At 59.2% G+C, this 55884-nt stretch carries 57 protein-coding genes and 1 pseudogene; 27 read left to right on the top strand and 31 right to left on the bottom strand.

The genetic code is table 11. The features are described from left to right. Positions 1-79: 79 nt before the first annotated feature. From AC1RO5_RS28110 to AC1RO5_RS28100, 3 genes are read right to left on the bottom strand one after another with little or no spacing between them, the layout of a single operon-like run. Positions 80-790, bottom strand: coding sequence for an SDR family NAD(P)-dependent oxidoreductase (locus tag AC1RO5_RS28110; RefSeq protein ID WP_493178909.1), 711 nt, complete (start codon positions 788-790; stop codon positions 80-82). A 43-nt stretch (positions 791-833) separates the two neighbouring features. Then, a complete protein-coding gene (locus AC1RO5_RS28105) occupies positions 834-1490 on the bottom strand; it encodes a DsbA family oxidoreductase (protein WP_493178907.1) in 657 nt (218 codons plus the stop codon). Then, a complete protein-coding gene (locus AC1RO5_RS28100; protein ID WP_305410811.1) occupies positions 1487-1708 on the bottom strand; it encodes a tautomerase family protein in 222 nt (73 codons plus the stop codon). Before AC1RO5_RS28100 ends, AC1RO5_RS28105 begins: the two co-directional genes overlap by 4 nt. Positions 1709-2081: 373 nt before the next feature. Here AC1RO5_RS28100 and AC1RO5_RS28095 point away from each other — a divergent pair, with 373 nt between their 5' ends. Next, the gene (locus AC1RO5_RS28095; RefSeq protein WP_493178905.1) at positions 2082-2405 is read left to right on the top strand and encodes a helix-turn-helix domain-containing protein; all 324 of its coding nucleotides are present in this window, start codon (positions 2082-2084) and stop codon (positions 2403-2405) included. Here AC1RO5_RS28095 and AC1RO5_RS28090 read toward each other — a convergent pair. The 3 genes from AC1RO5_RS28090 to AC1RO5_RS28080 form a co-directional block, all read right to left on the bottom strand. Continuing rightward, complete coding sequence (locus AC1RO5_RS28090; protein ID WP_493178903.1) at positions 2402-2749, bottom strand: type II toxin-antitoxin system RelE/ParE family toxin; 348 nt, start codon at positions 2747-2749, stop codon at positions 2402-2404. The two genes, AC1RO5_RS28095 and AC1RO5_RS28090, sit on opposite strands and share 4 nt — an antisense overlap. A gap of 257 nt (positions 2750-3006) precedes the next feature. Beyond that, entirely contained in the window at positions 3007-3684 is a 678-nt protein-coding gene (locus tag AC1RO5_RS28085; protein WP_493178901.1) for an RES family NAD+ phosphorylase, read from the bottom strand. Continuing rightward, complete coding sequence (locus tag AC1RO5_RS28080) at positions 3684-4094, bottom strand: MbcA/ParS/Xre antitoxin family protein (RefSeq protein ID WP_493178899.1); 411 nt, start codon at positions 4092-4094, stop codon at positions 3684-3686. The genes AC1RO5_RS28085 and AC1RO5_RS28080 overlap by 1 nt, the downstream gene beginning before the upstream one ends. A 631-nt stretch (positions 4095-4725) precedes the next feature. Here AC1RO5_RS28080 and AC1RO5_RS28075 point away from each other — a divergent pair. Next, positions 4726-5652 carry a LysR family transcriptional regulator gene (locus AC1RO5_RS28075; protein WP_305410807.1) on the top strand — a complete coding sequence of 309 codons (927 nt, stop codon included), beginning with the start codon at positions 4726-4728 and terminating at the stop codon, positions 5650-5652. Here the strand turns inward: AC1RO5_RS28075 and AC1RO5_RS28070 are convergent. The 13 genes from AC1RO5_RS28070 to AC1RO5_RS28010 form a co-directional block, all read right to left on the bottom strand. Then, entirely contained in the window at positions 5569-5886 is a 318-nt protein-coding gene (locus tag AC1RO5_RS28070; RefSeq protein WP_007939492.1) for an AzlD domain-containing protein, read from the bottom strand. The genes AC1RO5_RS28075 and AC1RO5_RS28070 overlap by 84 nt on opposite strands. Then, complete coding sequence (locus AC1RO5_RS28065) at positions 5865-6581, bottom strand: AzlC family ABC transporter permease (RefSeq protein WP_493178897.1); 717 nt, start codon at positions 6579-6581, stop codon at positions 5865-5867. The genes AC1RO5_RS28070 and AC1RO5_RS28065 overlap by 22 nt, the downstream gene beginning before the upstream one ends. Beyond that, positions 6578-6991 carry a GNAT family N-acetyltransferase gene (locus AC1RO5_RS28060; protein WP_493178922.1) on the bottom strand — a complete coding sequence of 138 codons (414 nt, stop codon included), beginning with the start codon at positions 6989-6991 and terminating at the stop codon, positions 6578-6580. Before AC1RO5_RS28060 ends, AC1RO5_RS28065 begins: the two co-directional genes overlap by 4 nt. Before the next feature lie 46 nt (positions 6992-7037). Then, positions 7038-7784: a 2OG-Fe dioxygenase family protein gene (locus tag AC1RO5_RS28055; protein ID WP_019651480.1), complete on the bottom strand. Its 747-nt coding sequence runs from the start codon at positions 7782-7784 to the stop codon at positions 7038-7040. Between the two features lie 231 nt (positions 7785-8015). Beyond that, positions 8016-9302: an OprD family porin gene (locus AC1RO5_RS28050; RefSeq protein WP_018929286.1), complete on the bottom strand. Its 1287-nt coding sequence runs from the start codon at positions 9300-9302 to the stop codon at positions 8016-8018. Positions 9303-9539: 237 nt separating this feature from the next. Then, the gene (locus AC1RO5_RS28045) at positions 9540-9935 is read right to left on the bottom strand and encodes a nuclear transport factor 2 family protein (protein WP_493178896.1); all 396 of its coding nucleotides are present in this window, start codon (positions 9933-9935) and stop codon (positions 9540-9542) included. A gap of 16 nt (positions 9936-9951) precedes the next feature. Next, positions 9952-10623 (bottom strand): DsbA family protein, encoded by a 672-nt coding sequence (locus AC1RO5_RS28040; protein WP_493178895.1) that lies wholly within the window; start codon positions 10621-10623, stop codon positions 9952-9954. Between the two features lie 224 nt (positions 10624-10847). Continuing rightward, a complete protein-coding gene (gene ltrA / locus AC1RO5_RS28035) occupies positions 10848-11927 on the bottom strand; it encodes a group II intron reverse transcriptase/maturase (protein WP_493178893.1) in 1080 nt (359 codons plus the stop codon). Further along, positions 11809-12237 (bottom strand): hypothetical protein, encoded by a 429-nt coding sequence (locus tag AC1RO5_RS28030; RefSeq protein WP_493178925.1) that lies wholly within the window; start codon positions 12235-12237, stop codon positions 11809-11811. The genes ltrA and AC1RO5_RS28030 overlap by 119 nt, the downstream gene beginning before the upstream one ends. 511 nt (positions 12238-12748) lie before the next feature. Continuing rightward, positions 12749-12961 (bottom strand): hypothetical protein, encoded by a 213-nt coding sequence (locus AC1RO5_RS28025; RefSeq protein WP_030129326.1) that lies wholly within the window; start codon positions 12959-12961, stop codon positions 12749-12751. A 249-nt stretch (positions 12962-13210) separates the two neighbouring features. Continuing rightward, the gene (aguA, locus tag AC1RO5_RS28020) at positions 13211-14317 is read right to left on the bottom strand and encodes an agmatine deiminase (RefSeq protein WP_493178892.1); all 1107 of its coding nucleotides are present in this window, start codon (positions 14315-14317) and stop codon (positions 13211-13213) included. A 4-nt stretch (positions 14318-14321) separates the two neighbouring features. Then, positions 14322-15200 (bottom strand): N-carbamoylputrescine amidase, encoded by an 879-nt coding sequence (gene aguB / locus AC1RO5_RS28015; RefSeq protein WP_019581765.1) that lies wholly within the window; start codon positions 15198-15200, stop codon positions 14322-14324. A gap of 209 nt (positions 15201-15409) precedes the next feature. Then, positions 15410-18322 (bottom strand): aminotransferase, encoded by a 2913-nt coding sequence (locus tag AC1RO5_RS28010; protein ID WP_493178891.1) that lies wholly within the window; start codon positions 18320-18322, stop codon positions 15410-15412. 180 nt (positions 18323-18502) lie between these two features. Here AC1RO5_RS28010 and rfbC point away from each other — a divergent pair, with 180 nt between their 5' ends. The 4 genes from rfbC (at position 18503) to AC1RO5_RS27990 (ending at position 22850) form a co-directional block, all read left to right on the top strand. Next, positions 18503-19048 carry a dTDP-4-dehydrorhamnose 3,5-epimerase gene (gene rfbC / locus AC1RO5_RS28005; protein WP_493178890.1) on the top strand — a complete coding sequence of 182 codons (546 nt, stop codon included), beginning with the start codon at positions 18503-18505 and terminating at the stop codon, positions 19046-19048. Positions 19049-19154: 106 nt separating this feature from the next. Beyond that, entirely contained in the window at positions 19155-20963 is a 1809-nt protein-coding gene (locus AC1RO5_RS28000; protein WP_493178888.1) for a sensor histidine kinase, read from the top strand. Further along, entirely contained in the window at positions 20960-22354 is a 1395-nt protein-coding gene (locus AC1RO5_RS27995; protein ID WP_493178887.1) for a sigma-54-dependent transcriptional regulator, read from the top strand. The genes AC1RO5_RS28000 and AC1RO5_RS27995 overlap by 4 nt, the downstream gene beginning before the upstream one ends. 40 nt (positions 22355-22394) lie before the next feature. Then, a complete protein-coding gene (locus tag AC1RO5_RS27990) occupies positions 22395-22850 on the top strand; it encodes a YiiD C-terminal domain-containing protein (protein ID WP_493178885.1) in 456 nt (151 codons plus the stop codon). Positions 22851-22968: 118 nt separating this feature from the next. On the opposite strand, the gene cysQ is transcribed toward AC1RO5_RS27990, so the two are convergent. Continuing rightward, on the bottom strand, positions 22969-23796 hold the full coding sequence (gene cysQ / locus AC1RO5_RS27985; protein ID WP_493178884.1) for a 3'(2'),5'-bisphosphate nucleotidase CysQ: 828 nt from the start codon (positions 23794-23796) through the stop codon (positions 22969-22971). Positions 23797-23807: 11 nt separating this feature from the next. After that, the gene (nudE, locus tag AC1RO5_RS27980; protein ID WP_493178882.1) at positions 23808-24374 is read right to left on the bottom strand and encodes an ADP compounds hydrolase NudE; all 567 of its coding nucleotides are present in this window, start codon (positions 24372-24374) and stop codon (positions 23808-23810) included. Positions 24375-24464: 90 nt separating this feature from the next. Between nudE and yrfG the strand changes: the two genes are divergently transcribed. Continuing rightward, positions 24465-25127, top strand: a complete 663-nt coding sequence (gene yrfG / locus AC1RO5_RS27975) for a GMP/IMP nucleotidase (protein ID WP_493178881.1) — start codon at positions 24465-24467, stop codon at positions 25125-25127. Between the two features lie 111 nt (positions 25128-25238). On the opposite strand, the gene lysM is transcribed toward yrfG, so the two are convergent. After that, positions 25239-25679, bottom strand: a complete 441-nt coding sequence (gene lysM / locus AC1RO5_RS27970; protein ID WP_493178879.1) for a peptidoglycan-binding protein LysM — start codon at positions 25677-25679, stop codon at positions 25239-25241. Positions 25680-25816: 137 nt separating this feature from the next. Between lysM and AC1RO5_RS27965 the strand changes: the two genes are divergently transcribed. From AC1RO5_RS27965 to AC1RO5_RS27950, 4 genes are all read left to right on the top strand, one after another. Further along, on the top strand, positions 25817-26704 hold the full coding sequence (locus AC1RO5_RS27965; RefSeq protein ID WP_493178877.1) for a LysR family transcriptional regulator: 888 nt from the start codon (positions 25817-25819) through the stop codon (positions 26702-26704). Positions 26705-26798: 94 nt separating this feature from the next. Then, positions 26799-27638 carry a formate dehydrogenase accessory sulfurtransferase FdhD gene (gene fdhD, locus AC1RO5_RS27960; protein WP_493178876.1) on the top strand — a complete coding sequence of 280 codons (840 nt, stop codon included), beginning with the start codon at positions 26799-26801 and terminating at the stop codon, positions 27636-27638. Further along, positions 27635-29983: an FdhF/YdeP family oxidoreductase gene (locus AC1RO5_RS27955; protein WP_493178875.1), complete on the top strand. Its 2349-nt coding sequence runs from the start codon at positions 27635-27637 to the stop codon at positions 29981-29983. Before fdhD ends, AC1RO5_RS27955 begins: the two co-directional genes overlap by 4 nt. A 312-nt stretch (positions 29984-30295) precedes the next feature. Next, entirely contained in the window at positions 30296-30787 is a 492-nt protein-coding gene (locus AC1RO5_RS27950; RefSeq protein WP_493178873.1) for a glycine zipper domain-containing protein, read from the top strand. Positions 30788-30855: 68 nt separating this feature from the next. Here the strand turns inward: AC1RO5_RS27950 and AC1RO5_RS27945 are convergent, their stop codons facing one another. The 4 genes from AC1RO5_RS27945 to AC1RO5_RS27930 all read right to left on the bottom strand — a co-directional run bounded on the left by AC1RO5_RS27945 (position 30856) and on the right by AC1RO5_RS27930 (position 35635). Next, a complete protein-coding gene (locus tag AC1RO5_RS27945; protein WP_493178920.1) occupies positions 30856-31287 on the bottom strand; it encodes an acyl-CoA thioesterase in 432 nt (143 codons plus the stop codon). Between the two features lie 145 nt (positions 31288-31432). Beyond that, entirely contained in the window at positions 31433-32659 is a 1227-nt protein-coding gene (locus tag AC1RO5_RS27940) for a 3-hydroxyacyl-CoA dehydrogenase (RefSeq protein ID WP_493178872.1), read from the bottom strand. A 123-nt stretch (positions 32660-32782) separates the two neighbouring features. After that, positions 32783-34711: a RecQ family ATP-dependent DNA helicase gene (locus AC1RO5_RS27935; RefSeq protein WP_493178871.1), complete on the bottom strand. Its 1929-nt coding sequence runs from the start codon at positions 34709-34711 to the stop codon at positions 32783-32785. Between the two features lie 420 nt (positions 34712-35131). Continuing rightward, the gene (locus AC1RO5_RS27930; protein ID WP_493178869.1) at positions 35132-35635 is read right to left on the bottom strand and encodes a polysaccharide deacetylase; all 504 of its coding nucleotides are present in this window, start codon (positions 35633-35635) and stop codon (positions 35132-35134) included. A 305-nt stretch (positions 35636-35940) separates the two neighbouring features. On the opposite strand from AC1RO5_RS27930, the gene AC1RO5_RS27925 reads away from it, so the two are divergent. From AC1RO5_RS27925 to AC1RO5_RS27895, 7 genes and pseudogenes are all read left to right on the top strand, one after another. After that, entirely contained in the window at positions 35941-36234 is a 294-nt protein-coding gene (locus AC1RO5_RS27925) for a hypothetical protein (protein WP_493178867.1), read from the top strand. 397 nt (positions 36235-36631) lie between these two features. After that, the gene (locus AC1RO5_RS27920; protein WP_493178866.1) at positions 36632-36931 is read left to right on the top strand and encodes a hypothetical protein; all 300 of its coding nucleotides are present in this window, start codon (positions 36632-36634) and stop codon (positions 36929-36931) included. A gap of 113 nt (positions 36932-37044) precedes the next feature. Beyond that, the gene (locus AC1RO5_RS27915; RefSeq protein WP_493178864.1) at positions 37045-37278 is read left to right on the top strand and encodes a hypothetical protein; all 234 of its coding nucleotides are present in this window, start codon (positions 37045-37047) and stop codon (positions 37276-37278) included. Then, a complete protein-coding gene (locus AC1RO5_RS27910; RefSeq protein WP_493178862.1) occupies positions 37275-37628 on the top strand; it encodes a DUF1493 family protein in 354 nt (117 codons plus the stop codon). Before AC1RO5_RS27915 ends, AC1RO5_RS27910 begins: the two co-directional genes overlap by 4 nt. Before the next feature lie 205 nt (positions 37629-37833). Beyond that, positions 37834-38313, top strand: a complete 480-nt coding sequence (locus tag AC1RO5_RS27905; RefSeq protein ID WP_493178860.1) for a helix-turn-helix domain-containing protein — start codon at positions 37834-37836, stop codon at positions 38311-38313. A 2-nt stretch (positions 38314-38315) separates the two neighbouring features. Next, positions 38316-39587: a type II toxin-antitoxin system HipA family toxin gene (locus tag AC1RO5_RS27900; RefSeq protein WP_493178859.1), complete on the top strand. Its 1272-nt coding sequence runs from the start codon at positions 38316-38318 to the stop codon at positions 39585-39587. A 46-nt stretch (positions 39588-39633) separates the two neighbouring features. Further along, positions 39634-39777 (top strand): annotated as a pseudogene (locus tag AC1RO5_RS27895) (DUF1493 family protein); the annotation flags it as partial. A 147-nt stretch (positions 39778-39924) separates the two neighbouring features. Here the strand turns inward: AC1RO5_RS27895 and AC1RO5_RS27890 are convergent. From AC1RO5_RS27890 to AC1RO5_RS27880, 3 genes are all read right to left on the bottom strand, one after another. Next, positions 39925-41466 carry a phosphoenolpyruvate carboxykinase gene (locus tag AC1RO5_RS27890; protein ID WP_018929314.1) on the bottom strand — a complete coding sequence of 514 codons (1542 nt, stop codon included), beginning with the start codon at positions 41464-41466 and terminating at the stop codon, positions 39925-39927. A 179-nt stretch (positions 41467-41645) separates the two neighbouring features. Further along, the gene (gene hslO / locus AC1RO5_RS27885; RefSeq protein ID WP_493178857.1) at positions 41646-42554 is read right to left on the bottom strand and encodes an Hsp33 family molecular chaperone HslO; all 909 of its coding nucleotides are present in this window, start codon (positions 42552-42554) and stop codon (positions 41646-41648) included. A 241-nt stretch (positions 42555-42795) separates the two neighbouring features. Continuing rightward, positions 42796-43203: an RNA-binding S4 domain-containing protein gene (locus tag AC1RO5_RS27880; RefSeq protein ID WP_305479719.1), complete on the bottom strand. Its 408-nt coding sequence runs from the start codon at positions 43201-43203 to the stop codon at positions 42796-42798. Between the two features lie 213 nt (positions 43204-43416). Between AC1RO5_RS27880 and rimB the strand changes: the two genes are divergently transcribed. Next, the gene (gene rimB / locus AC1RO5_RS27875; RefSeq protein WP_018929317.1) at positions 43417-43896 is read left to right on the top strand and encodes a retropepsin-like aspartic endopeptidase RimB; all 480 of its coding nucleotides are present in this window, start codon (positions 43417-43419) and stop codon (positions 43894-43896) included. After that, a complete protein-coding gene (gene rimK / locus AC1RO5_RS27870; RefSeq protein ID WP_007903081.1) occupies positions 43893-44798 on the top strand; it encodes a 30S ribosomal protein S6--L-glutamate ligase in 906 nt (301 codons plus the stop codon). The genes rimB and rimK overlap by 4 nt, the downstream gene beginning before the upstream one ends. 162 nt (positions 44799-44960) lie before the next feature. On the opposite strand, the gene AC1RO5_RS27865 is transcribed toward rimK, so the two are convergent. Together AC1RO5_RS27865 and ompR are read right to left on the bottom strand one after the other, a co-directional pair. Beyond that, entirely contained in the window at positions 44961-46274 is a 1314-nt protein-coding gene (locus AC1RO5_RS27865) for an ATP-binding protein (RefSeq protein WP_007939543.1), read from the bottom strand. A 115-nt stretch (positions 46275-46389) separates the two neighbouring features. Beyond that, positions 46390-47130 carry an osmolarity response regulator transcription factor OmpR gene (gene ompR, locus AC1RO5_RS27860; RefSeq protein WP_007939544.1) on the bottom strand — a complete coding sequence of 247 codons (741 nt, stop codon included), beginning with the start codon at positions 47128-47130 and terminating at the stop codon, positions 46390-46392. 361 nt (positions 47131-47491) lie between these two features. On the opposite strand from ompR, the gene AC1RO5_RS27855 reads away from it, so the two are divergent. The 7 genes from AC1RO5_RS27855 (at position 47492) to tauD (ending at position 55792) form a co-directional block, all read left to right on the top strand. Continuing rightward, on the top strand, positions 47492-49816 hold the full coding sequence (locus AC1RO5_RS27855; RefSeq protein ID WP_493178854.1) for a Tex family protein: 2325 nt from the start codon (positions 47492-47494) through the stop codon (positions 49814-49816). Next, positions 49816-50199 (top strand): PaaI family thioesterase, encoded by a 384-nt coding sequence (locus AC1RO5_RS27850; RefSeq protein ID WP_258671961.1) that lies wholly within the window; start codon positions 49816-49818, stop codon positions 50197-50199. Before AC1RO5_RS27855 ends, AC1RO5_RS27850 begins: the two co-directional genes overlap by 1 nt. Positions 50200-50413: 214 nt before the next feature. Then, positions 50414-51997 carry a glutamate--cysteine ligase gene (gshA, locus tag AC1RO5_RS27845; protein WP_019651507.1) on the top strand — a complete coding sequence of 528 codons (1584 nt, stop codon included), beginning with the start codon at positions 50414-50416 and terminating at the stop codon, positions 51995-51997. A 279-nt stretch (positions 51998-52276) separates the two neighbouring features. Beyond that, positions 52277-53254 (top strand): taurine ABC transporter substrate-binding protein, encoded by a 978-nt coding sequence (gene tauA / locus AC1RO5_RS27840; protein ID WP_493178852.1) that lies wholly within the window; start codon positions 52277-52279, stop codon positions 53252-53254. Positions 53255-53270: 16 nt separating this feature from the next. Then, positions 53271-54065, top strand: coding sequence for a taurine ABC transporter ATP-binding subunit (gene tauB, locus AC1RO5_RS27835; protein ID WP_493178850.1), 795 nt, complete (start codon positions 53271-53273; stop codon positions 54063-54065). After that, the gene (tauC, locus tag AC1RO5_RS27830) at positions 54062-54910 is read left to right on the top strand and encodes a taurine ABC transporter permease TauC (protein WP_493178848.1); all 849 of its coding nucleotides are present in this window, start codon (positions 54062-54064) and stop codon (positions 54908-54910) included. The genes tauB and tauC overlap by 4 nt, the downstream gene beginning before the upstream one ends. A gap of 39 nt (positions 54911-54949) precedes the next feature. Then, the gene (tauD, locus tag AC1RO5_RS27825; protein WP_493178846.1) at positions 54950-55792 is read left to right on the top strand and encodes a taurine dioxygenase; all 843 of its coding nucleotides are present in this window, start codon (positions 54950-54952) and stop codon (positions 55790-55792) included. Positions 55793-55884 lie beyond the last annotated feature (92 nt).

Genomic DNA, 55884 nt, shown 5'->3' with positions numbered 1-55884 from the left:
GTTACCTGAGCACATACAAAACAAAGCCCTCACAGAAATGCGAGGGCTTTGTTGTTTTTGAGGTTTGGAGTCACAGGTCTTAGTGACCCGCACTCTGCCCACCATCAACATGCAGAATTTCCCCGGTGACAAAGTTGGCGCTGTCCAGATACACAACGGCCTGAGCAATATCACTGATCTCGCCCATATGCCCAACCGGGTGCAGATTCCCCAGCGCTTCATGAGTTTCCTCTCCGTGCATCGGCGTTTTGATGATGCCAGGGCTAACCGCGTTCACCCGAATCCCGCGCTTGGCGTACTCGATGGCCAGGGATTTGGTCGCCGCGTTCAAGCCACCTTTGGTCAACGAAGCCAGTACCGACGGCACACCGTCAATGGCGTGGTCCACCAAGCTGGTGGTGATATTGACGACATGGCCTTTGCCCTGCTTCTCCATCTCGGTGATCGCGAGTTGGGTGATGTAGAAGAAACCATTCAGGTTCACCGACAGCACCGCGGCATAGTCTTCAGGGGTGTAGGCGGTGAACGGCTTGGCGACGAAGATCCCGGCGTTGTTGACCAGAGTGTCGATGCGACCAAAACGTGCGATCGCTTCACGAATGACTTGCCGAGCGACTGCCGGGTCGCCGATGTCGCCCGCTACGGTGAGGATGTCCGGGTCGGTGGACGGTTTGATCGAACGCGAGGTGGCGACAACCTTGTAATCGAGATCACGGAAAGCCTTGACCATGCCTGCGCCGAGCCCTTGGGATGCGCCAGTAATAACGATGACTTTTTTCGAATTGCTCATGGTGAACCTCTACTCATAAATAATGGTTTTAAAAAGTGATTAATCAGGCTTCAACGGGCGCCTGCGCCATTTGTCTCAACATCTGTTCGTAGTACTCGACCGATTGCGAACCGGACACCAGGTGACGACCGTTCAGCACCATGGCCGGTACCGAATTGATGCCGCGCTCGCGGTAAAACACTTCAAGCTCACGCACTTCCTGGGCAAACGCTCCGGACACCAACGCCTCATGCGCACTCGCCGCATCCAATCCCACTTGCGCCGCCAGTCGAACCAGCGTCTCGCGATCGTTCGGGTTCTGGCCGTCGGTGAAATAAGCAAGCAGCAAGGCTTTCTTGAGTGCGACCTGCCGCCCTTCCTGCAACGCCCACAACAGCAATCGATGAGCATCGAAGGTGTTATGGAAGTGGGTGCGCTTCTCCAGATCGAACTTGAACCCGATGGCCTCACCACGAGCGATCTGCATCGCTTTACCGGCGGCGACGTCCTCGGCGCTGCGCCCGTACTTGCGCATCAAGTGCTCGACTGCGTTCTCGCCTGCCGCCGGCATGTCCGGGTTCAACTCGAAAGGCTTGAAGGTCAGCTCGACCGAGACTTCACCTGCCACGTTCTCGATCGCTTGCTCCAGCGCCGTCGCGCCCAAGGCGCACCACGGGCACACCACATCGGAAACGAAATCAATGGTGACGGAGGCGGTCATGACTGCCGCTCCGCCTCAGCCAGTTGCTTGCGGTACTGGGTGGTGGTGATACCGGCATAGCCCCAGTTATCGGTGTCGACTTCCTCGATCACGATGTGGGTCAGGTCCGGGCGTTTGTTGAGGACGCGTTCCAGGGTTTCAGTGATTTCAGCGATCACCTGGGCTTTCTGCTCTGAGGTAACGCCATCGCGGGTAATGCGTACGCTGACAAAAGGCATGATGAGTCTCCAGTGACCTGCCCTTCGGGATGAATGGGTAGGTGGTGTGGAGATCAATGTAAGAGGTTGGTTTGGGGGGATAAAGGTGGGGGCGGGAACATCATTAGTTACGTGGCGTAATGACTACGTCGATTTTGATTTGAGACGCCACCGGAAATATGGCCTAACCGTAAGGCTCATCGACAGCGGTCAAAGGGCTTCAATCCGCGCTGACAAACCTCCTCGTATTTTCGAAGAACATGCACCGCAGCCAGTGGCCGCTAATTTTGCCGGTGATCGACAAGCACAAAAAATGTTTGCATAAAAAATGATCAATCGGCTAACCTCTACTTATCGAAAATTTTAGATATTTCCTGAAATAGGGTAAATGCTAATGGCACTTCAATTCTTCGATAGCCCGTTCCATGTCACGCACGACGAGGAAGTCGCCAGCAAAATGGCGTTGAAAATGGAGCTATCAATATTCATTACTGACTGCATCAAAAAATTGGGCCTCAAACAGAGTGAAGCTGCGATCAGGTTAAACGTGACCCAATCGCGTATCTCCGAGCTAACCACTGGCAAAATCGAGAAATTCACGATTGATGCAATGATGGACATGTTGGATAAACTCGGCTTTCGCACCACTTTTGCGCTGCCATCAAACGATACCGACGCCTTACCTCAGATCATCATTTCAAAAACTCACGCCTGCTAGACGTTGTAACCCATCTTTCGTAGCTCCCTTTTCAATTCCTTCAACCGATCTTGCGCAACAGCCATTGCGTGACGATCGGTTCCGTTCGTCGTTTTCACAAACGAATGAAGGACGAAAATGGTGTCCGCATACTTCACTATGTAGATGCATCGGTATGCCGGGCTACCATTGATAATCAACTCAATAGCCCCTGCGCCTATGGAACTCAGCTGCTTAATTGCCAGCTCCGGATCTCCACTGTACTGCACACGCATCAGGTCTTTCCCGAACTCATCCTGGACCCAGTTCGGTAAGCCCTTGTACTCACGTGTTGCAGCCTCACTTACAAATGCAAATCTCTTCAAATGATGGATTCCTACCTGAAACAGTGGATGCCCTCCGAACGCCTCAGTAGACGATTTAGAGGGTGCTGTTTAGTAGTCATCGCAGACTATTTCCGCAGTAGGACTTAGCCCCTTTTGATGTAGTCCGTTTGGTTACGTGTCACCGCGGACCAAATGTTGGCAACACGTGTTATCAAAATCGAATTTTGGCGATATTTACACGCTTAACGACATGGAAAGCCCCGAATCAATCGGGGCTTGTTGCGTTTCACCGGGCTTCACATCTCACTAACTTCAAACACAAACGAAATCTTCCTGCTGCTCGCACTCCACACATACCGAATATGCTTCCCCTGCTTGGGAATGGACACGGCTGGCGGCCGAAAGGCGGCAACACATTCATGCCCAGGCAATCGAACGCTGTTGTAGAGCAATCCCCAGGACAACGTTTCGCGCAGTTGCCTGGCAAAGGCCTGGGCCGGACCGTAGGCGTTGGGATCCGGGTCGTGCAGGTGTGGGTAGTCGGCGCGGATGTCGTGCAGAGGTTTGACCACCCGGTTGACGTAGGTACGCATGGTCAACTCAAGATCCGGTTCGTTGGTCGCGGCGAGGAAGCGTTCCTGGTGATAGCTCGTCTCGGCGATGGCCGCTGCCTGGCTGCTGGCGGCGTAGTAGACGCCGAAGGTGCCGTCGGTGAAGCGGCTGGTTTTACCGATGTGGGTAAACGCGGCCATCACCGGTGTGGAGCCGGGGCCGGAGATGCGGTCTTCGGGGCGCACTCGGGAGAGCACACCGGCTTCTTCCATCAGCCGATCGTTGGTCAGGGCTTCCAACGCGTAGGCAGTGGGCAGGTCTTCGGGGTCGAGGACGTCTTCGAACAACGAGATCGGCGGGAAGCAGCTGTTGACGATCCGATAGGCCCGCGGCCACTGCGGGTCGGCCAGTTCCGGCGCCATCAACCGCGTACCCCGTCGAGGTAGCGGCGCACATCAGCGATGTCGACCACGCGACCGGCCAGCATGTAGCTCAATGCCGACTGGCCATTGAACGGTGCGGCGGTGTTGGGGCTGCTGACCCATGTATAGGCACGTTCGCGACTGTTGCTGAAGATGATGCTCAGCGCTTTGTGGATACCCATCAAATACGAGATGCGCTCCAGGGTGTCGTGGGGCAGGCGCACGTTGGGTGGCAGGTGTTTGTATTTGTAGAAAGTCGTATTACCGACTTTGCCCAGGAGTGTGCGTTGTTGCTCGGCGGTACAGCCCCAGCGATCCATGAGGTTGAAGAAAAACTTCAGCGCGACTCGACCGGCTTCGGGGGAGTCGAGTTGTTGCTGTGGGCTGAGGACAGTGGATGAGGCAGGCATGGGAATAGCCTCCTTGGATATGATGTCTTGATCTCAGACTAGTACAGATACGAACAAATATGAATTTTTAATTCGCAAACGTATTGATCTATTCCCCCGTCGAAAAGAGCGTTCACGCCAGCTTTTCCGCAGCCTGAAAAGATGCCGACACACGGTCCGACACACACGTTGACACGCACACTATAGGGGCAGAGAATTTAATCGAGAGCGCGAAACCGACTGCCTCCAAGTGGCAATAGTCGGCGGAGGGACCTCGTTGATGACTTGGAAATCGACGCCTGGTGAGACCTCTTCTCCCCTGCTTGAGGGAGCACAATATCAAGCACCTTTTCATGAAAGCAGCCTGATCAGGCTGCTTTTTTTTGCCTTGTGAAAAGGCTTCGCCGATAAACAAACACCCAAAAACGCCCACACCTCCCCCATCCGGGCCACTTTCTTGACCCCGATCACCTCCCCCCCAACAAAAATCTCGATCCTGTGCAAGCCTCCAGCCATCGGACGCGGAATCATTTCGCTACTAAACTCGGGACAAGCATGCTCTGGTGCAGGATCATAGCCAGCACGCGACCCACGCCCATCGGGCGGCAAGGTACACAACAATAGCCAGCCCACTTTAGAGGGCATTACCCAAATGGATAGCAGAACCTTACGCAACCTCATGCGCATCGTGCAGACCGGCTCATTGTCGGCGGCGGCAGAGCATTCCTTTTTGACCGTGCAGGCATTGGCCGCGCAGTTGAACAAGGTCGAAGAGCAGTTCGGTTTTCGGTTGTTTCGTCGCTCCAACAAGGGGCTGACCCTGACCACACAGGGCACGGAGCTCACGCCCTACATGGACAAAGTGTTGGTCGCCACGCGGCAGCTGGAAGAGAAAGTCGCCGCGCTCAAGGTGCCCGGGCAGCGCACACTCAAGGTTGCGCTTAACACCACGCTCTCGGCCGACTTCAACCGGCGAATGATCGGACGCCTCATCGAGGTGTTTCCTGATTATCAGCTGGAATTCAGCTACGCCGAGTCGATGGAAAACCTCAGCAAGTTGAAGAATGAGGACTTCGACCTAGCCGTACTGATCGGGCCGCAACAGCCGGGGTTGCCCAGCATTGCCCTGCCCGATGTGCAGGTGCAGGTGGTCGGTGCTCATTGCGGTCAGGAAAACGACCCGCTGGTGCTGCTTGGCAATAAGTTTCAGGTTCGGCCGGCCGACGATTGTCCGTATTCCCACAGCTTCTTGCGCTTTCTCGACGCCGGCCTTGGCAACTACGAGTCAGGCAAGCGGATGATCTATTCCTGCAGTGAAACCCTGACCCTATCGTTGATCACGCAAATGGACGGCTTGGGCATGGTTTCCCGTGAGGCAGCCCTGCGTAACGGCCTGACCATTTTCCCGGGTTTCGAGGATTCCCTGGAAGTGCGGTTGGCGATCAATAATCCCGAGTTGTCGGGCCAGGCCTTGAACGATGTGGTCGATCTGCCGCTACATGAACGAGCCGAGCGCAATGTACGCAGCCGTTCCCACCGCAACGGAGAGAAAGAGGTTTTTGCTGAAATACGCACATAACAACGTCGGAATGGCTGCATAAAATTCCGGGCGATCGAGCTGCACATGCTGATCCTTGATCAACAGGGGCGTGAGGCTGATGGCAGCCACGATCGCCACCGGCAGGTATTCCAGCGCGCGGGCAACCAGGGGTGGCCAATGGTCGGTGTTCACCTGCAGCGGCAACGCGCGCGGCAGGAATGTCACCGCCATCATCAGCGCGACGACCAGGATCAGGAACGTTTGGTCAGGCATACACCCACTCCGCAGCCCACGAATGTGGCGATGAATACGTTGAAGGGTGAGTTGCCGATCAGGCTCAGCGCCCCCATGCAGGCGACCGCGGCCAGTGCGGCGATCAGTTTGTTGCGGGTGTTGCAGAGCGATACCAGCACGTAGAGCATCATCGCGGTCAGCGCATAGTCGAGCTGATATTTGATCAGGTGCGCCGCGTACTGCGCGCAGATCGCCCCCAGCAAACCGCCGAGTACCCACGAGGTGTGGCAATACAGATTGAAGCCGATCAGGTAACGCACATTGACCGGTGTGCCCTTGCCCAGTTTGACGCTGTGGAAGGCGAACGACTCATCGGTCAGCCCACCGGCATAACACCAGCGCTCCAGACGACTGAGCCCCAGCGCTTGCAGGGCCTTGGCCATATAGACCGACATCAGCATGTGCCGCGCATTGATCAGAAACGTGGTGAGGATGATGGTGGTCAGCGACGCGCCGCTGGAGATCAGCGCCAGGGCGGCGAACTGCGAGGCGCCAGCGTAGACGAACAGGCACATCGCGACCGGCAGCCACACGGGCAACCCGGCATTGACGGCCATCAAACCGAACACAAACGACACCGTGAAGTAGCCCGCAACAACCGGGCTGGCTTCAGCAAACGTGCGCGAGGGCTGGGGGTCGACCATCAGCGGCTGGCTGCTGGACGTCTCATTCATAGGTCCCTCTCAAAGGTAGTTTCGCCGCGCGGCTCACAAAAGCCCTGGGCACTCCAAAAACGTTTGCCGGCGAGGTTAGCATCGTCGACAAACAGGAACATCCGCAGCACACCCACCCGTTTCATGTCCGCCGAGGCTGCTTCCACCAGGCGCTGACCGACACCCTGGCTGCGATACAACTGGCTCACCGCCAGGTGATTGATGGTGCCACGACTACCAAGCATGCCGCCCAACACCGCGCCGACCACTTCGCCGTTAACATCGAGCGCAAGGAACGCGGTGGTGGTTTTCTGCACCAACACACCGCGCAGGCACTTGGCGTCCTGCCATTCACAGAACGACACTTCTTCGAATTGTCGAAAGAAGCGCTCAAGGCGTTGGGCATCCTTGGCCATCGCGCGCCACAGCATCACCGGTGCAGGGCACTCGGCGATGTTTATCATGGGGTCGAACTGTTCAGCGAACAATGTCGAAAGCGGTCCCGGGCCGCGAGAAGGAAATGGCCAGAATCTGCCGATAGGCCATTTCGTGAGCATGGATGTTGCGTGCCGGGGTCACGTAGTGACGCATGTCGCGATCGAGGAAGTAGGTGGTGTCGAGGATTTCCAGATAGGTCGTTGCCGCCAACTGTTCCTCTTGGGCCGAATACAAACGGCTCTCCGCCCCGTCCACATTGTTGCGCCCCCAGAAATGCACACCACTGAACGGATAACCGTCGCAGTGAATACCTTCCGGGGTAATTTCCAGTTGCTTGCCCGGCTTGATCTCGATGCGGATCTGATGAATCTGGCATTGCCAGATTTCGTCGTGCAGTTCCGGCGGCAATACGTGTTTGTACACCTCGAAATCCGTATCGATGAGGCTGCGCATCACCGGCGAATTAATGACCTCATTAGAGAAGTCCTGGAAGTGCCGCTCCAGTCCACCGACATAGCTGTTGTTGGCCTTCGATTGCACGTAGGCGCGGTGTTCCAATTGCTTCAAGTCACGGGTGACCGGGTTGTATTCAAAATCGCTGTAGCGACGAAAACGCATGCCCGCATCGGCCTGGCCGTAATAACTGTCCGGCTCCATGTTTTCCCAACTTTTGGTCAATCTGACGAAGTCGGAAAAATGACCGAAGAGATTGAAGTCGGCTCCCTGGACGTTGACATACTTGTCGCGCCGTAGCGATTCGCCAACTTCTCTGTTCAACACGATCATTACTAGGTCTCCGCTGCATTAAGCGGCCTAATCTAGTAGGTGCCGGATTGACGGCCCATGAGAAAGAATTTCAGGCATATCAAGCGTTGCTTGAAACGCAGGATGAAGTTGCTTCAATTCGACTTTTTACGATCGAAAACAGCCGTTTTCGGTGCTTTTTTACGGTCATGAGGCGAAAAAAACCCCGAACCAGTCGGGGCTTTTATCGAGTCTGGGCAACTCAGCCGATCATCAGAAGATGTTGATCGGGTAATCCACGAACACGCGCAGCTCGTTGCCGCTGACGTTGTACTCGCTGGATTTCTGCGACACACGCAGGATCGAGCTGCGTACCTTCACGCTCAGGTCTTTGGCCGGGCCACTTTGCACGACGTACTTGAACTGGTTGAAGATCTCGCGCTCGGTGCCGCCTTCGCTGGTGGACGTGGTGATGTTGTCACCACGCACGTAGGCCACGTTGTAGCTCAGGCCCGGAACGCCAAAGGCGCCGAAGTCCAGACCGTAACCCAGCTGCCAGCTGCGTTCGTCTTCGGCGTTGAAGTCGGACCAGTAGGAGTTCGCCAGGTAGATGGTGTTGCCGCCGTCGCCGACGCGGTTTTGGCCGCGCTGATAGCCACCGTAGGCATAACCCAGGTTGCTGTCGCCGGTGCTGCGCTGATGGGCGAGGGTGAACGAGTGCGGGCCGGTGGCGAAGGTGGCTGCCAGGCTCCAGATTTTATTGTCGTCGCCGGTAACACCGTTTTCCCGGACGTAGGAATTGTCCAGTTTGGTGCGGTAGCCGTTGAAGTCCAGGGTCAGGGACTGATCCTTGGCGATCGGGAATACGTAGTTGGCGTTCACGTATTGTTTCTTCAGTACGTCTTCGACGTCGGAAGCGTACAGCGCTGCCTTGAACTGTTCGGTGAACTGGTAGCTACCGCCCAATACGTTGATCGACTTCAAGCCACCACTGTCACGGCCTTCAGCGCTTTTGCGCGATTCGGCGGTGAAGCGACCGGCGTTCAGCTCCAGGCCTTTGATCTCTTTGGAGGTGATCAAAGTGCCGGTATAGCTTTCAGGCAGCAGGCGAGAGTTGTCGTAGTTCAGCACCGGCAGGGCCGGCATCTGGTCACCATAGGTCAGCACTGTGCTGGAGATACGGAATTTGACCGCACCACCGAACTTGGACAGGTCATCCGCCGCGTTGCCGCTGTCGCCCTGCTTGAAGAAGTCGATACCACCAGCGCCGCTGCGGCCTTTGCCGCCGTCCAGACGCAATGCGTACAGACCGAAGGCATCCACACCCACACCGACGGTGCCTTGGGTGAAACCGGACGAGTAAGTACCAATGGCCGCTTGGCCCCACTCGGCTTTGTCCGGGTTGCCGTCTTTATAGTCACGATTGATGTAGGCGTTGCGCAGCAGCACTTTGAGGCTGCTGTCTTCAACAAAACCCTTGGATTCGGCCTGGTCGTTAGCCATGGCCTGTGTGGCGCTCAACATCCCCAGTGCGATCAGGCTGATTCGCTTGTTCAACATGTTATTTTCCTTATTACGGGTTGATACGCTCTGTGCCGAACAGCTGAAATGGCGCTATCGCGCTCTTTTTTCACCGCAAAAACAAAAAGGCCCGCCCACGAAAATTCGCGGCGGGCCTTTTATTGTTTTGTCAGTCATGGCGGTTAGCCACAGGCGTTGGGGCGCATCCTATCTGTGCGTTTAACGATGTGTCAATTTCGTGAATCGTCTGTAAATAGGCGAAAATCGTCTAAGAAATCACTTGTCAGCGATAGCCAATTGCACGGTATGGCTGTCGACGAATTGTTCGAAATGGGTGACTTTTCCATCGGCCAGAGTCCACAAATGCGCGACCCGGGCATTCATCGCACGGCCGCTGGCTTTGTAGACACCGCTGTAATTGCCGTAGGCAAATACCTTGTCGCCCTGAGCGACGTAGTTCTCGACCTTGAACTGAAAATCTTCCCACTCAGTGGCCAGGCGCTTGAAGACGTTTTCGACGATAGCGTCGAAACCGATGTAGGTCCCGGCGCAGGGGAAACCCGCCGCTTCGGTCCAGCGGGCGTCATCGGCCAGCGCCGCCGCAGTGTTGCGCGCGTTCTCCTGGGAGTTGGCGCCTTCGTAGGTGCTTTTGATCAGGCTCAGGTTATCCATGGTGACTCCAGTGAGTTCAATGGGCGCAGCCGTCGAGGCCACAGGTTTGAAACGCGGATGAAGACTCTGTTGCCGCAAGCGACTGGCTCAACCATTGAGCGAAGGCTTGCGGCTTGCCGAGCCAGGGGCCGATATCGACCAGGGTGAACTGGCCTTCCTGTTCCAGTGCGAAGGTCGGGAAGCCCTGGCCGCCGACACGGGCCAAGAGTGCGCGGCTGTCCTTGATATGGCGATCGGTGTCGGCTGCATTAAATGCCTGTTGGAAAGCCTCAGGTTCAAGACCTGTCTGTGCGGCGAGTTCAAGCAAAACAGCCTCGTCAGCGATGCGTCGACCTTCCACGTAATGAGCCGTCTGCAAACGCCCCAGCAACTCCAGTCCGCGCCCGGCGATCTGCTCGGCTGCCAGCACGGCGGCAATCGGCGGCGTGGAATCGAATACCGCCGTCTCATCACGCAGCAACCCCTCGAAATACGCCTCACCAAACGGCTGGCCGGTGTACTCGGCGATGCGTCGGTCGTGAGGCATGACGTAATTGCGCAGTTGTGGCGAAACGGTCTGGCGATTGGCACCGCTCATCATGCCGCCACCGTGGCCGATCACCGGCAACACGGCTTGGGCAGCTTGCACCAAGGGTTTGGCGCCGTAGCACCAACCGCACAATGGGTCGTAAATGTAGTGAAGGATCATGGGAAGACTCCGGTAAAAAAGTAGGAAAACTCAATGCCGGCAGACTAATACTCAGATCGTTTCGGAAAAACGCCGGAATCGATTTCAGTCTGTTTCAAGAATCGGTCAAATGCCCCTCATCTTGCAGGCACCCACTTTTGCGACGGGATTCGAGTAGGAGGCGGCTTCACAGCCGCCGTCCTCTCACACCACCGTACGTACGGTTCCGTATACGGCGGTTCAGGTTATGCGGCTAAGCCGTTTATCGTATCCAGTATCGAGACCAACCCAAGTCGATCCCACAGCTTCTTCGGTAGTGCCTGATTCACATGAGGCGCCCCCGAGTTCCACCATGGGCCGCGACCATTGAAGGCTGATTTGCTGGCGCGTGCTTCGCCAAGCCCCAAGCGCATCAAGTTGCGCGCCCTTGTTGAGGGCTGCTTCCATTGGCGCCAGATGACACAGCGAAGTTTATGCCGCACCCAGCCGTCCAGCTCCTCCAGTGGCCGCTTGCTCTGACTGAGCTTGAAGTAGCCAGCCCAACCACGCAGTACGGGGTTTATTCGCTCGATAATTGCTGCCATCTTGCAGCCCCGCGCTCCACGCAGCAGGTTTCTGAGCCGGTCGCGCAAGCGACCCAGACTCATCGGCGCCACTCTCAGCCTCGGCCGTTGGTGCGAGCTCATCCCATAACCCAGATAGTCGCAGACCCAAGGCCGTGCCACGCGGCTCTTTTCTCGATTCAGCGCCAGTTTCAAACGCTGCTTCAAGAACCGCTCGACGCTGGCCATCACTCGCTCGCCAGCACGACGACTACGCACATAAATGTTTGCGTCGTCGGTATAACGCACGAAACGATGGCCCCGCCGTTCCAGCTCGCGGTCGAGTTCGTTGAGCAGAATATTTGACAGCAACGGCGAGAGCGGGCCGCCTTGCGGCGTCCCTTCCTGCCGTCGGCTGGCGACCCCGCCCGACATCACTCCGGCCTCGAGATAGCGACGAATCAGCCTGAGTGCCCGCGTGTCTTCAACTTGACGCTGCACATAGGCCATCAATACGTCGTGGTTGACCCGATCAAAGAACTTCTCCAGATCGAGTTCCACGCACCAGCGGTGACCCGCCACCACATGGACACGGGCTGTTTCGATGGCTTGGTGGGCGCTTCTGCCGGGACGAAAGCCGTAGCTGTAGTCCGAGAACAGTGGGTCAAAGATCGGCGTTAGCTGTTGCAGCAAGGCCTGTTGGATCAAGCGATCCACGACGCAAGGGATGCCCAGTTGTCGTGTCCCGCCTTGGGGGTTTGGGGATGTCGACGGCGCGTACACCTTGCGGGTGATACTCGCCAGCCAGCAACCGAGCCTTAAGGATCGGCCAATACTGTTTCACGTAGTCCGCCAACTGATCGACCGTCATGCCATCGGCACCCGGCGCGCCCTTGTTACTGACCACGCGTTGATACGCACGCCTAAGGTTGGCCGGTGCAAGCACCCGCGCCATCAGCGTGTCCGACTCCGCGTTCGTCCACGTCACAGACGCCGCCGATACCTGTGCGCTGTCAGCCGCCATCCTCGGATTCTGTCCGGGATTCGGAGTAACAGTCTTCTCTGGGAGAAATTTCTGCATTTCGGTATTCAACGAGACTCTGACGCCTACTGGCGGCATAACCTGTTCAGCCCTTGGTGACGGGGTTATTCGTCACTTACTACGGCCTCGGCTGACTTCTGCACGCTCATCCCGTCGCCTCTCGACGCCCGGTAGCACACTGGCAAACGCACAGATCTCCCAGGGTAATTCGCGCGACCTTCCTGCTTATGCCTGTCAGATCTACGTCGTAGCGCTCCGTGCAAGTATTGGGCTTTGACGATTATGGCCGTCTTACCCCGCTACGCCGCCTCATCCGCTTCCTGTTCGTCAGGCCAGCATTTTGCCTCGGGCTTCCTTCAGATTCGCAGTCGCCCGCGACACCCTTGCCTTCGGCTAACACTTCCCCTTGCCGGGTGTGTAGAGGACTTGCACCTCCAAGTCACCAGCGCGGCCACCACAGCCAAGCTGGTTGCGCTTGCGCGCAACGCGCCATGCCTGGCGCACCATAAAAAAAAAGCGCCGCCTTCCCGGCAGCGCTTTTATCAATCCGTTGTTTTTCTTCTTATCCTTCCATCACATCCCACAATGCTTCCAGTTCCGCCTCGCTGAATAAACCAGCGGGGTAGCGCTCGATCATCATCCGGCGCGGATCAGGTTCCCTGATCTGACGCGTTCCATTGGACTTCAACCACTGCGCCAGAACCTGGAGCGATTCGCTGTTAACTGCCAGGGGATGCAGTGCCCGCTCGCTCACTACGTTCATTTCGGCGTTCATCTCAGCGCTCTCTCCCGGATTGTGAGCGGCTAACTTATCCAAGGTTTATGACAGAACATCGAAGTTCTCTCCCACCCCATGTTGCCCCAGCGAAGATACAAGAGCTGTGCCAATGTTTTCGAAGTGTCGATATGTGGATACAAAAAAACCCGCAGTCCTGATGGGCTGCGGGTTTTCTGTCTACCAACAAGGATAAACCTTTGCTCAATCGATTTTTCAATCAACTCAAGCTGTTACGACCTCACTCACTCATCCCTTGTGCGGTGCGGGCTGTTGCTGGGTAAGGCAATGGATGTTACCGCCCCCCAGTAACAGTTCCCGACCAGGCACCATGACCACTTCGTGCTGCGGGAACACGCTCTGCAAAATCTCTTTGGCCGGACCGTCCAATGGGTCGTCGAAGCTCGGCGCGATGATGCCGCCGTTGACGATCAGGAAGTTCACATAAGAGCCGGCCAGACGAACAGTCGGATTACGCTCCTGAGTGCCGTCCACCGGGTCCACACCTGCGCACTCTTCTTCGGTCGCATACAGCGGCCCCGGAATCGGCATTTTGTGCACCGTGAATGGGCGCCCCTTGGCATCAGTGCTGTTTTGCAGCACGTTCATGGCCGCCTGGCAGCGCGGGAAGTTCGGGTCCTGCGGGTCGTCGGTCCAGGCCAGTAACACTTCGCCTGGACGCACGTAGCAGCAGAAGTTATCCACATGGCCGTCGGTTTCGTCGTTGAACAAACCGTCCGGCAGCCAGATGATCTTATCCACAGCCAGATTGGCGCTGAGCACCGCTTCGATTTGCTCACGGTTCATGTGCGGGTTGCGATTGCGGTTGAGCAGGCATTCTTCGGTGGTGATCAGGGTGCCTTCGCCATCGACATGAATCGAGCCGCCTTCGAGCACAAAACCCTCGGTGCGGTAGCGCGGGCTGCGCTCGATTTCGAGGATCTTGCCCGCCACCTGCGAGTCACGGTTCCACGGCGAATACAAACCACCGTCGAAACCGCCCCAGGCATTGAAGTCCCAATCCACGCCACGGACTTCGCCGCTGTTATTGATGACGAACGTCGGGCCGGTATCCCGAACCCAGGCGTCATCGCTGGACATCTCCACCACACGAATATTCGGCACGTCGAGACGGGCGCGGGCATTTTCGTACTGGCCAGCGGAGACCGCCACGGTCACCGGTTCGAAACGCGCGATGGCCTTGGCCACTGCGATGTGCGCGGCTTGCGCCGGTTTGCCACCCAGGCGCCAGTTGTCCGGACGCTCGGGCCAGACCATCCAGGTCTGGGTTTGGGGTGCCCACTCGGCGGGCATGTAAAAGCCATCGGCGCGAGGGGTGCTGTTCAAAGTGGTCATGGCTTCAGGACTCCAGGGAACCGTCGAGGGTTTTGATCGCGCCGTACAGGTTCGGACGACGGTCACGGAACGAACCCCAGGCGCTGCGAATGTGCTCCAGCTCATCGAGGTCGAAGCTGTGAACCAGAATGCCTTCTTCGGTTTTGTTCAGCTCTTGGACTTTCTCGCCAAACTGGTTGGCGATGAACGACGAGCCGTAGAAGGTAATGTCGTAGCCGTCCTGCTCTTCGTTACCGATACGGTTGCTGGCAATCAGCGGCATCAGGTTGGCACCGGCATGGCCTTGCTGCACGCGCTGCCAGTGGTCGCGGGACGAAATGGTCTTGTCGTGTGGCTCGCTGCCGATGGCGGTCGGGTAGAACAGGATTTCCGCGCCTTGCAGCGCCATGCTGCGGGCACACTCAGGGAACCACTGATCCCAGCAGATGCCCACGCCGATTTTCGCGTAACGGGTATTCCAGACTTTGAAACCGGTATCGCCTGGATTGAAGTAGTACTTTTCGTGGTAGCCAGGGCCATCCGGGATGTGGCTTTTACGATAAATCCCGAGGTTGCTGCCGTCGGCATCGATGATCGCGATGCTGTTGAAACGCGCGCGACCGGCCAATTCGTAGAAGCTGATCGGCAGCACCACTTGCAGTTCCTTGGCGACTTTCTGGAAGTGCTTGATGGCAACGTTGTCTTCTACCGTCGTGGCCAGTTGCAGGTAGTCCGGGTTCGGCTTCTGGCAGAAGTACGGAGCCTCGAACAGTTCCTGGATCAGGATGATTTGCGCACCTTTGGCCGCTGCCTCACGGACCAGCTTCTCAGCGGTCTCGATGTTGGCTTCAAGGTCCCAGGAACAAGCCATCTGGGTGGCGGCGACGGTAACGATACGACTCATGAATCATCTCCTGGGCAAGTGCTTGAGGGTCAGTGTGGCATCGACCGATGACAGAACGGGAATCACCGGGCGTGGTTCGTCCACACCGTGGGCAGTGGCGACTTTATAGCCGATAAAAATCGGCTTTAAAAGCAATAAATATCCACTACCTAGAAATAACCTCAAAAAATTCCCGATAACAATCGGCATTTTCAATCTCTACGAGCTGCCTACAAACCTTCGCCCAGCACCTTCGACAGCATGTCCACAAAGAAGTCCACACTCTGCCGCGACGTGACCATCGGCGGTTTGATCTTGAGGATGTTCAGGTAATCACCCGTCGGCTGCATGAAAATCCCCAACTCACGAAGCCGATCGCACAGCGCCGTGGTTTCTTCTGTTGCCGGTTCAAGGGTTTCGCGATTGCGGACCAACTCCACGCCCAGATAGAAGCCGGAACCATGCACTGCCCCCACCAACGGATGCCGGTCGATCAAGGCTTCAAGACGTTCCTTGAAGTACCCGCCCACGACCTGGGCGTTTTCCCAGAGTTTTTCTTCTTCCATCACATCCAGCACCGCCATGCCGATCCGGCAACTGACCGGGCTGCCGCCAGCGGACGAGAAGAAATAACCCTCGGCCTCCAGCGCTTCGGCGATCTCCCGACGAGTAATGACAGCACCCAACGGCTGGCCATTACCCATGCCTTTAGCCATGGTGATGATGTCAGGCACCACGCCCTGCTCTTCGAAACCCCAGAAAAATTTACCCATGCGGCCGTAACCGACCTGCACCTCATCGGCGATGCACACCCCGCCCTGAGCACGGACCAGCGCATAGACCTGCTTCAAATAGCCCGGCGGTAGCGAGATGCCACCGGCATTGCCGTACACCGGCTCGCAGATGAAACCGGCGAGTTGGCGTTTCTGCCCGGCGATTTTCGCCAGGTTGTGTTCGACGCTGCGCACGTAGTCCGGCGCGCTGTCCGGGCCACGGAATTCGCCGCGATAGGTGTTCGGCGCAGTCACCGGGTGCACCCAATCGGGACGGCTGCTCAAGGCCTTGGGGTTGTCGGCAATCGAAGTCGAGACCGCATCCGCCGCCACCGACCAGCCGTGATACGCCTCCAGCACACTGAGCATGTCGCGACCGCCGCTGTAGGCCCAGGCCAGGCGAATCGCCAGGTCATTGGCCTCGGTGCCGCTGTTGACCAGGAATACGCGATCCATGTTGTCCGGTGCCAGCTTCAGCAAGCGCTCGGAAAACTCGGCAATCGCTGCGTAGTGAAAACGCGAGTTGGTGTTGAGCAACGACCATTGACGGCCGGCGACGGCGGCCATGCGCGGATGACCGTGACCCAACACCGCAACGTTATTGAGCATGTCGAGGTAGGAGCGGCCCTGCATGTCGATCAGGTGATTGCGCCAGCCACGCTCGATGCGCGGCGGATCGACGTAATAATGCTTCTGGGATCGGGCGAAACTGGCATCGCGGCGGGCCAGCAACGTCTGCGGATCGAGTTCCTCTTGCGCATCACAGGCCAACCCCAACAACGCCGCCGGCGACGGGCACAAAGACTGCCAGGCTGCGGCGCGCGAAGGTGTGCAAAACAACGGTGCGTCGAGCTGAGCACTGCGGCACAACTGTACGATCAACGGTCCGCTGACCGAGCCCAGCACCTGGCCTTTGACCAATGCCGCGCCACTACGCACCGATGGGGTCACACCCCACAACCGGACGCTGAGCTCTGGGCCGTCCAGTTGCAGCAGGCTCTCCCCTTCGATATGGATGACCCCGGCAAAGGGTGCTTCGACCGCCGTGCCGTCAGGCACTTGCAACGCCACATGCAATGGGAAAGTGTCTGGTTCGCTGGCACTGTCCGGTCGGGTTTGGGACAGACGATATTGGCCATATCGACTGGCCGCCAGTCCATGAGTTACGGCGGCTTCCGTCAACAGACGCAGATCGATCCCCTGCTGCTCCCAGTTACCCGCTTCGAAATGCGGGCTGAGGACACCCAGATCGATCAAGGCAAACTCACGCCCCACCAGACTCGGCAACAAGGGCGCAAAGCCTTCGCTGCCAATGCTCGGCAGGCCTTGACCAACCGCGGCAAGAATCGCCGCCTCCATCAACGCCAGCGGCACCGATGTGGCCACGCGGAAAATCTCCCGTTCATGGGCCAGGTTGTCGCGACTGTACTCATTGCCCGGATCGATGCTGACCTGCTGCTCGCCACTCAGCACCAACACCGCCGAGCGCGCAACGATCAGCGGCCAGAGCGCCAGCAGTTCTTCATGTTGCAACGGATTGACCGCGTGATAGGCCCGAACCGCCGGCAAAATGTAGAACGGATCGCCATCGGCATGGTGCAGCAGCGCGGCACAGGTCACCGACAGATCGGTGATCCGCCAGGTTCGGACCAGGTCGCCGAAATCGATGACACCCTGCAACTGCCATTGGCGCTGCGAATCTCGCTGCCAGACCACGTTGTCGTCGGTGATGTCCATGTGAATCGCCTGCACCGGCAGCTTATCCACCAAGGGCTGCAAATGGTGCTCGGCCTGCTCGGCCGCTTCAGCAATCAGCTTGCGTTGCTGATCATCCTTGATCACCGGCAGCAAATGCGCGATCAACGTGTTGGCGTGGCGGGCATCCCATTGAAGGGTGCGCTCAAGGCCAGGATGGTCGAAACCGGCTAGCGCCAGGTCCATCTCGCCGCAGAGCCGACCGAAACCGGCAACCACTGCCTGGTTCAGATGATCGAGATGCGTCAGGGACTGTCCGTCGATGTAGTCGAGCAGACGTACATGCACCGCTTGACCGCCGACCTCCAGGGAGAGCAGGTCTGTACCATTTTTGGCCGGGATCACTCGCGGCACCTGCACGCAGGAATGTTCGGCCAGGTGCTTGAGCCCTGCGTGCTGGGCTTGCAGCTCCAGCGCCGAGTAATCGCCACGGCAGATTTTCAGGACGAAACGCCCCCGCTCGCTGTCGACGCGGTAGTTGAGATCCTGCTGGCTTCCAAGAGCCTGCAACCGTCCGCTCAGCCCGTAATGTTCTTCCAGCAGCTCAAGCGCTTGCGCCGCGGACACTTGCGGGCTGGGCAGACTGGCGCGGTGAATCAACGTGGCGAGCGGCATACAACAACCCCTGAAATTTTATTAGGCGCTTATATCGCCACTGCCGGGGGCGATACACAACCCCCTTCCCTGGTTGGCGCGAATCAAATGCGTGAACAACTCTCTTCACCGACCCACTCGCGCCTGCCGGCACTTTGCGTAAGAATGTCGGCCATCAACGCCTATTGCTGGAGAAACACCATGAATGTAGTCACCACCGACCTGCCCGGTGTTCTGATCATCGAGCCCAAGGTATTTGGTGATGAGCGCGGCTTCTTCTATGAAAGCTTCAACGCCAAGGCTTTCGAAGAAGCAACCGGCCTGAACACCCGATTCGTGCAGGACAACCATTCCCGCTCGCAAAAAGGCGTACTGCGCGGCTTGCATTACCAGCTGCAAAACACTCAGGGCAAACTGGTCCGCGTTACCGCCGGTGAAGTGCTGGACGTGGCCGTGGACATTCGCCGCAGCTCGCCGCATTTCGGCAAATGGGTCGCGGTGCGCCTGTCCGCCGACAACCATCGTCAACTCTGGGTGCCGGAAGGTTTTGCCCATGGTTTCGTGGTGCTGAGCGATTTCGCCGAGTTCCTCTACAAAACCACCGACTACTACACCCCGTCGGCCGAGCGCAGCATTCGCTGGGATGACCCGGATCTGGGCATCGACTGGCAGCTGGACGAAGCACCGCAGCTGTCGGCCAAGGATCAGGCCGCCGCGTTCCTCAAGGACGCTGAAGTCTTTTCCTGAATTGCTGTCTGAATTGTCACCGCCAGCGCGCACTTGATCCAGGGTGCGCAGACTGCGCCCGCAAGCCTAGGCATAATGCGTCTATACCCATAGGCGCTGGATGCTCATGACACCGACTCTCCCCCGCAGACCCCGCTGGCGCAGCCTGGCACTGCTTGCGTTGTGCCTGGCACCCTTGCTGTGGCCGCTGGAGCATCTGGCCGAGCGTTATTACCGCAGCGAGCTGGCCGGGCAAAACCGTCAGACCCTCGACCTCTACGTCGCCAACCTGCTGGGTACCCTGCACCGCTATGAAGTGCTGCCGCAGATTCTCGGCGAGTTGCCCGCCCTGCGAGCGACGTTGGGCGCCCCCGACGAGGGCGTGGTTCAAGGCAATGCCAATCGTCTGTTGAAACACATCAGTGCCCAGACCGGCGCCGAAGTCATGTACCTGATGGACACCACCGGCAAGACACTGGCGGCCTCCAACTGGGACAAGCACGACAGCTTCGTCGGCCGCAATTTTTCTTTCCGTCCTTATTTCAGTGAAGCCATGGCCGGGCGCCTGGGGCGCTTCTTCGGCCTGGGCACCACCTCGGCCAAGCGCGGTTACTTCTTCGCCGCGGCGGTACATGATCGTGAAAAAATCATCGGGGTATTGGTGGTCAAGGTCGACCTCGATCACACCGAAAGCCTCTGGGGCAAAACCCCGGAACAACTGCTGGTCACCGACCACAACGGTGTGGTCATCCTCACGTCGCGGCCAGAATGGCGCTTCCGCTCGACCCGTCCATTGAGTGATGAAGAAAACAAGGCCGTCGCCGCGATTCAACCCTATCCGACCCGCGATCCAAAGCTGTTGAGTCTTGGCCCCAATGCCTGGTTGACCCAAACCCGGCAGATCGAAGAAACCGGCTGGAGCGTCAGTATCCTTGCACCGCGTACCCTGATCGACCGCCCGGTGCGCACAGTCGTGGCCATCGGCGGCGCAACGCTGCTGGTATTAATGCTGCTGCTCGGCCTGATGATGCAACGCCGACGCCATTACCTGGAGCGGATCGCCTTCGAAGCCAAGGCCCGCCAGGAACTGGAAGGCCGGGTCGCCGAACGGACCAGCGACCTCGAGGGCCTCAACCGTCGACTGAAACAGGAAGTGCTGGAGCGCGAACACGCCCAGCAAGAACTGGTACGCGCTCAGGATGATCTGGTGCAGGCCGGCAAGCTCTCGGCGTTGGGGACGATGTCGGCGAGCATCAGCCATGAACTCAACCAACCGCTGGCGGCAATCCGCAGCTACGCGGAAAACGCCGAAGTGCTGCTCGATCATCAGCGCACCGAGGATGCTCGCGGCAACCTCAAGCTGATCAGCGAATTGACCGGGCGCATGGCGTCGATCATCGCCCACCTGCGCGCCTTCGCCCGACGTGATCGCCACGCCCCGGAAAGCGTCGCCCTGCAACCGGCGCTGGACGATGCCCTGGCGTTACTGGCCAAGCGTCGGCGCAGCATGGAAGTCGAGCTGATCCGCGACCTGCCGGCCGCCACCCTGTGGGTCGAAGCCGGAGAAACCCGTCTGCGCCAGGTACTCGGCAATCTGCTGGCCAATGCGCTCGATGCGCTGACGGAAAAAGGCCCGCCGCGTAAACTCTGGTTGAGTGCCCAATCCACCGCCGACGGCGTCAATCTGTACATTCGCGACAACGGCCCCGGGTTCTGCCTGGAAGCGCTGGGTCGTGCCGGCGAGCCCTTCTACACCACCAAGACCCGCACTCAGGGACTTGGGCTGGGGCTGGCGATCTGCGACACCCTGATGCGTGCCTTCGGTGGTGAACTGTCGTTCTCCAACCACAAGGAAGGCGGCGCCCTGATTACCCTGAAGCTGCGCGCAGGCGCGCCGGGTGTGAGCCTGCAACCGTCCGAGGACCGAAGTGCATGACCATCGACAACCGCATCCAGGTCGTGTTGATCGACGACGATCCCCACCTGCGCCAGGCCCTGAGCCAGACCCTGGACCTGGCCGGCCTGAAGATCCTGCCGCTCGCTGAAGCCAAGGGCCTGGCCGGGCAATTGGAACGCGACTGGCCAGGCGTGGTGGTCAGTGACATCCGCATGCCGGGCATGGACGGCCTCGAACTGCTGACCGAACTCCACGCCCAGGATCCGGAACTGCCCGTGCTGCTGATCACCGGCCACGGCGATGTGCCGCTGGCCGTACAAGCCATGCGCGCCGGGGCTTATGACTTTCTGGAAAAACCTTTCGCCAGCGACGCCCTGCTCGACAGCGTACGTCGCGCCCTGGCCCTGCGCCGTCTGGTGCTGGACAACCGCAGCCTGCGTCTGGCCCTCAGTGATCGCAACGAACTGAGCGCCCGACTGGTCGGGCAATCGGCGCCGATGCTGCGCCTGCGCGAGCAGATCGGGGCACTGGCGGCGACCAAGGCCGACGTGCTGATCCTCGGCGAAACCGGTGCGGGCAAAGAAGTGGTGGCCCGCGCGCTGCACGACTTGTCGAGTCGGCGTAACGGCCCGTTCGTGGCAATCAACGCCGGAGCCCTGGCCGAGTCGGTGGTGGAAAGCGAGCTGTTCGGTCACGAACCCGGCGCGTTTACCGGTGCGCAGAAGCGCCGCATCGGCAAGTTCGAATTCGCCAACGGCGGCACGTTGTTCCTCGATGAAATCGAAAGCATGAGCCTGGACGTGCAGGTGAAACTGCTGCGCTTGCTGCAAGAGCGGGTCGTCGAACGCCTGGGCGGCAATCAGTTGATCCCGCTGGACATCCGCATCATCGCCGCGACCAAGGAAGACCTGCGGCAATCCGCCGATCAGGGGCGCTTCCGTGCCGACCTGTATTACCGCCTGAACGTTGCGCCGTTGCGCATTCCGCCACTGCGCGAACGGGGCGAAGATGCGCTGGTGCTGTTCCAGCATTTCGCCGACGAAGCCAGCGCCCGCCACGGCTTGCCGCCCCACGAACTGCAACCGGGGCAACGGGCGCTGCTGCTACGTCACAGCTGGCCAGGTAACGTGCGGGAACTGCAGAACGCCGCCGAGCGCTTTGCCCTGGGCCTGGAGCTGGCACTGGACAACAGCGCGCCGGATGGCGGTGTCGGCACCACGGTTGAAGTGGTCAGCGGCGGCTTGAGCGAGCAAGTCGAGAACTTCGAGAAGAGCCTGATTGCCGCCGAACTGACGCGCTCGCACAGCTCCGTGCGCAGCCTCGCCGAAGCGCTCGGCATTCCGCGCAAAACCCTGCACGACAAGCTGCGCAAGCATGGCTTGAACTTCGCCGATGGCGGCGCCAGCAGCCATACCGACGACCTCGATTGAGCTACCGTAAAATCATCCTCTTAAAATAGAAGGCCCGTGAATGAACCGCGACAGTCGTCACCTGGAATCGATCCTCTATCGCGACATCCCCCTCACGCGGGACATGGGCCTCAAAGTGCTCGACTGGCACGACCAACAACTGCGCCTGCATCTGCCGCTTGCGCCCAACGTCAATCACAAGAGCACCATGTTCGGTGGCAGCCTGTATTGCGGAGCGGTGCTGGCCGGCTGGGGCTGGCTGCATTTGCGTTTGCGTGAAGAAGGCATCGAAGACGGGCACATCGTGATTCAGGAAGGGCAGATCAGCTACCCGCTGCCGGTCACCATGGACGCAACGGCGATTTGCCAGGCACCGAGTGCGACGGTGTGGAGGAAGTTTCTGGCGATGTATCGACGTTATGGGCGAGCGCGGTTGACGCTGCATTCGCGGATCGTGAATTCAGGGAGTGAAGAGGATGCGGTGAGGTTCGTGGGGCAATACGTGCTTCACCGATGACTGATCGTTCCCACGCTCTGCGTGGGAATGCAGCCCGTGACGCTCCGCGTCACTGGACGCGGAGCGTCCCTAGAGGCATTCCCACGCGGAGCATGGGAACGATCTCATCTCTTGATCTTCAGGCCCGAGCCAAAGCCAACAATTTCTCCCGCCATGCCGCTTTAGCCGGCAACGCCAGGAAAAACTCATTCAGCAACGATTCCCGCGCTGGATAACAGAACGGCGCGCCGCTCAAATCCAACACCTCACCACCCGCGCCTTCCAGAACACCTTGAGCCGCGGCCGTGTCCCACTGCGAAGTCGGCGCCAATCGCGGATAACAATCCGCCGCCCCTTCCGCCAACAGGCAAAACTTCAGTGAGCTGCCGATATTCGCCAGTTGCAGCTCACCCAGACTGTCACTCAACCCCGCCAGTAAGCGCTCCTGCTCAGGGCTCGAATGACGACGACTGGCGACCACCGTGAAGGCTTCACCCGCAGCTGGCACCTCGCGAACCTGGATCGGCAACGGCTCGGTGCCTTTATCGCCACGCCAGGCTCCCAACCCGGCACCACCGACATAGAAACGCCCATTGGTCGGCATCGACACTACGCCGAACACCACGCGCCCCTGCTCAATCAGTGCGATGTTGACGGTGAACTCTTCGCTGCCGGAGATGAACTCCTTGGTCCCGTCCAACGGGTCGACCAGCCACCAGCGTTGCCAGCCGGCGCGCACACTCTGGGGAATGCTGGCGTCCTCTTCGGACAACACCGGAATAGTCGGGTCCAGCGCCGTCAGTCCGGCCAGGATCAGATGGTGAGCGGCCATGTCGGCAGCTGTGACCGGAGAATCATCGGACTTTGCAGTCACGGCAACATTGACGCGCCAGAATGGCAGGATCGCCTCGCCAGCCTTCAATGCCAACTCGACCACCGGCGCCATCAACGGATGGGGAAAATTCATGAACGTCTCACTCATAATTGAAAAGTCCCGCGCTGGATCAACAAGTCCCGGGCCAGATACAGCGCCGCCAAGGCACGGCCCTCGGTGAATCGCGGGTTCTGCGCCAACGCCGACAATTCACGCAGGTTGATCTTGTCCACGCCCATCGGCTCGGGCTCGTCACCCTCCAGGCGTTCCTCATACAAATCGGTGGCCAGCACCACCTGGATCTTCTGGCTCATGTAGCCAGGTGACAACGACAACTCGGTCAGATGCTCCAGCTGCCGCGCGCCATACCCGGCCTCTTCCTTGAGCTCCCGCTCGGCCGCCGCCAGCACGTCTTCGCCCGGCTCGATCAAGCCTTTGGGCAGGGACAATTCGTAGGCATCGGTGCCACCGCAGTATTCCTCCACCAACACTGCGTGGTCCGCGTCGAGCATCGCCACGATCATCACCGCACCATAACCAGCGCCTTTGCCGACCAATCGCTCGTAAGTACGTTCCACGCCATTGGAAAAGCGCAATTTCAGCTCTTCGACACAGAATAATCGGCTGGTGGCGACGATCTCGCGGGCGAGTATGGTGGGTTTCTGGCGCATGGGAAGCTCCTTGGCGTGAACGCGTTACTATACCCGGCCTATCCTGATTGTTTACCTCGGATATCTTTTTTACCGCTGGAGAAGTTTTTTATGTCCCTGCTGCCCTGGCACGACATCGATACCGTTCTGCTGGATATGGACGGCACACTGCTGGACCTGCACTACGACAACCATTTCTGGCTGGAACACCTGCCAAAGCGTTATGCCGAGTTGCACGGGGTGAGCCTGGCCATGGCGGAGCTGGAATTGCAGCCACTGTTCGAGCGCCATGCCGGTCAGTTGCAGTGGTATTGCCTGGACTTCTGGAGCGCCGAACTGAAGTTGTCGGTGCGCGAGCTGAAACTGGAAACCGCGCACCTGATCGCCCTGCGTCCGGATGCGGACACTTTTCTGGCAGCGATCAAACAGGCCGGCAAGCGCGTGGTGCTGATCACCAACGCCCACCGCGACTCGCTGTCATTGAAACTGGAAAGAATTGAACTGGCGCCGTATTTCGAGCGCTTGATCAGCTCTCACGATTACGGTTTCGCCAAAGAAGACCCGCAGTTCTGGGATGCCTTGCAGGCCGATATCGGCTTCGACCCGGCACGCTGTCTGTTCATCGACGACACCCTGCCGATCCTGCGCAGCGCACGCAATTTTGGGGTGGCGCACCTGCTGGCCGTGAGCGAGCCGGACAGCCGCAAAGGGCCGAAGGACACGGCAGAGTTTGCGGCCGTTGGGGATTATCGGGACTTGATTGCAGGGCTCTGACTCAATGTAGGAGCTGCCGAAGGCTGCGATCTTTTGATCTTGATCTTTGGCAGTTCCAATGCCGCCAAGATCAAAAGATCGCAGCCTTCGGCAGCTCCTACGGGTCTCACATTATTCAGGAATCCGCAACACCTGCCCCGGATAGATCTTGTCCGGGTGCGAAAGCATTGGTTTGTTGGCTTCAAAGATTTTGTTGTACTTGTTCGCGTCGCCGTACGCCGCCTTGGAAATCGCGCTGAGGGTGTCGCCCTTTTTAACGGTGACGAACTGCGCTGCCTTGGCAACCGGCCCCGTTACGGTGATCTGGTCATCGACACTACCGACACCGGCAATGTTGCCCACGGCCAACAGAATCTTTTCCTTCTCTTCCTGGCTTGCCACTTCACCGGTGACAGTGACTTTGTCGCCATCGATGGTCGCCTGAACGTTCGGGTTACCCAGGCCGACCTTGCTGATGTGTTCCTTCAACTGCTCGCCGGCATTGGCATTGCCAGGGGTCAGCAGATCGATAAGTTTTTCACCTGCTTCTTTCACAAAGCTAAAAATACTCATGGTGCACGCTCCTTGGGGTTTGGGTTCCAGACGCCCAAGACTAGACCAGCCGTTTGAAGACCGGTTCCCAGCCGACCAATGACCCAACCCCGCGCAGACGGTAGAATCGCAAACCTTGCCGGCGCCCTGGAGCGAAGATGGACATCAAGCAGCTGAAATTCCTCATCGCTCTCGACGAAACCCGACACTTCGGCCAGGCCGCCGCGCGTTGCCACATCACCCAGCCGACCTTGTCCATGCGCCTGCGCAGCCTCGAGGAAGAACTCGAACTACCGCTGGTCAATCGTGGCCAACGCTTCGAAGGTTTCACCGCGCCGGGCGAGCGCGTGCTGGCATGGGCGCGTACGGTGCTGGCAGCCTACGACGGTTTGCAGGCCGAAGCGGCGGCCTGTCGCGGCAACCTCGTGGGGACGTTGCGTCTGGGGGTGGTGCCGCTGTCGAGTTTCGACCCGGTGCCGCTGATGCAGCGCCTGCACGCTGCACACCCGAACCTGCGCTTCGAACTCTCAGCCCTGAGTTCCGAACAGATCCTCGAACAACTGTCGAATAACCGTCTCGATCTTGGCGTGTCGTACCTGGAGCGTCTGGATGGCGAGCGCTTCGACTCCCTGGCCTTCAGCGAAACCCGCATGGGCCTGCTCTACGATCAACGCTTCTTCAGTTTTGGCGAGGCGCCGCTGAGCTGGGAGGCGCTGATCGAACTGCCCATGGGCATGCTCACCAGCGGCATGCATTTTCGCCAGTCCATCGACCATAACTTCCACAGCCGTGGCCTGACCCCACAGCCGTTGCTGCAAACCGATGCGGTCCACCAATTGTTACAAGCGGTACACGGTGGCCTGTGTTGCGCTGTGATGCCGCTGAACAGCGGCCTCGAAAACCTCACCGATCACTTGCGCCTGCAACCTATCGAAAGCGCCCAGACCCTTGCCCGGCTGGGGCTGATCATGCGTCGCAGCGCTCCGCGTTCGGCCTTGGCGGAAGCCTGTTTTGCGATCTATCAGAAATCACTGACAGACTCTTGATCGACGCCATCTATCGGTAGATCAGTAATAGCGATTAGACGTGACATGTTGACACGCCTAGGCTTAAAGCTGACCAAACCGTCGGTGATGCCTAATGAACGCCAAGCGCCCCGGCTGCGCGGCGCCCGCTCTTGAAACGCCCGCGCCCGCCGCAAGCCAGACATACAGTTACTGCAACCTTGAATACTCCGAATCATCCAGCACCGCGCTGGCCGAGGAAGTCGCGTTGGCGATCGCCTACAACGGCATCAGCCAGGCGGTCATGTTGGTGACGCCGACAGACCTTGAAGACTTCATCGTCGGCTTCAGCCTCGGCAGCGGCATCATCGAAGACGCTTCAGACATCTATGACCTGCAACTCAGCGGCTCGGGGTCGGCGCAATACGCGCAAGTGACCATCGCCAACCGCGCTTTCTGGAACCTCAAGCAGCAGCGCCGGCAACTGGCCGGCACCAGCGGTTGCGGGCTCTGTGGCGTGGAAGCGGTGGAGCAAGCGCTGCCCGATCTCAAAGTGCTGCCCGGCGCCCCGCTGCCCCCGGCCGAATGGCTGGACGGCCTGCGCCATCGCATCGGCGAATTCCAGCCTTTGGGCCAGCATTGCGGCGCGGTGCATGCGGCGGTGTTCATGAATGGCAAAGGCGAATTGCTGCTGGGCCGTGAAGACATCGGCCGACACAACGCCCTCGACAAGCTGATCGGCGGATTGATCCGCCAGAAAATCCCGACCACCGATGGTCTGGCGATTGTCACCAGCCGTTGCAGCCTCGAATTGATCCAGAAAGTTTTACGCGCCGGCATCCAGACCCTGGTCAGCCTGTCGTCGCCCACGGGCTTGGCCGTGCAATGGGCCCGTCGACACAACCTCAATCTCATCCACCTGCCGCAGAAAAGTGCGCCGCGGGTCTACAGCCCCGCGTCGGAGAATCAAGCGTGAGCCAACACCAACAAGCCGACCAGAAACCCGTTCCACGTTACAAGCCCTATAAAGGACCGGCCGGTGGCTGGGGCGCGCTGGCCAGCGTTGCCCGTGCCTGGTTGACCAGCGACAACGCGTTGAAAAATCTGCGCATGATGCTCAAGACCAACAAGAACGGCGGGTTCGACTGCCCCGGTTGCGCCTGGGGCGATTCTAAGGAAGCCGGCATGGTGGCGTTCTGCGAGAACGGCGCCAAAGCAGTGAACTGGGAAGCGACCAAACGGCGTGTCGACGGCGCATTCTTCGCCAAGCACAGCGTCAGCTCGTTGCTGGAGCAAAGTGATTATTGGCTCGAGTACCAGGGCCGTCTGACCGAGCCGCTGAGCTACGACGCCGAAACCGATCGTTACAAACCGATCAGCTGGGAAGCCGCCTTCGCCCTGATCGGCAAACACCTGCAAGGGCTGTCGAGTCCGAATCAGGCCGAGTTCTACACCTCGGGCCGTGCCAGCAACGAAGCGGCGTTCCTCTATCAATTGTTCGTGCGCGCCTATGGCACCAACAATTTCCCCGACTGCTCGAACATGTGCCACGAAGCCAGCGGTGTGGCATTGGCCCAAAGCGTCGGCGTCGGCAAAGGCACGGTGACCTTCGACGACTTCGAACACGCCGATGCGATTTTCGTCTGGGGCCAGAACCCTGGCACCAACCACCCGCGGATGCTCGAGCCACTGCGCGAAGCGGTGAAACGCGGTGCGCAGGTGGTGTGCATCAACCCGCTGAAAGAGCGCGGCCTGGAACGCTTCCAGCACCCGCAACACCCGATTGAAATGCTCACCAACGGCGACAAGCCGACCAACACTGCGTACTTCCGTCCGGCATTGGGCGGCGACATGGCGATCATGCGCGGCATGGCCAAGTTCCTGCTGCAATGGGAGCGCGATGCGCAGAAGGCTGGTGAGCCTGCGGTGTTCGACCACGACTTCCTCAATGAACACAGCGCCAACGTCTTGGAATACCTCGGCATCGTCGACGACACCTCGTGGGAGCAGATCGTTGAGCAGTCCGGCCTGTCCTTGGTGGAAGTCGAGCAAGCGGCGCGCATGTACGCCAAAGGCAAGAACGTGATCATGTGCTGGGCGATGGGCATCACCCAGCATCGCCATTCGGTGGCGACCATCCAGGAAATCGCCAACCTGATGCTGCTGCGCGGCAACATCGGCCGGCCGGGGGCCGGTCTGTGCCCGGTGCGCGGCCACAGTAACGTGCAGGGCGACCGGACGATGGGCATCAACGAGCGTCCGCCGGTGGCGTTCCTCGACTCCCTGGAGCGGCGCTTCCAGTTCAAGGTGCCGCGTGAAAACGGCCACAACGTGGTCGAGGCGATTCACGCCATGGCCGACGGCCGTTCGAAAGTCTTCATCGGCCTGGGCGGCAACTTCGCCCAAGCCACACCGGACAGCCCACGGACCTTCCAGGCCCTGAGTAACTGCGACTTGACCGTGCAGATCAGCACCAAGCTCAACCGCAGCCATTTGGTCCATGGTAAAGACGCGTTGATCCTGCCGTGCCTGGGCCGTACCGATATCGATATCCAGACCGAAGGCGCCCAAGCGGTGACCGTGGAAGACTCATTCAGCATGGTCCACGCCTCCAACGGTCAGTTGCAGCCGTTGTCGAACCTGATGCGCTCGGAACCTGCAATCATCGCCGGTATCGCCGCCGCGACCCTGGGCAGCAAACCGGTGGACTGGAACTGGCTGGTGGCCGATTACAGCCGTATCCGCGACCTGATCGCCGACACCATCCCGGGCTTTCGGGACTTCAACGAGAAAGTCCAGAACCCAGGCGGTTTCTATCTGGGCAGCAGTGCCGGCGCACGTCGCTGGAATACCCCATCGGGTCGGGCCAATTTCCGTCCGAACATCCTGCCCAAAGACCTGGTGCACGAACGCACCCGCGCCACCGGAGTACTGCCGGACCTGATCATGCAGTCGATGCGCTCCCATGATCAGTACAACACCACCATCTATGGTCTTGATGATCGTTATCGCGGCGTGAAAGGTCAGCGGGATGTGTTGTTCGTCAATGAAGCCGACATCATTCGCCTGGGGTTCAAACCGGGGCAGAAAGCTGACATCGTTTCGATCTGGGATGATGGCCGTGAGCGGCGGGTCAAGGGCTTCACCCTGCTGGCGTTTGATATTCCTGCCGGGCAAGCGGCTGCGTACTATCCGGAAGTGAACCCGCTGGTGCCGTTGGAAAGCACCGGGGATGGCAGCCATACGCCGACGTCGAAGTTTGTGGCGATCCGGTTGGAAGCGGCGAGCGAGACGGGGCTGATCATGGCCAAGTCAGCTTAACGCAAAATCAAAAGATCGCAGCCTTCGGCAGCTCCTACAGAGGAAACGCATATCCCGCGTAGGAGCTGCCGAAGGCTGCGATCTTTGGGCAATGTCGCTGACGCAACCACTTTCCAATCGCCCACAAAAAAGGCCGTTTTATATAAAAACGGCCTTTGAGAAGTAGCTAAAGACCGGCGAAAAACACTTAAGTTCCGCCCAAAAAACAGCAACTTATAGAAATGTGCTCAAGTCGTGTTACTCGTCGGATTTCTATTGTCACAACCACGACACAGCCTCAGGATCGCGCCGTCATCCCCTTGAGGTTCCTCTATGAAGTTCTCCTCGATTCTCTTGTTGTCCCTTGGCCTGGTCAGTGGCTTCGCGTCTGCTGGCGGCACCACCGAAGCAGGTGTGGGCGGCGCATTGGGCGGGGTTCTGGGCTCGGTCGTCGGCCAATCGCTAGGCGGCAGTACAGGTTCAACCATTGGCGCGGCCCTGGGCGGCGCGGGTGGTAGCGCAGTTGGCGCAGACAGACACAGCCGTGGCCAAGCCGCCATTGGCGGTGCGTTGGGCGCAGCTGGCGGTAACGTGGTCGGCCGCAGCATGGGCGGCACCACCGGTAGCCTCATCGGCTCCGCAGCAGGCGGCGGTCTCGGTGGCGCGCTGGGTAACCATATGGGCAACAGTAGCTATGACGATGATCGTCGCTCCAATCGTCGTGGTTATGACGATGATGATCGTCGCTACTACCGTGGTCACCCGGGTCGCGGCCATGCCTACGGCCATCGCAAGCATCACCATCGCTATCACGATGACGACTGAGGCTTGAATCGCCTCGTCGACCGGTAGATCCAAAAATCGCAGCCCTCGGGCTGCGATTTTTTTTGCCCTCAGGTTGCCAGTCGCTCCAATGCCCCGCGCAACCCGGCAGGAATCGCCACCGGCTGGTTCGACAGCCGATCCACGAATACATGCACGAAGCGCCCTGCCGCGCAGGCCTCATCTTCTCCAGCCTTGAACACCGCCAGCTCGTACTGCACCGAACTGTTGCCCAACTTGCCGACCCGCAGGCCAATCTCGATCCGATCCGGGAAGGCAATAGACGCGAAGTAATCGCAGGCCGAACTCACCACAAAACCCACCACCTCACCGTCATGGATATTCAGACCGCCGACTTCAATCAGGTAGGTGTTCACCGCCGTGTCGAAAAAACTGTAGTAGGTGACGTTGTTGACGTGACCGTAAGCGTCATTGTCGTGCCAGCGGGTGGTGATGGGCTGGAAATGGGGATAGTCGGTGCGTTGGGGCATCGGGTTGGACATCAGCGTCGGTTCCTTCATGATCGTTCCCACGCTCGGCGTGGGAATGCAGCCCGTGACGCTCTGCGTCACATTCAAGAGCGGACGCAGAGCGCCCATGGAGGCGTTCCCACGCAGAGCGTGGGAACGATCAGCACGTCACATAAAACTACATCTCGGCAAACCCTTTGCCTTGCGCCGCCAACTCCCCAATCAACCGCGCCGGCGCCCAGTGATCGCCCTGTTTGGTCTCAAGCTGCAACAATCGCAGATGAATATCGTCCAGCCCTTGCTGATCCGCCCAGGCCATCGGCCCGCCCTTGTCCGCCGGGAAACCATAACCGTTGAGGTACACCAGATCGATGTCATGCGCCGACGCCGCAATGCCTTCCTGAAGGATCTTCGCCCCTTCATTGACCAGTGCCAGCAAGCTGCGCTCAAGAATCTCCTCTGGCCCTATCTCACGCCGCTGAAACCCCAGCCCTTCGCTGACTTCCAGTACCAGCGCATCGACTTCCACATCGTGCTCAGCCTGACGACTGCCCGGTTCGTAATGGTAATACCCATCGCCGCTCTTCTGACCGAAACGCCCCAACTCGCACAGGCGGTTGTCCACCTGAACCTCCGGCGCATCCTGGCCTTTGCCAGCCAGTTCGCGAGCGCGCCATTCCAGGTCAATACCGACCACGTCATACATGCGGAACGGCCCCATGGCGAAACCAAAACCTTGCAGCGCCGCATCCACCTGATAAGGCAACGCACCCTCCAACAGCATCTTGCGCGCTTCGAGCACGTACGGATGCAGCATGCGGTTGCCGATGAAACCGTGGCAGTTGCCCGAGACCACGCTGACCTTGCCCATGCGCTGGCCCAGTGCCAGGGCGGCATCAAGCACCGTCGGTGCCGTCTGGGCCCCGCGTACGATCTCCAGCAATTTCATGATGTGCGCCGGGCTGAAGAAGTGCAGGCCCAGAACCTGCTGCGGGCGGCGAGTGGCGGCGGCGATGGCGTCGATATCCAGCGCCGAGGTATTGCTGGCCAGAATCGCTTCAGGTTTGAGCAGGCCGTCGAGTTCGCGGAAGATTTTCTGCTTCAGCTCGAGGTTTTCGTAGACCGCTTCAATAACCAGATCAACATCGTGGATCGCTGCGTAATCGGCAGCCGCCGTTACCCGTGCAATGCGCGCATCCGCCTCGGTCTGATCGATCCGCCCCTGACGCACGTTATGGGCGTAAGTGTCAGCCACGCTGGTCAGCGCCTGCTCAAGCATCTGCGGATTGTTATCGACCCACTGCACCGGCACCCCCGCATTGGCCAGGCACATGACGATGCCACGGCCCATGGTGCCCGCCCCAATCACGGCGGCACGCTGAATATCGAACGATGTCTGGCTCATGGTTGTTGTTCTCTTATTGGCGATCCAAAGACAGTCCTCACCATAGTCAGCCTATGGGTGTTTTTGAAGTTTATTCCCGTGATGGGCGACATTCAGCGGATGGATGCGTCCCGATCCCGCAGATTAGAGGTTCGCCTCCGCCCACGTCCGGACGTCGGCATACGGATAATCCTCCAGCGCCGCAAACCCCGGAATCGACCGCGCCTTGAGCTTGGTAAACAGCGGCACGCTGATCCCGCACAAAAATCGCGTCACGCGCTCCGCCGATGGAACACTCCCCGTGTATTGCTGGTGCCTGTGGATAAAATCACTGCACAGCGCTTCAAAATTCTTATCCACAAGCGCCGGCAATTCCGGTGGTTCGGGTAGCCGCGCTACGTGGCCGTGACACACCGAACAATGCCCGCAACGCTGTGGCGCGTTTTCGTCGCCGAAGTACTCGGCGAGGCGATAGCCCAGGCAGTGGTCGGTAGCGAACAGATCCAGCATGGCGTGAATCCGCGCGATCTCGGTGCGTTCGTGCTGGGTGAAGTAGCCATGCAATTCGGCACTCAAGGCCTGCGGATCAAAGCCGGCTTGCAGCAGGCTATAAACCTCCGTCATCTGCTTGCTTTCAAGCTCCACCCAGCCCTTTTCCTGGAAGTAATCCAGCGCCTTGACCACCCGACTGCGCTCGGCGGAGTGCTGCTGATACAGTGCGTCGAAATTCACCGTGGCCCAGGTCCGTGCGCGACTGGAGGTCTGGATGATCGCCGAAACAAAGTCCCTGCGCTCTCCCTCGAAACGGGCCAGCAACGCCTCAGGCTCCTGCAAATACTTGAAGCGGTATTCAGCGTAATAGGCATAGCGCGGAGCGATCAGCCCACGCAACTCCAGCTGTACCAGCAAGGTCTTGAGCGGTAACTGGCGAATATTGCTCTGATCAGCCAAAGGCCCCAGCAGAAACTCCCACTGCCCCTCAGGCGCGGCGGCTTGCAACTCGTCGAGCACACAACGAATGCCGTCCCGCTCCGGCGTGTCGCCGTAAACGAAGTTCTCCAGCACGTTAAGGCTGTCGCGGTTGGCCAGCACCAGGCAATCGGACGGCTGCCCGTCACGCCCGGCGCGGCCGATTTCCTGGCTGTAGTTTTCGATGGATTTGGGCAGGTCGAAATGCACCACATTGCGGATATCGCTTTTGTCGATGCCCATGCCGAAGGCGATGGTGGCGACGATGCAATTGGACTGCCCGCCCATGAACCGGCGCTGAATCGCTTCCCGTTGCTCGTGGGGCAAACCGGCGTGATAGGCCTCGGCCTGTATGCCGTTGCGCCCCAGATGTTCGGCGATGTGCTCAGCGGTTTTCTGCAAGGTGACGTAGACGATGCTTGGCTGGCCGGGACGCTGGCTCATCCACTCGACCAGGCGGCGGCGCTTGTCCTTGCCACGCACCGGTTCCACCAATAGATTGAGGTTGGGCCGGTAGAAACCGGTGGTCACCACATCCTCAGGCGCAATGGCGAACCTGGCCTCCATGTCGGCGATCACCTTGGGTGTCGCGGTGGCCGTCAGCAACAGCGCTTGAGGGATGTTGAACTGGCGCTGATAGTCCGGCAGCTTGAGGTAGTCGGGGCGGAAGTTGTGACCCCACTCGGAGATGCAGTGGGCCTCGTCCACCACCAACAGCGAGATGGGCACCTGCTGCAGAAAATGGCGAAAGCGCTCGTTCTTCAGGCGCTCCACGGAAATCATCAGAATCTTCAATTCGCCGGACTTGGCCCGGGCCATCACATCGCTGGCGTCATCGCGACTCTGGGCCGAATCGATACTGCCCGCCGCAATGCCATGGCGCTGCAAGAACGCTAACTGATCCTGCATCAACGCCAGCAGAGGCGAGACCACCAGCGTCAGGTGCGGCAGCAGGATGGCCGGTAACTGATAGCACAGGGATTTGCCCGATCCGGTAGGGAAAATCGCCGCTGCCGAACGCCCGGCCAGTACCGCGCTGACCGCCGCCTCCTGGCCGGGCCGAAACTGTGGATAACCGAAAACCTGTTCCAGGGTGTTGTGCATAAGCTGTCACTCCGTTGACCGCTGCGAAGCCCAAAGCCTAGCCGGCGAACGCAGCGAGTCGAGAAAAGGTCGGGGGCAAAAACGATACGGGATGATACAGCGTCAACCCATCGATTCCTTCGCCACAGATTGAAACAAACGAGGCACTTTGCCCCCTGACATCAGCCCCCTGTCAGCCGGTAAGGTTCGCCCCGAGAAAAACCATTATCCGCGAAGTTTTCATCAAGGCAGGACGCCTGTACGCGGATCCTCACAAAGGAACAATCATGTCTAACACTCTGCTTTTTCCAATCGCCCTTGTCTTTGCATCCCTGCTGCTGAGCGGGTGCATGAAGCTCCCTGACGATCCCCTCTACGCTGCGCCCACAACTCTGGACAGCGCCTCACAGACTTAGTCATCGATCGACTGACCTCGGGTAGCTACGGCACCAATACCGCCACCCGCAACTGCTCATCCAGCGCCTGTTCATGAAATACCCGGCTCTTGCTCGCCCACGCCGCATAAGCCGGGCTTATTTCCCCCGTAAACGCCGCCGCCAGCTGACGCAAATCGGCGACGCTACGTACACGAGGACAGAAGAGTTGGTCCTCGCAGTTCTGACTTGCACTGCGATAGGTGATCAGCAACCGATCCCACAACCCGTCACGCACCTGCCTGACCGACTTGAGCTTCACAGCCTGCACGCCCAGTCGCTGTTTCAGCCCCTGTTCATCCAACGCTTCGCTGGCCAGCAGCGCCTTGCCCACCATCAACACCTCGGCGCGAGATGCGGTGTCGATGTCCGCTTGGGTGGTCAGCGCATCCGGCCAACCGGTTCGCTCCATATTGGCGAGCACGAGCGAATGACCGACGTCAGCAGCACCCGCTATCCGACAAACACCGGCCCACAACAATAAAATCGAGGCCACACGTAGCCACTGCATACCTAATTCCCTTTAAGGGTCGACTCAGACGCTTCGAAACGTCCTACAAATTCTGGCGCGCACCTTAGAGAGGTTTGATGCGTTAAGCCTGACAATCCCGTAGGAATATCGACCTCCAGGGGAAAAGCTTAAAAAATAGTCGAGAGGGGCGTAGGCAAAGGGCGATAACACCAGTAAACCCCCTACAAAACCTGTCCACTTGCACCACCTTGCGACGCCTCGCCGCGGCCCTCTATAGTTTTCGAAGCGGCTGAAAACACTGTGTCGGCCCGCCGGAGCGACTTCGTACAGGACACGCCTCAACCATGAACACGTTCAACCCGTTGACCAACCGCTATCGCCCACTCAAGACCAGCTACAGCGACACCCCCGTTTTGGTCATCGACACCGAAGCCAATCCTCACGAGATCCTCGACGCCGCTCTGCAACGCATCCGTGCCGCCAGCGACCTGCTCGAAACCCTCTATTGCCTGTGTTTCAAACAGGCCGACGCGAAAGACATTCCCAATATTGTCAAAGCGTTGTACCTGCTGACCCAGGACGGCAACGAACTACTCGAAATTGCCCGGCAACGCCTGCCGAAAACCACAGCGGTTTGAATGAAAATCTCGGTGGGAGCCAAACGCTTGATGGCAATCAAACGAGACAAATAGCAAAAGAGATAAGTCCGTAGGCAAGGGCCTATCGAAGCTTCATCCCGGTCCTACAAGCACAGACACCTTGTCGCCTATCGCCACCCGGCGGCTCACACCTATAGTCGGACTGTCGCTGCCAAATCAGCGACTCGGGCTTGGTCACCCGATGGAATACGTAAACGCGTCCGTTGTATGCTGCCGGCACCTCAAGTGTCTGTACGCTATATGGTGGCTGTGTTTGGGACGCCTTAAGGCGTGCCGGTCTTATGTATTCCTCCGGTTGACCAACCCGAACACAGTCCGCCTCCATCGCTTGGTCACGATGGCGGTGCTTTCATCTGATGCATTAGGAATACATAAAATGAATACATGGAATCCGCTCACCAACGCTCGTTACCTTCCGCTGCAAACCAACCTTACCGACACCCAGCCCCTGATCATCGACACAGAGGCCAATCCCCAAGACATCCTCGAAGCCGCCCTCCAGCGCATCCGAGCCTCCAGTGACCTCCTCAAAACCCTGCACTGCCATTGCTTCAAGCAAGGCGACGTCGAAGACATTCCCCACATTACCCACGCGCTCTACCTGCTGACCCAGGACGGCTGCGACCTGCTGAAAGTCGCCCAGCAACGCATGATGAATTGGAAAGCACCTACCTGACGCCGAGTGAAGATCGTTCCCACGCTCCGCGTGGGAATGCCTCTACGGACGCTCCGCGTTCGGCCCTTGGGACGCAGAGCGTCGAAAGCCGCCATCGAACACTGGAGATAACCATGAGCATGTTTTTTGATGAGCTAATGGAAAGCGTGCAACAGATGAACGAAATCATCCGCGGTGGGCGTGAGCCTTCCCGCGAATTTCATGTTGATGCGTTGCAAGTCCAAGAAATTCGTATGGCTACCGATCTGACTCAGGCCAAGTTCGTAGCGTTTATTGACGACCGACTCGCCGCAAAGTCAGGCTTAATCAGCCTCATCGATATACACCCAACGGAAGATGCACCATGAACCTCGCACCCAACTTCCCCGACGACCACACCATGCACCTGCTTATACAGCTGCTGCACGAAGAACTCGGTCTGCCCGAACGCAAAACGCTCAGCCTCAGCACTTCGATCAATTTCGACCTGAGCTGCGACGGTGCAGATGCGCGCCATTTGATGGAAGCGCTGGAAGAACAGTTTGGGATCGACTTCGTGGACTACGACGCGTATCGGTACTTTCAGCCGGAAGGGTTTGATGTGTTCCTCAAACGCAGGGCGAAGGGTCGAGGCGACAAAATCCCACTGACCATTGGCATGCTTTACCAAGCGATCAAGGTGCAACGGTGGGATACAAAAGCTCTGGAAGAGATCTAGCCGATCACTTAAGTGGCAATATTCTGGCTGTTTTTAGCGATTTGAGTTGGAATAATGGCAGTTTCAATAATCCGCCTCCCACGTATATCTGGAGCGGCCGTACTGGCAGAGAGAGTCTTGCTACACGTTGGGGCAGCCCAGCAAATCACTACATAAGTGCTATTATTCTGGCAGTTAAAGCCTAAAAACGAAGGAATAATGGCATATGGCTAAAAAAACAGCCCCCCTGCTGCCGTCTGCATCCAGGTTGCTCTCCGAGTTTGGCGAACGACTCAAACTCGCTCGACTACGTCGCAAGCTGACAGCCAAGCAAGTGGCTGAGAGAGCAGGCATGTCGCTGACAACGCTGCGCTCATTGGAGTCCGGCGGCTCAGGCGTGACGATCGGTGCCTATATGTCCGTGATGCAGGTTCTGGGCTTGGAAAAAGACTTGAACAAGCTCGCAGCAACGGATGAGTTGGGACGCCAACTGCAAGACGCGCAATTAGCGAACGCAGCATCCAGTAAGCGCCAACGAGTGCGCAACGTGACTTCAACGAAAGCGTCGTCACCCATTCGCGACAGGGCTACGGAAGCACTGGAAAGCCCCATCTCCGAATCGGATCTTGAAGTTGATTTCCCATTGAACACCCACTCTTTTTCCAATTTGTTTACCAAGAAAAAGTCTAAACCTGAGACGGATTAAAAATGACACTGATCGCGGTGTATGCCGATTGGGAAACCCTGCAAAGTCCAAGGCGTCTTGGGTTTCTTCACGCTAGAAAGGCTCGCTCCACTAACGTGTTCGAGTTTGAGTACGACACCGCTGCTTTGGCCGATCCCGAGTTGAATTTCACGACGTTGGATCCCCGCATCAGACTCTTCGAAGGGCGGCAGTTCCCTGGACAGCATCAGACCCGTTTCGGCGTTTTTGCCGACTCAAGCCCGGATCGTTGGGGTCAATTACTGATGAAACGCCGACTGGAACGGGACATCCGCGACGGCTTGGTCCCGAAGGGTACCAAGCTCTATGAGTCGGACTTCCTGTTAGGCGTTCATGACCTCTATCGAGTTGGTGCTATTCGTTACAAGCTCAATGACGAAGGCAATTTTCTGGATGATCGAGATGGTTTGGCGGCGCCTCCTTTTGTCGAATTACGCGCGTTGGAGCAGGCAAGTCGAGCATTGGAAAACGATCCAGACAACACCTCACTCGATGGGCGCGAATGGCTGAGAATGTTGATCGCACCCGGCGGTTCATTGGGCGGTGCCAGGCCAAAGGCCAGTGTTGCTGACAAGAATGGTCATCTGTGGATCGCCAAGTTTCCGAGCACTCGGGACAACTATGACGTCGGCGGATGGGAATTCGTGGTGAGTGTTCTGGCGAATCAATGCGGTCTGCGGGTGGCGAAGGGTATTGCGCAACGCTATGCGAGCAACCACCACTGCTTCATGGTCAAGCGCTTCGACCGTACCGAAACGGGTGGGCGATTACATTTCGCGTCAGCCATGACCATGACTGACCGCGTAGACGGTGACGATGCATCGGTGGGAGCCAGCTATCTAGAGCTGGCAGAAGTGCTCATAAAGCATGGCTCAGAACCCGACAAAGATCTCCGCGAGTTGTGGTCGCGTATCGTGTTCAACATCCTGGTCTCCAATACCGACGACCACATGCGCAACCATGGCTTTCTTCTTGATCCCGGTCGTGGGTGGCGTCTCTCTGATGCCTACGACATGAATCCGGTAGCACACGCCGACGGATTGAAGCTCAACATTACAGATGCCGACAATGCTTTAGATCTCGAACTCGCTCGCGAAGTGGCCGAGTACTTTCGGGTTAGCCGTGCAGACGCGGAAGAAATTATTGGGAGTTTCCAAGAAGTGGTGAGCCAGTGGCCAAAAGTGGCCAGCGCGGTTGGGCTGTCGAAGCGCGAACAAGACAATATGGCTACCGCGTTCAGGCTCTCAGGCAGTTAGCTGAACTGATGCGATACGCGACCATTCCCTCTTATCATCGAACAATCGCTACTTCCAACCCGAAGGCTACGATGTGTTTTTCAAACGCTAAGCCAAGGGTCGCAGCGACAAAGCCCCGCTGACCATTGGCATGCTCTACAAAGCAATCAAGAAGCAACGCTGGGACACGCAGGAAGTGGAAGAGGTCTAGTGGATCAGGACACCAGAAGTGGAATTATTCTGGCTGTTTAGCGTGTTTACTGCGGGAATATTGCCAGTTCTGTCTCAAGGGAAATGAATCTGCACCCACAAAAAAGCCGCCCCAAAGGGCGGCTTTCTCATTACATCAATCCAACTCTTACAACTTCGGCCCAGCAGCCTTGATCGCGTCGCTCACGTCGAACTTCTTGAAGTTCTCAACAAACAACCCGGCCAGCGCTTTCGCGGCTTCATCGTAAGCAGCCTTGTCAGCCCAGGTGTTACGTGGGTTCAACAGGCCAGTCTCAACGCCCGGCACAGCCAATGGCACGTCAAGGTTGATGGTGTCCAGGTGCTCAGTCTCGGCACCGATCAACGCGCCGCTCTGGATAGCTGCGATCACGCCGCGAGTGGTCGGGATGTTGAAGCGTTTGCCGACGCCGTAGCCGCCGCCGGTCCAGCCGGTGTTGACCAGGTAAACCTTGGAGCCGAAGCCGCGGATACGTTTGATCAGCAGTTCTGCGTATTCGCCAGCCGGACGCGGGAAGAACGGTGCGCCGAAGCAGGTGGAGAAGGTCGACTTGATGCCGCTGCCGGAACCCATTTCGGTCGAGCCCACCAGTGCGGTGTAGCCGGACAGGAAGTGGTAGGCCGCTTGTTCTTCATTGAGGATCGACACTGGCGGCAGGACGCCGGTCAGGTCGCAGGTCAGGAAGATCACCGCGTTTGGCTCGCCACCGAGGTTCTTCTCGGAACGCTTGGCTACGTGCTCCAGCGGGTAGGCGGCGCGGCTGTTCTGGGTCAGGCTGACATCGGTGTAGTCGGCGTGCTTGGCGTCGTCGATAACAACGTTTTCCAGGACTGCGCCGTGTTTGATGGCTTTCCAGATGACCGGCTCGTTCTTCTCGGACAGGTCGATGCACTTGGCATAGCAACCGCCTTCGATGTTGAACACCACGCCCTCGCCCCAGCCGTGTTCGTCGTCACCGATCAGGTAACGGCTTTCGTCGGCGGACAGGGTGGTCTTGCCGGTGCCGGACAGACCGAAGAACAGGGTCACGTCGCCCGCTTCGCCGATGTTGGCGGCGCAGTGCATTGGCAGCACGTCGGCGGCCGGCAGCAGGAAGTTCTGCACCGAGAACATGGCTTTCTTCATTTCACCGGCGTAGCGCATGCCGGCGAGCAGCACTTTTTTCTGCGCGAAGTTGATGATCACGCAACCGTCGGAGTTGGTGCCGTCACGCTCTGGCACGCACTCGAAGTTGGCGACGTTCAGAACTTGCCACTCTTCACGACCGGCCGGGTTGTACTGGGCCGGGTTGATGAACAGGCAACGACCGAACAGGTTCTGCCAGGCAGTCTGGGTAGTCATTTTCACGGCCAGGTAGTGCTCTTCAGCCGAACCTACGTGCACGTGGGAAACGAAATGCTCTTGCGCGTTGTTGAACGCCTCGACGCGAGCCCACAAGGCATCGAACTTGTCGGCCGGGAACTTGCGGTTGATCGGGCCCCAGGCAATGGCGTCCTGGGTGGTCGGCTCTTCAACGATGAAACGATCGACTGGCGAACGGCCGGTACGGTGACCGGTGCGAACAACCAGCGCGCCGGTATCGGCAAGCTCGCCTTCACCGCGATTCAGGGCTTGTTTAACCAGATCATCAACACTCAGATCGGTGTACACGGCGTTATTGGCTTGCGTCATGAGGTTCCCCGTCGGCCAGTGGCCGAGTGCTCCAAACGTTTTGTAGTAGAAAGTCGTGCACTACTACCGCGAAAAAAGTGGGCCGGATTATGCCAGAAAAGCCCAAAAAGTGTAGGGCCCTCCCGTCAGAACGGCGTTATTCCGGCGCTAAGCAGTGAATTTACCTGCGCTGAAGCGTTTTAGTGACGGGTATCTGACGGCGTATCAACCCCTGCTCCGGCGAATAATTGGGTGATATCGGCCGCGTCGAACAGGTAGCGCTCGTTGCAAAACTGGCAATCGACCTCGATGCTGCCGCCATGCTCGACGACCAGCTGCTGAGCATCTTCCAGACCCAGACTGACCAGTGCATTGCCCGAGCGTTCCCGGGAGCAACTGCAATGGAAGCGCAGTTTCTGCACATCGAACAGACGCACTTGTTCTTCGTGGTAGAGGCGATGGAGCACGGTTTCGTTGTCCAGGCTCAGCAATTCGTCGGCGGTCAGGGTGCTGGCCAGGGCGGTGATGTGCTGCCAACTGGCGGCGCGATCTTCTTCATCTTTCAGACGGTCGGCAGGCAATTGCTGCAACAACAGGCCACGGGCACGGGCACGACGGCCGTCGGCGTACAGCTTGAAGCGGGTGCCGACCTGCTGCGACATGACGAAATAGTTGGTGAAGCAATCGGACAGGGTTTCGCCGTCGAGATCGACAATGCCCTGATAGCGCTGGCCTTGAGTCGGGTCGACCGTCAGCGCCAACACGCCATTGGGCATCAGGTCGGCGAGGGTCGCATCGGGCGCGATCTGCTCGGCGTCGTAACGGGCCAGGCCGCGAATTTCGCGCTCGCTGGAGCACTCGATCATCAGCATCGGCACCGGACCTTCGGAGCGGGCCTGAAGAATCAGCAAGCCATCGAACTTCAAGGTGCCTACCAGCAACGCTGCAGCCGCCATCAGCTCGCCCAGCAGTTGTGCGACCGGCTCCGGATAGGTGTGTTTGGCGAGGACTTCGGCATAGCTACGCTCCAATGCCACCAGTTCGCCGCGGGTGTCGCTGTCATCGAAGATGAAGCGTTGGGTGTAGTCGGTATCCGGTAGATCGGTCATAGGTCTGGGTATCTGAAGTGGTGACAAAAAAGGTTACAAAAAATGAAACACGCCGTAGCAGCACTTTTGGGGGTGAGCTTAGCCATAGCGGCATTTTATGAACAATTCGGGGTTGTTCCAAGCAAGGTCAAACCTCGGTTTTCGACGAGCGGTGCTTTCACCTGCGAAATGCGCCGTTGGCGAATATCCCCCATATGGCTGCACAGGCCGGCGATTACAAGTCTGCGCCCGACGGCCGTCACTACTCGTCGTTGCTGTTGCCGCGAAACTTGAACAAATCCCGGCGCTGTTTCTTGCTCGGTTTGCCGTCGGTGCTCACGCCCAACGCCCCGGCCTTGCGCATGGCCGCCGCCGCTTCGCGCTTGGCAATGCTGGCTTCGGTTTCGGCATACAGGGCCTGAGCTTCCGGCGCGCCACGACGCACGATCGACAACGCCTGGACCACCACCGTGCGTTCCTCGAAGCCGGCACGGATCTGAAACTCGTCGCCGATCCTCGGCTCCTTGCCTGGCTTGCAGCGCTCACCCCGGCAATGCACCTTGCCGCTTTCAATCGCGGCCTTGGCCAAGGCACGTGTTTTATAAAAACGCGCGGCCCACAACCATTTATCGAGACGGACCTTGTCGTCCTCTTCGCTTTTTTGTGCCATTGGATGACCTCATTCTGAAATATCGATGAACTGTACTACCGTTTCTGTCGTGCCATGAATCACAACGCCGTGGATTAGAATGCAGGCATTCCCCCCTGTTTGAGGGATGAAAATCCGGGCCGTAGATATCTGTCGCCTTTTACCCATTATTCTGCGTGAATACCGCGAATTCGGCCGCACATGGCCTGAGCGGTTTTTGCCGGTTGAGCACTTTTGAAGACATTTGACCATTTGACCGTTGTCGGTCTGCGCGAGTGGGTGGCGCTCCCGGATTTGGGAGTCGCGGGCCTTCGGGCAAAAATCGACACCGGCGCCAGTACCTCCAGCCTGCATGCCACCGACATCGAGCCGTTCGAGCGCGACGGCGAACAGTGGGTGCGCTTCACCGCGCACCTGGGCACGGTGGTGCAATTGCGGCACCGGCGCTGCGAAGCACCGCTGGTGACGATGAAAACCATTAAAAGCTCCAACGGCCACGCGCAGATGCGCTATGTGGTCAGTACCACCCTGGCCCTCGGTGATCGGGTCTGGCGGGTCGAGTTCACCCTCGCCTGCCGCAAGTCCATGCGTTATCGCCTGTTACTCGGTTCCAAAGCCCTGATCGACGGCCAGTTGGTGGTCAATCCGGGCATCAAATATGTACAAGACAAGCCGGTGTTCCCGGTATCTACCCTCTCCACAGGTGTTGCATGAAGATCGCTGTGCTGTCGCGGAACCCGCGTCTGTATTCCACCCGTCGCCTGGTCGAAGCCGGTATAGAGCGTGGCCATGAAATGGTGGTGATCGATACCCTGCGCGCCTACATGAACATTGCCAGCCACAAGCCGCAAATCCACTACCGCGGCAAACCGCTGGAGGGTTTCGATGCGGTGATCCCGCGGATCGGCGCATCGGTCACGTTTTATGGCTGTGCGGTGCTGCGCCAGTTCGAAATGATGGGGGTGTTTCCGCTCAACGAATCGGTGGCCATCGCCCGTTCGCGGGACAAACTGCGTTCCCTGCAATTGCTGTCGCGCCGGGGGATCGGTTTGCCGGTCACCGGTTTTGCGCACTCCCCGGATGACATTCCCGACTTGATCGAGATGGTCAACGGCGCGCCGCTGGTGATCAAGGTGCTGGAAGGCACCCAGGGCATCGGCGTAGTGCTGTGTGAAACGGCGACGGCGGCGGAGTCGGTGATCGAGGCCTTCATGGGCTTGAAGCAGAACATCATGGTTCAGGAGTACATCAAGGAAGCCGGCGGCGCGGACATTCGCTGTTTCGTGGTCGGTGACAAAGTGATCGCAGCGATGAAGCGCCAGGCCAAGCCGGGGGAGTTTCGCTCCAACCTGCATCGCGGTGGCAGTGCGAGCCTGATCAAGATCACCCCGGAAGAACGCATGACCGCGTTGCGGGCAGCGAAGGTCATGGGTTTGGCGGTGGCGGGGGTGGATATCCTGCGTTCCAATCATGGGCCGCTGGTGATGGAAGTGAACTCGTCGCCGGGACTGGAAGGGATTGAAACCACCACCGGGAAGAACGTGGCGGGGATCATCATTGAGCATCTGGAGAAGAATGGCGGGCCGAATATGACGCGGACCAAAGGTAAGGGTTGAGCCTGAAAAGATCGCAGCCTCGCTTCGCTCGACAGCTCCTACAGGATTGATCGTTCCCACGCTCTGCGTGGGAACGCCTCCACGGACGCTCCGCGTTCGGCTCTGGATGGGACGCGGAGCGTCCCGGGCTACATTCCCACGCAGAGCGTGGGAACGATCGGGTTAAACCGCATCCCGCGGCAACATTAACCCAAGCGGCAACCGCACCCGTGCTTCCAGCCCACCACCGGAGCGGTTGCGCAGCTCGACATTCCCGCCATGCATCGAGGCGATTCGCTTCACGATCGCCAGCCCCAACCCGGTCCCCTTCCCGCCCCGGGCCCGATCGCCACGGGTGAACGGGTTGAAAATCGCTTCCAGCTCCGACGGATCGATCCCCGCGCCACGGTCCATGACACTCAGCACCACATATGGCGCACTGGTATCCCCGGACACATAAGCCGCCACTTCCACTCCGCTGCCAGCGTGATGCAAGGCATTACCGATCAGGTTGTTCAACAGCCGCTTCATCGACACCCGACGCAACGGGAACGGCTGGATCGGTTCCAGACGCAAGTGCACTTTTTCCTCGTTCTGGTTGTACGGCGCGGCGACTTCGCGAACCAGATCGCTCAGGTCCACTTCTTCCACCAACTCGTCACGACCGTCGCGAATGAAGGCCAGGAACTGGTCAAGAATCGCGTCCATGTCTTCGATGTCGCGGATCATGTCGTCCGTCAGGTCGCTGTGATCGCCCATCAGTTCCAGGGACAGCCGCAAACGCGTCAGCGGCGTGCGCAGGTCGTGAGACACCCCGGCCAGCATCAGCTCGCGCTCACGCCCCGCCTGTTCGACGTCTTCGGCCATCTGGTTGAAGGCGCGATAGACCTCGGTCATTTCACTCGGCGTGTCGCTGATCGGCAGGCGCACACTGCGGCCCTGACCGAGTTGCCGTGCGGCATAGACCAGACGTTTCAACGGTTGATTGAGCTGGCTGACGAAAATCCACGCCGAAGCGGTCGACAACAAGCCGATGGCGAGGAACCAGCCGAGCACGTTCCAGATTTTCTGGCCGCGCAACGGATGCGGGTACAGCGGCACTTTCAGCCAGCCATCACCCAGGCTGGGCGCCCGGACCCACAGCGCCGGTGGCGAGTGCATGCGTAATCGTACTTCGGTGTCGGCACCCAGTTCGGCCTGCATCTGTCGCTGGTAGATCTCGCTGTACGGCCAGTGCTGCTCGCCTTCCGGCACACCGGCGCCCACCACCCGGATCAGGGTCGCGGCATCGGCAATTTTCGCGCGGTTCTCTTCATCGGCAGCCCAATAGGCGCGCAGCGTCAGGGCGACGCCGTGACTGTATTGGCGATCCACCAGCACGTCTTCGTTCATCAACAGATAAACCAGGGTCAGCGCCTTGGAGAACAGGACGACGATCAGCACCAGCCACAGGGTGCGGGAGAAGAAGCTCTGGGGGAACCAAACAGGGGTTTTCATGGGTAACCGCTACACACTTGCAGGAGCGAGCGATGCTCGCATATTGCGGATCGCGAGTCTGCGGGAAAGGTCATCCGACCCGTTACCCGCAGGACCCGCTCCTACAAATCACCGATCACTTCGTGGCGGCGCCATCCGGAACGAACACGTAGCCCACGCCCCAGACGGTCTGGATGTAGCGCGGTTTGGACGGATCGGGCTCGATCATCCGGCGCAGACGGGAGATCTGCACGTCGATGGAACGCTCCAGGGCATCCCACTCGCGGCCACGGGCCAGGTTCATCAGCTTGTCGCGGGTAAGCGGTTGACGAGCGTTCATGACCAGAGCCTTGAGCACCGCAAACTCACCGGTGGTGAGCATGTGCACTTTGTCGCCACGCTTGAGTTCGCGGGTGGCCAGGGACAGTTCGTAGTCACCGAAGGTCACGCTTTCGTCTTCGCTGCCCGGCGCACCCGGCACAGGTGCTGCCTGGCGCCGCAGCACCGCTTTGACCCGGGCCATCAGCTCGTCCGGGTTGAACGGCTTGGCCAGGTAATCATCGGCGCCCAGTTCCAGGCCCTTGATGCGGCTCAGCTCGTCGCCCTTGGCGGTGAGCATGATGATTGGAATCTGATTGTTCGCCGTGCGCAGGCGGCGACAGGCGGTCAGGCCGTCTTCGCCGGGCAGCATCAGGTCGAGGACGACCAGGTTGAACACTTCACGCGCCAGCAGGCGGTCCATTTGTTCGGTGTTCGGGACGGCGCGGGCACGGTAGCCCTTGCTGACGAAAAAGCGTTCCAGCAGGCTGCTCAGCCCTGGATCGTCGTCAACAATAAGAATTTTTTCGCCTTCAGCAGTTTGTGCAGTGCTGCTCATTGGATGCTCCTTTGATCTCGGCGCGCATTATGGCGTAGCTGCCGTTATACGCACCGTGTGCATTGTTAGCAGATTTTTCCTTCACCGCCAGAAAACCAGCCTTTTCGCCTACAGCCTGCAATGCCCCCGAATGACCGAACGCTGGTTATAATGCGCGGCCTTTTGTGTCAGGCAACGTCTGATCGTTATTGCCGGTAACCACTTTTTATTTTCATGGCGCTGGCAGTAATTGTTCGATTTCACGGGTCAACGGCAAGCCTGTTGATCCAGGTAGCGGCGCTCGCCAGGCCGCTCAACCAGACTCGCGAAGGCCCTATTTCCGCGCCTGCGAGCCTGCTTTCACAATTTGTCAGGTGGTTTTATGGACAGCATCAACAGCCGCATCGCCGAGGAACTCGGCGTCCGCCCACAACAGGTCGAAGCGGCCGTCGCGCTACTCGATGAAGGCTCCACGGTGCCCTTCATCGCCCGCTACCGGAAAGAGGTGACCGGCAGCCTCGATGACACGCAACTGCGTCATCTGGAAGAGCGTCTGCGCTACCTGCGAGAACTCGACGAACGGCGTATCAGCATCCTTGCCAGCATCGAGGAGCAAGGCAAGCTGACCCCTGCACTTGAGCGCGACATCAAGCTCGCCGACACCAAGACCCGCCTCGAAGACTTGTACCTGCCGTACAAGCAGAAGCGCCGCACCAAGGGCCAGATCGCCCTGGAAGCCGGCCTCGGCGAACTGGCCGACGGCCTGTTCAACGATCCGACCCTGAACCCGGAAACCGAAGCCGCGCGCTTCATCGACGCCGAAAAAGGCGTGGCCGATGCGAAGGCTGCCCTCGAAGGCGCCAAGTACATCCTCATGGAGCGCTTCGCCGAAGACGCCGGTCTGCTGGACAAGTTGCGCAACTACCTCAAGCAGGAAGCCACCCTCAGTGCCCGCGTGATCGCCGGCAAGGAAGAGGAAGGCGCCAAGTTCCGCGACTATTTCGAACACGACGAACCGCTGAAAAGCATGCCGTCCCACCGCGCGCTGGCGATTTTCCGTGGCCGCAACGAAGGCATTCTCAGCTCCGCGCTGAAAGTCGGTGACGAGCTGCCGGGCACCATGCACCCGTGCGAAGGCATGATCGGCCAGCAATTCGGCATCCAGAACCAGAACCGCGCCGCCGACAAATGGCTGGGCGAAGTGGTGCGCTGGACCTGGAAGGTCAAGCTCTACACCCACCTGGAAACCGACCTGCTGGGCGAGCTGCGCGATGGCGCGGAAACCGAAGCGATCAACGTGTTCGCCCACAACCTGCACGACCTGCTGCTGGCCGCGCCGGCCGGCCCGCGTGCCACCCTGGGCCTCGACCCGGGCCTGCGCACCGGCTGCAAGGTCGCCGTGGTCGACTCCACCGGCAAGCTGCTGGACCACGCCACGGTTTACCCGCACGTGCCACACAACAAGTGGGACCAGACCCTCGCCGTGCTCGCCGCCCTGTGCGCCAAGCATTCGGTGGACCTGATCGCCATCGGCAACGGCACCGCCAGCCGCGAAACCGACAAACTGGCCGCTGAACTGATCAAAAAATACCCAGCCATGAAGATGACCAAAGTCATGGTCTCCGAGGCTGGTGCATCGGTTTACTCGGCCTCGGAACTGGCTTCCAAGGAATTCCCGGACCTGGACGTGTCGATCCGTGGCGCGGTGTCCATCGCTCGTCGCTTGCAGGACCCGCTGGCCGAGCTGGTGAAAATCGATCCGAAATCGATCGGCGTTGGCCAATACCAGCACGACGTGTCGCAGCTGAAACTGGCGCGCGGCCTGGACGCGGTGGTCGAAGACTGCGTGAACGCCGTGGGCGTGGACGTCAATACCGCCTCCGTGGCGCTGCTGGCGCGCATCTCCGGCCTCAACGCGACCCTGGCGCAGAACATCGTTGCCCACCGCGACGAGCACGGTGCGTTCAAAACCCGTGCGGCCCTGAAGAAAGTCGCCCGCCTGGGTGAAAAAACCTTCGAACAGGCCGCCGGCTTCCTGCGCGTGATGAACGGCGACAACCCGCTGGATTCGTCGGCGGTTCACCCGGAAGCCTATCCGCTGGTGCAGCGCATTGCCGCTGAAACCGACCGTGACATTCGCTCGCTGATCGGCGACGCCGCGTTCCTCAAGCGCCTTGATCCGAAGAAGTACACCGACGAAACGTTCGGCCTGCCGACGGTCACCGACATCCTGCAAGAGCTGGAAAAGCCTGGCCGCGACCCGCGTCCCGAGTTCAAGACCGCCGAGTTCCAGGACGGCGTCGAAGACCTCAAGGACCTGCAACTGGGCATGATCCTCGAAGGCGTGGTCACCAACGTGACCAATTTTGGTGCCTTCGTCGACATCGGTGTGCATCAGGACGGTCTGGTGCACATTTCCGCGCTGTCGGAGAAGTTCATCAAGGATCCGCGCGAAGCGGTGAAGGCCGGTGATGTGGTCAAAGTGAAGGTCATGGAAGTCGATATCCCGCGCAAACGCGTTGGCCTGTCGATGCGCATGAGCGACACCCCGGGCGAGAAAATCGACGGCGCTCGCGGTGCACGTCCGGGGTCCGCTCCGCGCCAATCCCAGAACACCGCGCCACGTAAGGAAACCCCGGCAGCGGCTCCGACCAACAACGCCATGGCGTCGCTGTTCGCCAACGCCAAGCAGTTGAAGAAACGCTGATGGAGATCCCGGCCGGCTTGACCGAAAGCGCGTTTTTCAAGCTGCTGGGGTGTCGCTTGCACAGCCTTGAAACCGGGGTGGCGCAAGTCGCCCTGGCGCTGGAGCCGCAGTTGCGCAATCGCGGCGGCAAACTGCACGGCGGGGCCTTGTTCAGTCTGGTGGACATTGCCATGGGGCTGGCCTGCTCCAGCACCCATGGCTTTGACCAGCAGAGCGCGACCATCGAGTGCAAGATCAACTACATCCGCGCCGTCGCCGACGGTGAGGTGATGTGCACGGCCAGGGTGATCCACCCGGGCCGCCGCACGCTTGTAGTCGAGGCCGATGTGATGCAAGGCGACAAACTGGTCGCAAAAGCACAAGGCACGTTCGCTGTCCTGTAGCCCCCAATCATCAATTTGAGTTAATTTCGGCGCTGTGACTACAGCGTCGGAGTTTTCTGCGCTCATGTCTGCCAGATTCAAGGATTGAAGTTGGCCTTTCAATACGGGCCTGTATGGCTCAAGAACCAGGCGAAAACGCCAGTTTCAACTTCACCCTTGTAGACCGTCTTGCCCACCCCCATATTGGGGCGACTGACGCGTGAAGGAATCCAACTTGAGCGAACTTCTCAACCGCCGCCTGGCTCTGCTCGGCGAGCGCGCTAACCTCTCTCTGCTCGAACAGTGCCTTCACGGCATCGAACGTGAATGCCTGCGCGTGACCGGCGAAGGTCGCCTGGCGCAAACACCGCACCCCGAAGCACTGGGTTCCGCGCTGACCAACGAACAAATCACCACCGACTATTCCGAGTCGCTGCTGGAGTTCATCACGCCAGCCCTGCCAGACCCGGCGCAGATGCTGGCGAGCCTGGACAGTATTCACCGTTTTGCCTACAGCAAGCTCGGCAACGAGTACCTGTGGAGTCCATCGATGCCGTGCCCGTTGCCGGCCGAGGAAGACATCCCGATCGCCTATTACGGCACCTCCAACATCGGTCAGCTCAAGTACGTCTATCGCAAGGGCCTGGCCCTGCGTTACGGCAAGACCATGCAGTGCATCGCCGGGATCCACTACAACTTTTCCCTGCCGGAAAAGCTCTGGCCGCTGCTCAAAGAGGCTGAAGGCTTTGACGGCACCGACCGCGATTTCCAGTCGTCGGCCTACATTGCGCTGATTCGCAACTTCCGTCGCTACAGCTGGCTGCTGATGTACCTGTTCGGCGCATCCCCTGCACTGGACGCCGGTTTCCTGCGCGGTCGCTCGCATCAGCTGGAACAACTGGATCCGGACACCTTGTACCTGCCGTACGCCACTAGCCTGCGCATGAGTGATCTGGGTTACCAGAGCAACGCCCAGGCCGGTCTGACGCCGTGCTACAACGACCTGACCAGCTACACCGACAGCCTGCGCAAAGCGGTGGCTACGCCGTATCCACCGTACGTCGAGGTGGGTACGCACAAGGACGGTGAGTGGGTTCAGCTCAACACCAACATCCTGCAGATCGAAAACGAGTACTACTCCAACATCCGTCCGAAGCGCGTGACCTACACCGGCGAACGGCCGATTCAGGCGCTGGTGGCCCGTGGCATCCAGTACGTTGAAGTCCGCTGCCTGGACATCAACCCGTTCCTGCCGATGGGCATCGACCTCACCGAATCACGGTTCCTCGACGCTTTCCTGCTGTACTGCGCGCTGAACGACAGCCCTCTGCTGACCAGTACCAGCTGCGGTAACGCAACGTCGAACTTCCTCAGCGTGGTCAAGGAAGGTCGTCGTCCGGGCCTGCAGCTGCAACGCGACGGTCAAGCGGTGGACATGAAGGAATGGGCCGGCGAATTGCTGGAAAAGATTGCGCCACTGGCGGCGCTGCTGGATCAGAGCCATGGCGGTGATGCCCACAGCAAGGCGCTGGACGCCCAAATGGCCAAGGTCCAGGATTCGTCCCTGACGCCATCGGCCCAGGTGTTGGCGGCAATGGCCGAACACAAGGAAAGCTTCGCCCAGTTCTCCTTGCGCCAAAGCCAGGTGCATGCGGAGTTTTTCCGCAGCGAGCCGCTTTCAGGCGAAGAACAGGCCAGGTTTGAAGAGCTGGCGCGTTCGTCGTTGGCTCAACAGGCTGAGCTTGAACAGAACGAAGTCGGCGATTTCGATGTGTTTGTCGGGTCGTATCAGGCGAGCATTCTGGCGATCAGCAATTAGACGTAAACCTCTGTGGCGAGGGAGCTTGCTCCCGCTCGGCTGCGCAGCAGCCGTAAAATCTGCGACGGTGTTTAATCTGACACAACACCTTCGCTGTTTTTGGGAGTCCTTCGGCCTCCAGCGGGAGCAAGCACCCTCGCCACAAGAGCAATACACGACTATTCTCCCTTAGAATTTTCCGCTCATAAGCTCATTCTAAAAAGTTATTTATTTTAGGTTTCTTATATCATTTAGTCTCCTTTCACGCCGACTCTCGGTCGCCTGACAAGGAGCTTCCCGATGAAACTGACTTTCCCCCTTCGCCTCCTGGCAGCCGCGTCGTTGGCTGCGGCGAGTTTCCTGGCTCAGGCGGCAGATGTGACCGTCGCCTACCAGACCACCGTAGACCCGGCCAAAGTCGCCCAAGCCGACGGCGCCTACGAAAAAGCCACCAAAGCCGATATCAGCTGGCGCAAATTCGATAACGGCGCCGACATCATCGCCGCCATCGCTTCCGGCGACGTGCAGATCGGCTACCTCGGTTCCAGCCCCCTGACGGCGGCAATCACCCGCAAAGTCCCGGTGGAAACCTTCCTCATTGCCACCCAGATCGGCGCTGCCGAAGCCTTGGTCGCGCGCGACGGTTCCGGGATCAAGACCCCGCAAGACCTGATCGGCAAGAAAGTCGCCGTACCGTTCGTCTCTACCGGCCACTACAGCCTGTTGGCCGCGCTGAAACACTGGAACATTGACCCGTCGAAAGTCACCGTGCTCAACCTCGCGCCGCCCGCCATTATCGCGGCGTGGAAACGCGGTGACATCGACGCCACCTACGTGTGGGACCCGGCCCTCGGAGTGGCCAAGGAAAACGGCAAAGTGCTGATCACTTCCGGTGAGTTGGCCAAGTTCGGCGCGCCGACCTTCGACGCCTGGATCGTGCGCAAGGACTTCGCCCAGAAGCATCCGGAAATCGTCACCGCATTCGCCAAAGTGACCCTCGATGCCTATGCCGACTACCGCAAGGATCCGCAAGCCTGGCTGGCCAACCAAAGCAACGTCGACAAACTGGTGAGACTCTCCGGCGCCAAGGCCAGCGATATTCCGCTACTGCTGCAAGGCAACGTGTATCCGCTGGCGGCTGATCAGGTGATCACCCTCGGTGCGCCGACCACCAAGGCCATCACCGACACCGCGGTGTTCCTCAAGGAACAGGGCAAGGTCGAGGCCGTGCTGCCGGACTACGCGCCGTACGTCAGCGCCAAGTACATCACCAACTGATCGGGAGTTAACCGCGATGGCTTTGCTACAGCTGGAGCGCATCAGCGCACAGTACCCAGGCAGCACGGAACCTGTGCTGGCGGATATTTCCCTGAGCCTTGGGCCCCAGCAGTTGCTGGTCGCCCTCGGCCCCTCCGGCAGTGGCAAGACTTCGCTGTTGAACCTGATTGCCGGTTTCGTCGAGCCCAGCGCCGGGTGCATCACCCTTGACGGCGTGCCGGTCAAAGGCCCGAGCGCCGAGCGCGGCGTGGTGTTTCAGGATGACGCCCTGCTGCCTTGGCAGGACGTGCTGGCCAACGTCGCTTTCGGCCTGGAACTGGCCGGCATTCCCCGGGACAAACGTGAAATCCGCGCCCGGGAAATGCTCGCGCTGGTGGACCTTTCCGGCTTCGAAAACCGCCGCATCTGGCAACTCTCGGGCGGGCAGAAACAACGTGTTGGCCTCGCCCGCGCCCTCGCCGCCGACCCTCGGGTGTTGCTGATGGACGAACCCTTCGGCGCCCTGGATGCCTTCACCCGCGAACAGATGCAGGAGCTGCTGTTGCAAGTCTGGCAACGCACCGCTAAACCGGTGTTCCTGATTACCCACGATATTGAAGAAGCGGTGTTCCTCGCCACCGACCTGATTCTGCTGGCGCCGAATCCCGGGCAAGTCGTCGAGCGTCTGAGCCTGGATTTTGGCCAACGTTACGCCGCAGGGGAATCGGCGCGCTCGATCAAGTCCGACCCACGCTTTATCGAAACCCGCGAACACGTGCTCGCCAAAGTGTTTTCCCAACGCAGTGCCGTCCAGCGGCAGGAGCGCGCATGAGCAGTTATGGAATTCCCGCCGCAACGGTGAAACCCGGTTCAAAGGTGAAGGGCTCGGCGGTGATTGCGCTGCGCCGCCGTATCAGCACGCGCGGGATCAGTGTGTTGACCCTGATCGCACTGTTGACGATCTGGTGGGCCGTCACCGCCACCGGGTTGATCGAACCGCTGTTCCTGCCGCCCCCCTCCGCAGTGCTGCAAAAAGGCTGGTTGCTGGTGACCAGCGGCTACATGGATTCGACCTTGTGGCAGCACTTGGGCGCGAGCCTCAGCCGCATCGGTTTGGGCCTGGGCTTCGCGGTACTGACCGCCGTGCCGGTCGGCATTGCCATCGGCCACAACCGCATTGCTCGCGGCATTCTCGATCCGCTGATCGAGTTTTACCGCCCGATTCCGCCCCTGGCCTATTTGCCGCTGATCGTGATCTGGTGCGGCATCGGTGAGCTGTCGAAAGTGTTGCTGATCTACCTGGCGATCTTCGCCCCGATTGCCATCGCCACCGCCACCGGCGTACGCACCGTCGACCCGGCGAAATTGCGCGCTGCACAGTCGTTGGGTGCGACTCGGGCGCAGTTAATTCGCCATGTGATTCTGCCCAGTGCCTTGCCGGACATTTTGACCGGTGTGCGCATTGGTTTGGGGGTGGGTTGGTCGACGCTGGTGGCTGCCGAGTTGATCGCCGCCACCAGCGGTCTGGGCTTCATGGTGCAGTCGGCGGCGCAATTCCTGGTCACCGATGTGGTGGTGCTGGGGATTCTGGTGATCGCGCTGATCGCCTTCGCCATGGAAATGGGCCTGCGCGCCCTGCAACGCAAACTGGTGCCGTGGCATGGCCAGGCTCACTGAATATTCATGTGTCGACACCCCGGATTGAAGAGAACCACCATGAGCCACCTGACTATCGCCCCTTTAAGCTGCGCCCTCGGCGCGCAAATCAGCGGCGTCGACATCAGCCAGCCGCTGAACGTGGAACAACGCGACGCCATCGAGCAGGCGCTGCTCAAGTATCAGGTGCTGTTCTTCCGTAACCAGCCGATCGAGCCACAGCAACAGGCGCGATTCGCCGCCTATTTCGGCGACCTGCATATTCATCCGATCTACCCGAACGTGCCGGAACAACCGGAAGTGCTGATCCTCGACACCGCCGTCACCGACGTGCGGGACAACGCGATCTGGCACACCGACGTGACGTTCCTGCCGACCCCGGCGATGGGCGCGGTGCTCAGCGCCAAGTTGTTGCCGGAGTTTGGTGGCGACACCCTGTGGGCCAGCGGCATTGCGGCGTACGACGCGTTGTCGGCGCCGATGAAAACCTTGCTCGAAGGACTCACTGCCACTCACGATTTCACCCGCTCGTTTCCACTGGAGCGCTATGGCAACACACCTGAAGCACTGGCCCAATGGGAAGAAGCCCGGCGCAAAAATCCGCCGCTGTCACACCCGGTGATTCGTACGCACCCGGTGAGCGGGCGTCGTTCGTTATTCGTCAATGAAGGGTTCACGTCGAAGATCAACGAGTTGTCGGAAACCGAGAGCGAAGTAGTTCTGAAGTTCTTGTTCGCCCACACCACACGGCCGGACTTCACCATTCGCTGGCGCTGGCAGAAAGACGACATCGCGTTCTGGGACAACCGCGTGACCCAGCATTACGCAGTGGATGATTACCGCCCGGCACGGCGGGTGATGCAGCGGGCGACGGTGTTGGGGGATATGCCGTTTTTCCGGTGAGCCGATCGTTCCCACGCTCCGCGTCACTAGTGTCCGGTAAAACCTTTTCAGAGCTGAAGGCTGCCTTGGGCAGCCTTCAGCTCTGTTCGCTT

This window comes from Pseudomonas sp. GW822-FHT02G04, from assembly GCF_058802085.1.
This window is presented reverse-complemented; position numbering and strand designations above follow the sequence as displayed.

Excerpts from the sequence above, each read along its gene's own strand:
- AC1RO5_RS28110 (WP_493178909.1), bottom strand. The coding sequence starts at position 790 with ATGAGCAATTCGAAAAAAGTCATCGTTATTACTGGCGCATCCCAAGGG.
- AC1RO5_RS28105 (WP_493178907.1), bottom strand. The coding sequence starts at position 1,490 with ATGACCGCCTCCGTCACCATTGATTTCGTTTCCGATGTGGTGTGCCCG.
- AC1RO5_RS28100 (WP_305410811.1), bottom strand. The coding sequence starts at position 1,708 with ATGCCTTTTGTCAGCGTACGCATTACCCGCGATGGCGTTACCTCAGAG.
- AC1RO5_RS28095 (WP_493178905.1), top strand. The coding sequence starts at position 2,082 with ATGGCACTTCAATTCTTCGATAGCCCGTTCCATGTCACGCACGACGAG.
- AC1RO5_RS28085 (WP_493178901.1), bottom strand. The coding sequence starts at position 3,684 with ATGGCGCCGGAACTGGCCGACCCGCAGTGGCCGCGGGCCTATCGGATC.
- AC1RO5_RS28080 (WP_493178899.1), bottom strand. The coding sequence starts at position 4,094 with ATGCCTGCCTCATCCACTGTCCTCAGCCCACAGCAACAACTCGACTCC.
- AC1RO5_RS28075 (WP_305410807.1), top strand. The coding sequence starts at position 4,726 with ATGGATAGCAGAACCTTACGCAACCTCATGCGCATCGTGCAGACCGGC.
- AC1RO5_RS28070 (WP_007939492.1), bottom strand. The coding sequence starts at position 5,886 with ATGCCTGACCAAACGTTCCTGATCCTGGTCGTCGCGCTGATGATGGCG.
- AC1RO5_RS28065 (WP_493178897.1), bottom strand. The coding sequence starts at position 6,581 with ATGAATGAGACGTCCAGCAGCCAGCCGCTGATGGTCGACCCCCAGCCC.
- AC1RO5_RS28060 (WP_493178922.1), bottom strand. The coding sequence starts at position 6,991 with ATGCTGTGGCGCGCGATGGCCAAGGATGCCCAACGCCTTGAGCGCTTC.
- AC1RO5_RS28055 (WP_019651480.1), bottom strand. The coding sequence starts at position 7,784 with ATGATCGTGTTGAACAGAGAAGTTGGCGAATCGCTACGGCGCGACAAG.
- AC1RO5_RS28050 (WP_018929286.1), bottom strand. The coding sequence starts at position 9,302 with ATGTTGAACAAGCGAATCAGCCTGATCGCACTGGGGATGTTGAGCGCC.
- AC1RO5_RS28045 (WP_493178896.1), bottom strand. The coding sequence starts at position 9,935 with ATGGATAACCTGAGCCTGATCAAAAGCACCTACGAAGGCGCCAACTCC.
- AC1RO5_RS28040 (WP_493178895.1), bottom strand. The coding sequence starts at position 10,623 with ATGATCCTTCACTACATTTACGACCCATTGTGCGGTTGGTGCTACGGC.
- AC1RO5_RS28025 (WP_030129326.1), bottom strand. The coding sequence starts at position 12,961 with ATGAACGCCGAAATGAACGTAGTGAGCGAGCGGGCACTGCATCCCCTG.
- aguA (WP_493178892.1), bottom strand. The coding sequence starts at position 14,317 with ATGACCACTTTGAACAGCACCCCTCGCGCCGATGGCTTTTACATGCCC.
- aguB (WP_019581765.1), bottom strand. The coding sequence starts at position 15,200 with ATGAGTCGTATCGTTACCGTCGCCGCCACCCAGATGGCTTGTTCCTGG.
- AC1RO5_RS28010 (WP_493178891.1), bottom strand. The coding sequence starts at position 18,322 with ATGCCGCTCGCCACGTTGATTCACCGCGCCAGTCTGCCCAGCCCGCAA.
- rfbC (WP_493178890.1), top strand. The coding sequence starts at position 18,503 with ATGAATGTAGTCACCACCGACCTGCCCGGTGTTCTGATCATCGAGCCC.
- AC1RO5_RS28000 (WP_493178888.1), top strand. The coding sequence starts at position 19,155 with ATGACACCGACTCTCCCCCGCAGACCCCGCTGGCGCAGCCTGGCACTG.
- AC1RO5_RS27995 (WP_493178887.1), top strand. The coding sequence starts at position 20,960 with ATGACCATCGACAACCGCATCCAGGTCGTGTTGATCGACGACGATCCC.
- AC1RO5_RS27990 (WP_493178885.1), top strand. The coding sequence starts at position 22,395 with ATGAACCGCGACAGTCGTCACCTGGAATCGATCCTCTATCGCGACATC.
- cysQ (WP_493178884.1), bottom strand. The coding sequence starts at position 23,796 with ATGAATTTTCCCCATCCGTTGATGGCGCCGGTGGTCGAGTTGGCATTG.
- nudE (WP_493178882.1), bottom strand. The coding sequence starts at position 24,374 with ATGCGCCAGAAACCCACCATACTCGCCCGCGAGATCGTCGCCACCAGC.
- yrfG (WP_493178881.1), top strand. The coding sequence starts at position 24,465 with ATGTCCCTGCTGCCCTGGCACGACATCGATACCGTTCTGCTGGATATG.
- lysM (WP_493178879.1), bottom strand. The coding sequence starts at position 25,679 with ATGAGTATTTTTAGCTTTGTGAAAGAAGCAGGTGAAAAACTTATCGAT.
- AC1RO5_RS27965 (WP_493178877.1), top strand. The coding sequence starts at position 25,817 with ATGGACATCAAGCAGCTGAAATTCCTCATCGCTCTCGACGAAACCCGA.
- fdhD (WP_493178876.1), top strand. The coding sequence starts at position 26,799 with ATGAACGCCAAGCGCCCCGGCTGCGCGGCGCCCGCTCTTGAAACGCCC.
- AC1RO5_RS27950 (WP_493178873.1), top strand. The coding sequence starts at position 30,296 with ATGAAGTTCTCCTCGATTCTCTTGTTGTCCCTTGGCCTGGTCAGTGGC.
- AC1RO5_RS27945 (WP_493178920.1), bottom strand. The coding sequence starts at position 31,287 with ATGTCCAACCCGATGCCCCAACGCACCGACTATCCCCATTTCCAGCCC.
- AC1RO5_RS27940 (WP_493178872.1), bottom strand. The coding sequence starts at position 32,659 with ATGAGCCAGACATCGTTCGATATTCAGCGTGCCGCCGTGATTGGGGCG.
- AC1RO5_RS27935 (WP_493178871.1), bottom strand. The coding sequence starts at position 34,711 with ATGCACAACACCCTGGAACAGGTTTTCGGTTATCCACAGTTTCGGCCC.
- AC1RO5_RS27930 (WP_493178869.1), bottom strand. The coding sequence starts at position 35,635 with ATGCAGTGGCTACGTGTGGCCTCGATTTTATTGTTGTGGGCCGGTGTT.
- AC1RO5_RS27925 (WP_493178867.1), top strand. The coding sequence starts at position 35,941 with ATGAACACGTTCAACCCGTTGACCAACCGCTATCGCCCACTCAAGACC.
- AC1RO5_RS27920 (WP_493178866.1), top strand. The coding sequence starts at position 36,632 with ATGAATACATGGAATCCGCTCACCAACGCTCGTTACCTTCCGCTGCAA.
- AC1RO5_RS27915 (WP_493178864.1), top strand. The coding sequence starts at position 37,045 with ATGAGCATGTTTTTTGATGAGCTAATGGAAAGCGTGCAACAGATGAAC.
- AC1RO5_RS27910 (WP_493178862.1), top strand. The coding sequence starts at position 37,275 with ATGAACCTCGCACCCAACTTCCCCGACGACCACACCATGCACCTGCTT.
- AC1RO5_RS27905 (WP_493178860.1), top strand. The coding sequence starts at position 37,834 with ATGGCTAAAAAAACAGCCCCCCTGCTGCCGTCTGCATCCAGGTTGCTC.
- AC1RO5_RS27900 (WP_493178859.1), top strand. The coding sequence starts at position 38,316 with ATGACACTGATCGCGGTGTATGCCGATTGGGAAACCCTGCAAAGTCCA.
- AC1RO5_RS27890 (WP_018929314.1), bottom strand. The coding sequence starts at position 41,466 with ATGACGCAAGCCAATAACGCCGTGTACACCGATCTGAGTGTTGATGAT.
- hslO (WP_493178857.1), bottom strand. The coding sequence starts at position 42,554 with ATGACCGATCTACCGGATACCGACTACACCCAACGCTTCATCTTCGAT.
- AC1RO5_RS27880 (WP_305479719.1), bottom strand. The coding sequence starts at position 43,203 with ATGGCACAAAAAAGCGAAGAGGACGACAAGGTCCGTCTCGATAAATGG.
- rimK (WP_007903081.1), top strand. The coding sequence starts at position 43,893 with ATGAAGATCGCTGTGCTGTCGCGGAACCCGCGTCTGTATTCCACCCGT.
- AC1RO5_RS27865 (WP_007939543.1), bottom strand. The coding sequence starts at position 46,274 with ATGAAAACCCCTGTTTGGTTCCCCCAGAGCTTCTTCTCCCGCACCCTG.
- ompR (WP_007939544.1), bottom strand. The coding sequence starts at position 47,130 with ATGAGCAGCACTGCACAAACTGCTGAAGGCGAAAAAATTCTTATTGTT.
- AC1RO5_RS27855 (WP_493178854.1), top strand. The coding sequence starts at position 47,492 with ATGGACAGCATCAACAGCCGCATCGCCGAGGAACTCGGCGTCCGCCCA.
- AC1RO5_RS27850 (WP_258671961.1), top strand. The coding sequence starts at position 49,816 with ATGGAGATCCCGGCCGGCTTGACCGAAAGCGCGTTTTTCAAGCTGCTG.
- tauA (WP_493178852.1), top strand. The coding sequence starts at position 52,277 with ATGAAACTGACTTTCCCCCTTCGCCTCCTGGCAGCCGCGTCGTTGGCT.
- tauB (WP_493178850.1), top strand. The coding sequence starts at position 53,271 with ATGGCTTTGCTACAGCTGGAGCGCATCAGCGCACAGTACCCAGGCAGC.
- tauC (WP_493178848.1), top strand. The coding sequence starts at position 54,062 with ATGAGCAGTTATGGAATTCCCGCCGCAACGGTGAAACCCGGTTCAAAG.
- tauD (WP_493178846.1), top strand. The coding sequence starts at position 54,950 with ATGAGCCACCTGACTATCGCCCCTTTAAGCTGCGCCCTCGGCGCGCAA.